The organism is Bradyrhizobium sp. dw_411, from assembly GCF_018449695.1.
GTDB lineage: Bacteria > Pseudomonadota > Alphaproteobacteria > Rhizobiales > Xanthobacteraceae > Bradyrhizobium.
Map to the genome: position 1 here is coordinate 1 of NZ_JAAVUY010000033.1, position 41603 is coordinate 41603.

The 41603-nt window shown below is 63.3% G+C and carries 39 protein-coding genes; 24 read left to right on the top strand and 15 right to left on the bottom strand.

Annotated features, from left to right (window positions below; genetic code table 11):
* Positions 1–71: 71 nt before the first annotated feature.
* Together HB676_RS32815 and HB676_RS32820 are read right to left on the bottom strand one after the other, a co-directional pair.
* Positions 72–602 carry a DUF3617 family protein gene (locus HB676_RS32815; RefSeq protein WP_213742663.1) on the bottom strand — a complete coding sequence of 177 codons (531 nt, stop codon included), beginning with the start codon at positions 600–602 and terminating at the stop codon, positions 72–74.
* 46 nt (positions 603–648) lie between these two features.
* On the bottom strand, positions 649–939 hold the full coding sequence (locus tag HB676_RS32820; protein ID WP_213742664.1) for a hypothetical protein: 291 nt from the start codon (positions 937–939) through the stop codon (positions 649–651).
* A gap of 164 nt (positions 940–1103) precedes the next feature.
* On the opposite strand from HB676_RS32820, the gene HB676_RS32825 reads away from it, so the two are divergent.
* From HB676_RS32825 to HB676_RS32840, 4 genes are all read left to right on the top strand, one after another.
* Positions 1104–1592 (top strand): hypothetical protein, encoded by a 489-nt coding sequence (locus HB676_RS32825; RefSeq protein ID WP_213742665.1) that lies wholly within the window; start codon positions 1104–1106, stop codon positions 1590–1592.
* Between the two features lie 128 nt (positions 1593–1720).
* Positions 1721–2410 (top strand): ribonuclease T2, encoded by a 690-nt coding sequence (locus HB676_RS32830; RefSeq protein ID WP_213742666.1) that lies wholly within the window; start codon positions 1721–1723, stop codon positions 2408–2410.
* Between the two features lie 148 nt (positions 2411–2558).
* Complete coding sequence (gene rlmJ, locus HB676_RS32835; RefSeq protein ID WP_213742667.1) at positions 2559–3419, top strand: 23S rRNA (adenine(2030)-N(6))-methyltransferase RlmJ; 861 nt, start codon at positions 2559–2561, stop codon at positions 3417–3419.
* A gap of 385 nt (positions 3420–3804) precedes the next feature.
* Positions 3805–4017 carry a cold-shock protein gene (locus tag HB676_RS32840; RefSeq protein WP_027536987.1) on the top strand — a complete coding sequence of 71 codons (213 nt, stop codon included), beginning with the start codon at positions 3805–3807 and terminating at the stop codon, positions 4015–4017.
* A 264-nt stretch (positions 4018–4281) separates the two neighbouring features.
* Here HB676_RS32840 and HB676_RS32845 read toward each other — a convergent pair whose 3' ends face one another.
* Positions 4282–4911, bottom strand: a complete 630-nt coding sequence (locus HB676_RS32845; protein ID WP_213742668.1) for an outer membrane protein — start codon at positions 4909–4911, stop codon at positions 4282–4284.
* A 354-nt stretch (positions 4912–5265) separates the two neighbouring features.
* Between HB676_RS32845 and uvrC the strand changes: the two genes are divergently transcribed.
* From uvrC to HB676_RS32885, 8 genes are all read left to right on the top strand, one after another.
* Complete coding sequence (gene uvrC, locus HB676_RS32850; protein WP_249780577.1) at positions 5266–7305, top strand: excinuclease ABC subunit UvrC; 2040 nt, start codon at positions 5266–5268, stop codon at positions 7303–7305.
* A gap of 91 nt (positions 7306–7396) precedes the next feature.
* The gene (gene pgsA, locus HB676_RS32855; RefSeq protein WP_213742670.1) at positions 7397–8032 is read left to right on the top strand and encodes a CDP-diacylglycerol--glycerol-3-phosphate 3-phosphatidyltransferase; all 636 of its coding nucleotides are present in this window, start codon (positions 7397–7399) and stop codon (positions 8030–8032) included.
* A complete protein-coding gene (moaD, locus tag HB676_RS32860; protein WP_213742671.1) occupies positions 8029–8280 on the top strand; it encodes a molybdopterin converting factor subunit 1 in 252 nt (83 codons plus the stop codon). Before pgsA ends, moaD begins: the two co-directional genes overlap by 4 nt.
* Positions 8281–8288: 8 nt before the next feature.
* Complete coding sequence (locus tag HB676_RS32865) at positions 8289–8756, top strand: molybdenum cofactor biosynthesis protein MoaE (RefSeq protein ID WP_213742672.1); 468 nt, start codon at positions 8289–8291, stop codon at positions 8754–8756.
* A complete protein-coding gene (gene prmB / locus HB676_RS32870) occupies positions 8756–9718 on the top strand; it encodes a 50S ribosomal protein L3 N(5)-glutamine methyltransferase (RefSeq protein WP_213742673.1) in 963 nt (320 codons plus the stop codon). The genes HB676_RS32865 and prmB overlap by 1 nt, the downstream gene beginning before the upstream one ends.
* Positions 9719–9857: 139 nt before the next feature.
* Complete coding sequence (locus tag HB676_RS32875; protein ID WP_213742674.1) at positions 9858–11204, top strand: aspartate aminotransferase family protein; 1347 nt, start codon at positions 9858–9860, stop codon at positions 11202–11204.
* 172 nt (positions 11205–11376) lie between these two features.
* Entirely contained in the window at positions 11377–12888 is a 1512-nt protein-coding gene (locus HB676_RS32880; protein ID WP_213742675.1) for an EAL domain-containing protein, read from the top strand.
* Positions 12889–12918: 30 nt separating this feature from the next.
* On the top strand, positions 12919–13773 hold the full coding sequence (locus tag HB676_RS32885; protein WP_213742676.1) for a TIGR01459 family HAD-type hydrolase: 855 nt from the start codon (positions 12919–12921) through the stop codon (positions 13771–13773).
* 54 nt (positions 13774–13827) lie between these two features.
* Here the strand turns inward: HB676_RS32885 and HB676_RS32890 are convergent, their stop codons facing one another.
* Positions 13828–14223, bottom strand: coding sequence for a response regulator (locus HB676_RS32890; protein WP_213742677.1), 396 nt, complete (start codon positions 14221–14223; stop codon positions 13828–13830).
* A 255-nt stretch (positions 14224–14478) separates the two neighbouring features.
* Between HB676_RS32890 and HB676_RS32895 the strand changes: the two genes are divergently transcribed.
* The 8 genes from HB676_RS32895 to mutL all read left to right on the top strand — a co-directional run bounded on the left by HB676_RS32895 (position 14479) and on the right by mutL (position 25497).
* On the top strand, positions 14479–15459 hold the full coding sequence (locus HB676_RS32895) for a bifunctional riboflavin kinase/FAD synthetase (RefSeq protein ID WP_213742678.1): 981 nt from the start codon (positions 14479–14481) through the stop codon (positions 15457–15459).
* Positions 15460–15704: 245 nt separating this feature from the next.
* Positions 15705–18704: an isoleucine--tRNA ligase gene (gene ileS / locus HB676_RS32900; protein ID WP_213742679.1), complete on the top strand. Its 3000-nt coding sequence runs from the start codon at positions 15705–15707 to the stop codon at positions 18702–18704.
* The gene (gene lspA / locus HB676_RS32905) at positions 18677–19198 is read left to right on the top strand and encodes a signal peptidase II (RefSeq protein ID WP_213742680.1); all 522 of its coding nucleotides are present in this window, start codon (positions 18677–18679) and stop codon (positions 19196–19198) included. The genes ileS and lspA overlap by 28 nt, the downstream gene beginning before the upstream one ends.
* Before the next feature lie 212 nt (positions 19199–19410).
* Complete coding sequence (locus HB676_RS32910) at positions 19411–20118, top strand: hypothetical protein (protein WP_213742681.1); 708 nt, start codon at positions 19411–19413, stop codon at positions 20116–20118.
* A 106-nt stretch (positions 20119–20224) separates the two neighbouring features.
* Positions 20225–21613, top strand: a complete 1389-nt coding sequence (locus tag HB676_RS32915; RefSeq protein ID WP_213742682.1) for a pitrilysin family protein — start codon at positions 20225–20227, stop codon at positions 21611–21613.
* A 92-nt stretch (positions 21614–21705) separates the two neighbouring features.
* The gene (locus HB676_RS32920) at positions 21706–23034 is read left to right on the top strand and encodes a pitrilysin family protein (protein ID WP_213742698.1); all 1329 of its coding nucleotides are present in this window, start codon (positions 21706–21708) and stop codon (positions 23032–23034) included.
* A gap of 135 nt (positions 23035–23169) precedes the next feature.
* On the top strand, positions 23170–23586 hold the full coding sequence (gene arfB / locus HB676_RS32925) for an alternative ribosome rescue aminoacyl-tRNA hydrolase ArfB (RefSeq protein WP_213742683.1): 417 nt from the start codon (positions 23170–23172) through the stop codon (positions 23584–23586).
* A gap of 96 nt (positions 23587–23682) precedes the next feature.
* Positions 23683–25497 carry a DNA mismatch repair endonuclease MutL gene (gene mutL, locus HB676_RS32930; RefSeq protein ID WP_213742684.1) on the top strand — a complete coding sequence of 605 codons (1815 nt, stop codon included), beginning with the start codon at positions 23683–23685 and terminating at the stop codon, positions 25495–25497.
* Between the two features lie 115 nt (positions 25498–25612).
* Here mutL and rsmD read toward each other — a convergent pair whose 3' ends face one another.
* Positions 25613–26182 carry a 16S rRNA (guanine(966)-N(2))-methyltransferase RsmD gene (gene rsmD / locus HB676_RS32935; RefSeq protein ID WP_213742685.1) on the bottom strand — a complete coding sequence of 190 codons (570 nt, stop codon included), beginning with the start codon at positions 26180–26182 and terminating at the stop codon, positions 25613–25615.
* Between the two features lie 6 nt (positions 26183–26188).
* On the bottom strand, positions 26189–28300 hold the full coding sequence (locus HB676_RS32940; RefSeq protein WP_213742686.1) for a pseudouridine synthase: 2112 nt from the start codon (positions 28298–28300) through the stop codon (positions 26189–26191).
* A gap of 147 nt (positions 28301–28447) precedes the next feature.
* Between HB676_RS32940 and HB676_RS32945 the strand changes: the two genes are divergently transcribed.
* Complete coding sequence (locus HB676_RS32945; protein ID WP_213742687.1) at positions 28448–28906, top strand: nucleoside deaminase; 459 nt, start codon at positions 28448–28450, stop codon at positions 28904–28906.
* 113 nt (positions 28907–29019) lie between these two features.
* Here HB676_RS32945 and HB676_RS32950 read toward each other — a convergent pair whose 3' ends face one another.
* Both HB676_RS32950 and purD read right to left on the bottom strand, forming a co-directional pair.
* Entirely contained in the window at positions 29020–29925 is a 906-nt protein-coding gene (locus HB676_RS32950; protein WP_213742688.1) for an alpha/beta hydrolase, read from the bottom strand.
* A 51-nt stretch (positions 29926–29976) separates the two neighbouring features.
* On the bottom strand, positions 29977–31260 hold the full coding sequence (gene purD, locus HB676_RS32955) for a phosphoribosylamine--glycine ligase (RefSeq protein ID WP_213742689.1): 1284 nt from the start codon (positions 31258–31260) through the stop codon (positions 29977–29979).
* Between the two features lie 300 nt (positions 31261–31560).
* Here purD and xseA point away from each other — a divergent pair, with 300 nt between their 5' ends.
* The gene (gene xseA / locus HB676_RS32960) at positions 31561–33174 is read left to right on the top strand and encodes an exodeoxyribonuclease VII large subunit (RefSeq protein WP_213742690.1); all 1614 of its coding nucleotides are present in this window, start codon (positions 31561–31563) and stop codon (positions 33172–33174) included.
* A gap of 9 nt (positions 33175–33183) precedes the next feature.
* On the opposite strand, the gene HB676_RS32965 is transcribed toward xseA, so the two are convergent.
* Positions 33184–34020, bottom strand: coding sequence for a dienelactone hydrolase family protein (locus HB676_RS32965; RefSeq protein ID WP_213742699.1), 837 nt, complete (start codon positions 34018–34020; stop codon positions 33184–33186).
* Positions 34021–34216: 196 nt separating this feature from the next.
* Between HB676_RS32965 and HB676_RS32970 the strand changes: the two genes are divergently transcribed.
* Entirely contained in the window at positions 34217–34444 is a 228-nt protein-coding gene (locus HB676_RS32970) for a DUF2093 domain-containing protein (RefSeq protein WP_213742691.1), read from the top strand.
* Here the strand turns inward: HB676_RS32970 and lpxK are convergent.
* Genes lpxK through HB676_RS33000 form a run of 6 tightly spaced genes read right to left on the bottom strand, consistent with a single transcriptional unit; the run spans position 34441 to position 40018 of the window.
* Entirely contained in the window at positions 34441–35469 is a 1029-nt protein-coding gene (lpxK, locus tag HB676_RS32975) for a tetraacyldisaccharide 4'-kinase (protein ID WP_213742692.1), read from the bottom strand. The two genes, HB676_RS32970 and lpxK, sit on opposite strands and share 4 nt — an antisense overlap.
* Positions 35462–36799 (bottom strand): 3-deoxy-D-manno-octulosonic acid transferase, encoded by a 1338-nt coding sequence (locus HB676_RS32980; protein WP_213742693.1) that lies wholly within the window; start codon positions 36797–36799, stop codon positions 35462–35464. The genes lpxK and HB676_RS32980 overlap by 8 nt, the downstream gene beginning before the upstream one ends.
* Positions 36759–37475 (bottom strand): lysophospholipid acyltransferase family protein, encoded by a 717-nt coding sequence (locus tag HB676_RS32985; RefSeq protein WP_213742694.1) that lies wholly within the window; start codon positions 37473–37475, stop codon positions 36759–36761. Before HB676_RS32985 ends, HB676_RS32980 begins: the two co-directional genes overlap by 41 nt.
* The gene (locus tag HB676_RS32990) at positions 37472–37720 is read right to left on the bottom strand and encodes a DUF4170 domain-containing protein (protein WP_213742695.1); all 249 of its coding nucleotides are present in this window, start codon (positions 37718–37720) and stop codon (positions 37472–37474) included. The genes HB676_RS32985 and HB676_RS32990 overlap by 4 nt, the downstream gene beginning before the upstream one ends.
* A 59-nt stretch (positions 37721–37779) precedes the next feature.
* Entirely contained in the window at positions 37780–38631 is an 852-nt protein-coding gene (locus tag HB676_RS32995; RefSeq protein ID WP_249780576.1) for a 3'(2'),5'-bisphosphate nucleotidase CysQ, read from the bottom strand.
* A complete protein-coding gene (locus tag HB676_RS33000; RefSeq protein ID WP_213742696.1) occupies positions 38618–40018 on the bottom strand; it encodes a metallopeptidase TldD-related protein in 1401 nt (466 codons plus the stop codon). The genes HB676_RS32995 and HB676_RS33000 overlap by 14 nt, the downstream gene beginning before the upstream one ends.
* Before the next feature lie 295 nt (positions 40019–40313).
* Here HB676_RS33000 and HB676_RS33005 point away from each other — a divergent pair, with 295 nt between their 5' ends.
* Positions 40314–40838: a DUF6101 family protein gene (locus tag HB676_RS33005; protein WP_213742697.1), complete on the top strand. Its 525-nt coding sequence runs from the start codon at positions 40314–40316 to the stop codon at positions 40836–40838.
* The last annotated feature ends 765 nt before the right edge of the window (positions 40839–41603 follow it).

The window sequence follows — 41603 nt, forward strand, 5'->3', positions numbered from 1 at the left end:
CCGCACAAAGACTGCAGGCCCAATCTCTTTCTTCATATGCGATAGCCCTACCGCACGCGGGGAGAGGTGGACTACTTCGGCAACAAGCCCTTCAGCTTTTCCGCATCCTTGATGTTCAGCTTGAAGCCGCCGGGCATGACGATGTCGCCGGGCTTCTGGTCGGGCTTGCAGGCGCCGAGCCACTTCGCCTCGATCGCCATGGTCACATCGTGCAGGCCGGCCGGGCCGCGATCGCTATGCGACGTGGTCTTGACAGTGTAGGCGGAATTGAAATCGCCGGTGATATCGGAATGCGATGTCATGGAGGCGCCGCCGACGCTGCAGACGGAGTCGGTGACGTACCCGGTCGCGGTCTGCTCGATATCGTTTTTGGAACAGATTTCCTTCGATAGCGGCGAAAACGCGGTGCTCATCTGCTTGTCGGTGGTCTCATCGGTGCAGTGCTGCATCGTCATCTCGGGCATCGGCGAGCCGGTCCGCACCACCTTTATTTCCCACAGGCCCGCTTTGCGAATCGGCAGTTCCGCCGCGCGCGCGCCTGATGTCGCCACCACCATCAACAAAGAGGTCCCGAGACAGAACGACAGAATCCATCGCGTCATGCTTCGCGCTCCCGATGCATGTGTCCGTCGAACCGGATGATCCGGCTTAGTAGCGGGTGCGCAGCGGCAGCTCGCGAGCGCCATACGGTACCCACCGGCAGGCAAAGGAAACGTAGCCGCCATAATGCGGCTCCACGGCCAGGAATTTCGCTACCTTGCCATAGGAGGCGCAGTGATTGACCGCGAGTTGGCGGGCATCCGTCTCCCTGGCCAGCGGATAGGCGATAATGCCGCCGGTATCATTGCCCTTGAAAGGCGGCACGGTATCGGCCAGCGCCGGCGCACCTATAAGCATCCCGCACACAGCAACCAGGCTCGCGGCCCCAATCATTCGCATCGCAGACTCCATTTCGCTGGGCGCACCTTAGAGCGCATCGATTGCCGTGAAAAGAACGCCGGAGGGTTTGACGTCGACTTATTGGCAGGTGTTGCCGCGTTGCACTTGACCTCAGCGGGGCTTCACGGCACGGTTGAAATACTGGATCGTCCACCGGATTTCCCATGCGCGCGCTCATCACATCTTCGAGAAAACCCGCCTTCCTTAGAAAAACAGCTCTGTCCGCCACACTCGGCGTGCTGTTCGGTCTGTTTGCCTTCGGACAGGCGGCCGAAGCAGCCAACCCGTTCGAACTGAACTTCTGGCTGTCCGGCCCGCGCTATGACGGACGCGTGGCTCCCTGCGAGACGGCACTCGGAGCCATCAGCTCGGAGTTTCGGCAAAAAGAGAGCACTTTCTGGAATTCCGCGCTGACGATCACGGGCTATGGCCGCATCCATGAAACGGCATTCCGGCCGTGGCAGTCCGACAACATTCCGCGCCGTTACTGCAGCGGCGATGTCATGCTGAGCGACGGCAAGCTGCGCACCGTCCATTACTCGATCATCGAGGATGGCGGTTTTGCCGGCGTCGGTCAGGGCGTGGAATGGTGCGTCACCGGTCTTGATCGCAACTGGGCCTATAATCCCGGCTGCCGGGCCGCCCGCCCCTGATTTAGGGCTAAGATTTTCGTCATTCTGTCTTTTGAGGGCTTGCTGCGGTTAGCCCTCTTTTCTTTTGTTCTTGAAATGTTCCGATCGCCTGCTAGGCTCCGGGTGGTCTGGTAGAGGGGCGCGTCGACATGTTTCATTTTCGGTCCGGATTGATTGCGCGGATTTTCATCAGCTTCGCCTTCATGGCGCTCGCCGCCGCCGGGACGGCATCGGCGCAGGATCGCCGCCAGAACACCCCCGGCGAGTTCGACTTTTACGTGCTGTCGCTGTCGTGGTCGCCCTCCTTCTGCGAGGAGGCCTCGGAACGCGGCAACGAGCGTCGCGCAGGAGCCCAATGCGGCGGACGGCCATTCTCCTTTGTGGTCCATGGCTTGTGGCCGCAATATGAGCGCGGCTTTCCCGAATATTGCGACCGGGACTCCTTTCTGGACCGCAATATCATGACCTCGATGCTCGATCTGATGCCGGCGCCCGGCCTGATTTTCAACGAGTGGAAAAAGCACGGCACCTGCTCTGGTCTTGGTCCCCGGCCCTATTTCGAGACTATTCGCAAGGCGCGCGCCGGGGTGAAAATCCCCGCCGAATTCCTCAATCTGTCCGATCCGAAGACCGTGGCGCCATCCGACGTCGAGGACGCCTTCATCAAGGTCAATCCCGGCCTCAGCACCGCGGCGATCTCGGTCACCTGCAACCGCAACCGGCTCAGCGAAGTCCGGATCTGCCTCAGCAAGGATCTTCAGTTCCGCGCCTGCGAGGAACTCGACCGCCGCGGCTGCCGGCGCGATCAGGTAACGATGCCGCCGGTGCGTGGGGGCTGAGGACACGTACTCCGTCATGCCCGGGCTTGACCCGGGCATCCACGTCTTCCTTCACTGTATTCGACAAAGACGTGGATGGCCGGGACAAGCCCGGCCATGACGGGTAGAAGGCTTGTGCGTCTTTCTTCAAACGAGACCATAGTCTTCCATGAATTATCGCCACGCCTTTCATGCCGGTAACTTTGCCGACGTCATCAAGCACATCGTGCTGGTGCGGATGCTCACCTATCTGCAGGAAAAACAGACACCGTTTCGCGTCATCGACACCCATGCCGGGGCCGGGCTCTACGACCTTACCGGCGAGGAGGCGCAGCGCAGCGGCGAGTGGCTCACCGGCATCGCGCGGATCATGCAGGCGCGGTTTTCCGAAACGACATTGCCGCTGGTGCTGCCCTATCTCGACATTATCAGGGCCTTCAATCCGCAACGCGATCTCCAGGCCTATCCGGGATCGCCGCTAATCGCGCGCGCGCTGCTGCGGCCGCAGGATCGCCTGACCGCCTGCGAAGTCGAGCCGAAGGCGCGCAAGCAATTGATCGAGGCGCTGCGCCGCGACACCCAGGCCCGGGTCGTCGACCTCGACGGCTGGACCGCGCTGCCGGCCTTCGTGCCGCCCAAGGAGCGGCGCGGTCTTGTCCTGATCGATCCGCCCTATGAGCAGAAGAACGAGTTCGAACGGCTGGCCGAGGGGTTCACGGAAGCTTTCACGAAATGGCCGACCGGCACTTACCTGATGTGGTACCCGGTCAAAAGCCGGCGCGCCACCGACACCCTCGCGCGGCATGTGGCGCAGGTTGTGGAAACCGGCGCAGCACCAGGAAAAGCTTTGCGCCTGGAATTCAGCGTCGCGCCGCAAACCGCCGATGCCGGTCTCGTTTCAGCGGGCCTTTTGATGGTCAATCCGCCATGGACGCTGGCGGGCGAACTCAAGGCGATCCTCCCCGAACTTGAAAAGCCGCTCGGCCTGGGCGGCGCCGGCCGGTTCAGGCTGGAGACGCCCAAACCTTAGAGCCTTATCGGTTCTGATTGAATCAGAACCGGGCTCTAATCTTTTGTTTTGACGCGTTTTCTTTACGCGAACCGGTATTCACGGAGCCTGTCATCGGGCGCGCGTTCGCGCGACCCGTTGGCTCGAAAACGCTCTAGTCCCGGCGCGCTACAAAAAGTCCGATAGGCAATTCACCGGAATCCGTATTATGCTCAAGCCCATTGGATCGGCTTTACGTTCCGCTTCCGCGAATGGTAGCGGCGGAGTGACAAGGCCACAAATTTTTTTCAAGGCGGATCATCGCTAACGATCCGCTCAGATGGCCAAGCTTTCCGGCGGCGTATGTCCGGTCCGGCTGATACGCGGGGGGCGTAACGGCGGAGCAATGCGGGGGAGGAGTTTCCCGATGGCCATGACTGGGACGGTCAAATTCTTCAACGGAGAACGAGGCTACGGCTTCATCAAGCCAGATGACGGCGGTCGCGATGTATTCGTTCACATCACCGCCGTGGAGCGGGCCGGATTGAAGGATCTGACCGAAGGACAGCGCATTACATTCGAGGTCGAACCGGACAAGAAGGGCAAGGGACCCAAGGCGGTCAATCTCGTGATTTCGTAGCGTCGCTTCCATTTCAAAGCCGTGGCCGGTCAAAGCCGTGGCCGGGCAGAAGCCCGAAGCGCGTCTTCGCGCCAGATGACTCGGTCATCGCCGCGCTCGTCCACATGGAAGAAAGACGTGGATGCCCCGGAAAGACTTGGATGCCCCGGCACTGGCGAGCGGAAGCGACGCCCGGGCGCGACGCAAGCATCAAATTATAAGGGCCTAAAAAAATCCCGGCCGCATCGCGGCCGGGAGGTTGAGATCGATATTTTCTTGTTGCTATCAGAAGTGATAATTCACGCCGCCGCGCACCAGGCCGAACCGGGAGCCGTTCGAAACGCCGGTGATGGTGGTGAAGTTGCTGTCGTTGAGATCGACATAGAGATATTCGATCTTCGCGCTCCAGTTCGGAGCGAGGCCGACTTCGGCGCCGAGGCCCAAGGTCCAGCCAGCATTGGTATGGGTTTCCGTCAGGCCAAAGGTCTGGCCGCGCAACTCGCCAAATGCCAGACCGCCGGTGCCGTAGAACAATACGTTGTTGAGCGCATAGCCGACCCGGCCGCGCAGCGTGCCGAACCACGGGTTCGAAAATTTCCACGGTGCGAAGGTGTCGGATGCGCCGGTCGCCTGGATGTCGCCCTCGACGCCGAATACCCAGGGAGTTCCTGCTTGCCAGTTGTAGCCGGCCTGAACGCCGCCCACGAAACCCGACGGCTTGGTCGGGTTGTTGTCGACCGAGCCCCATTCGTAGCCGAGGTTGCCGCCGAGATAGGGGCCGGCCCAGCTATAGTAGTTCAGCGGTTGATTGACGGTGTAAGGAGCGCGCGTTCCATAGGGAAGATCGGCGGCCCGCGCCGACACCGTCCACCCGGCCGCGATCAACGCCACGGCGCCTAAAGCGATCCTGTTCATCACTCACTCTCCTCAACGCAACTGCCAAGCCCCGTTTCGCCAGCACAAAACACCGCGTGAGGCGAACCGGCGTGGTTACGGAATTCCACTCTTTATCGGTAGGATTTATCGAGACTTTTAAGTTAAAGGGTTGTTAAGGCCTGCCGCCGGCCGCTTCGCATTCTTAAGAAAGCGTTACCGGCCCGCACGCTGCAAAAACGGCAACCGTTCGACAGCGGCCGGCGCCGCCATTATCCGGCGCGGATCGGGCTTTTGCCGCGGCCGCAACGCTGGCGATGCGCGGTGCCGGCGCTTAAGTTTGGGCTCATGGATCACGATTCTACCGACAACCCAAAAGCCTCGGTTTCGCCCAAAATGCCGCCGGATTCCGCACCGGCGCAGCCTCCTGCCGATTTGCCGCCGCAGGATGCGTCTGCCGATCTCGACCCTGCGACCTCGGGCACGGAGGAGGACGACGAGGCGCGGCTGCCCGATATTTCCGAGGAAGCGAGCGAGGCTGAGCCGGAAGCACGGCTTGCGGTCGGCCACGCCGCGATCGAGCACGCGGTGCGCCATGCCCCGACCTCGCCCGGCGTCTATCGCATGCTCAATGCCGCCAACGACGTACTTTACGTTGGCAAGGCAAAGAATGTCCGCAAGCGGCTCGGCTCCTATGCAAGGGTCACTGCGGCGCAGCCGGCGCGCATCATGCGCATGATCGCGGCCACCGTGGCGGTCGAGATCATCTCGACCTCGACCGAAACCGAAGCGCTGCTGCTCGAAGCCAACCTGATCAAGCAATTGCGCCCGCGCTTCAACGTGCAACTGCGCGATGACAAATCATTCCCCTATATTCTGATCACCGGCGATCACTGGGCGCCGCAGATCCTCAAGCATCGCGGCGCGCAATCGCGGCCCGGGCGGTATTTCGGGCCGTTTGCCTCCGTCGGTGCCGTCAACCGCACCATCACGGCGCTGCAACGCGCCTTTCTGGTGCGCTCCTGCACCGACGCGTTTTTTGAAAGCCGCACGCGGCCTTGCCTGCTCTACCAAATCCGGCGATGTTCCGGACCTTGCACCGGCGAAGTCGATTTCCCCGGCTATACCGAACTGGTGCGCGAGGCGACCGACTTCCTGTCCGGCCGCAGCCGGCTGGTGAAGCAGGAACTCGCAGGCGAAATGGAAAAGGCCTCGGCCAATCTTGCGTTTGAGACTGCGGCACTTTACCGCGACCGCCTTGCGGCGTTATCCGCGGTCCAGTCCCAGCAGGGCATCAATCCGCGCACCGTCGAGGAAGCCGACGTGTTCGCGATTCATCAGGAGGGCGGCTATTCCTGCGTCGAAGTATTTTTCTTTCGCACCGGGCAGAACTGGGGCAACCGCGCCTATTTTCCGCGCGCCGAAAAATCCTTCACCCCCGAAGAGGTGCTGGCCTCGTTCCTGACCCAGTTCTACGACGACAAGCCGCCGCCGAAACTGATCCTGCTGTCGCATGCGATCGAGGAAGCCGAGTTGATGGCCAACGCGCTGTCCATCAAGGCCGGCTTCAAGGTGGAAGTCTCGACGCCGCGGCGGGGCGAAAAGAAGGAATTGGTCGCGCACGCGCTCACCAATGCGCGTGAAGCCCTCGGCCGCAAGCTCGCCGATACCGCGACCCAAAGCCGGCTGCTGGCCGGCCTCGTCACCACGCTCGGACTGCCGCACCCGCCGAAGCGGATCGAGGTCTATGATAACAGCCACATCCAGGGCACCAATGCGGTTGGCGCCATGATCGTGGCGGGGCCGGACGGCTTCATTAAAAACCAGTACCGGAAGTTCAACATCCGCTCCGAAGGCCTGACGCCGGGCGACGATTACGCGATGATGCGCGAAGTGCTGGAGCGGCGCTTCAAGCGGCTGCTGGCGCCCCCGGCGGACGGCGATGCCACAAAACCCCGGCCCGACGACGATTCGTTTCCGCAATGGCCCGATCTCGTGATCATCGACGGCGGCCGCGGCCAACTCAACGCCGTCCGCGAGACTTTTGAGGGAATGGGGCTGACGCAGGTGTCGCTGCTGGCGGTGGCCAAGGGACCGGACCGCGACGCCGGCCGCGAAACCCTGTTCATGCCGGACCGCGAGCCGCTCAAGCTTGAGCCCCGCGACCCCGTGCTATATTTCATCCAGCGGCTGCGCGACGAGGCACATCGCTTCGTGATCGGCTCGCACCGCAAGCTGCGCAAAAAGGACATTCGCGAAGCCGGATTGCAGGAAATCCCCGGCATCGGGCCGTCACGCAAACGGGCTCTGCTGCACCATTTTGGAACCCTGAAGGAGATCGAACGGGCGTCGATCGCCGATCTCGGCAAGGTTCCGGGCGTCAGCGCCGAAAGCGCCCGCAAGATTTTCGAGTTTTTCCACGCCCAGCCGGGGTAAAGATGGGCTCCGATTCATCAGGGCGTCGTCGCCGACAAGCCATCTGCGGCGCAAGCTTGACCTTCATGGCTGAGCGGTATTGGTAAGACAGATGAACGTCGTAACGACCAGAGGGACGACCAAGACTTCGAATAAGACCTCGAAGACGATGTCGCTTCCCAATATCCTGACCTACGCCCGGATCGCCGCGATCCCGGTGGTGGTTGGCTGCGTCTATGCGGAGTCCATTATGGAGGGGCCGCTATGGCTGCGCTGGGTCGCGCTGGCGGTATTCATTGCCGCCGGGATCACCGACTATCTCGATGGCTATTATGCGCGAATCTGGGATCAGCATTCGGCGTTCGGACGGATGCTGGATCCGATCGCCGATAAGCTACTGGTCGCCTCCTGCCTGTTGATTCTGGCGGCAGACAACAGCATCCATGGCTGGACGCTGTGGGCGGCGATCGTGATCCTGTGCCGCGAAATCCTGGTGTCGGGACTGCGCGAATATCTCGCAGCACTGCGGGTCAGCGTCCCCGTCACCAGGCTCGCGAAATGGAAAACCACGATCCAACTGATCGCGATCGGGTTCCTGATCGCCGGTGAAGCCGGCGAGCAGATTTTGCCGCCGACCACGATGATCGGCATCGCGCTGCTGTGGACGTCGGCGATTTTCACGATCTACACCGGCTGGGATTATTTCCGCGCCGGCATCCATCACCTCATCGAGGAGGATGAGGGATGAAGGTTAAGTATTTCGCCTGGGTGCGCGAACGGATCGGCAAGGCGGAAGAAACCATCGAACCGCCGGCCAGCGTGCGGACGGTCGAAGACCTGATCGGCTGGCTGGCGCGCCAGGGTGAAACCTATGCTCACGCCTTCGAGACGCCGCGGGTGATCCGGGCCGCGATCGACCACGCCCATGTCAAATCGGACACCGTGATAACCGGCGCCCGCGAGATTGCTTTCTTCCCGCCGATGACCGGCGGCTGAAGCCGGCCATGGCGATCCCTGTCACCATCCGTATCCAGGAAGCCGATTTCGACGTCGCGCGGGAAATAGCCGCGCTGACAAAAGGCCGCACCGACATCGGCGCGGTCGTGAGTTTCAGCGGCATTTGCCGGGGCAGCGAAGGCGATGAAGCGATCGCGGCGCTGACGCTGGAACATTATCCTGGTATGGCGGAAGCTGAAATCACCCGGCATGCGCAAACCGCGCTGTCGCGCTGGCCGTTAACCGGGCTCACCGTCATTCACCGCGTCGGCCGCATCACCCCCGGCGAAAATATCGTGCTGGTAGTGACCGCATCGGCGCACCGGCAGGCGGCGTTCGAGGCCGCGGAGTTCCTGATGGATTATCTCAAGGCCAATGCGCCGTTCTGGAAGCGCGAGGAAAGCGCCGGCGGCACGAGCTGGATCGACGCCCGCGAGCACGACGACCAAGCCGCCGCGCGCTGGACCAAATCCTGATGGCTAAACGCGCTAAACCGGCGGCCAAACGCGGCCGCACCGTGCCCAAAGCCGCGAAGGTCGCGCCCGGCGAATTGCACACACTGCTCGATTTCGTGCGTTACGCCGTGAGCCGCTTCATCGAGGCCAAACTGGTATTTGCCCACGGCACCACCGACCCGGTCGCCGAGGCGGCCTTTCTGGTGTGCGAAACCCTGCATCTTCATCCCGACCAGTTCGAGATGTTTGCGACCACGCGGGTCACCGCCGCCGAAGCCAAACAGATTCTCGACGTGATCGCGCGCCGCGTCACGACTCGCAAACCCGCCGCCTATCTGGTCAACAAAATCTACATGCGCGGCCTGCCCTTTTATGTCGATGAGCGCGTCATCGTGCCGCGCTCCTTTATCGGCGAGTTACTGGACTCTCATTTCGGCGCGAGCGACGCGGACAATAATTCGCTGATCGACGATCCCGGTTCGGTGCAAAACGTGCTCGATCTCTGCACCGGCTCGGGCTGCCTGGCCATTCTCGCTGCGCACGCGTTCCCGCAGGCGCAGATCGACGCCGTGGATATTTCCCGGGATGCGCTCGATGTCGCCGTGCGCAACGTCACGGATTATGGGCTCGAGGACCGGGTGAGGTTGCATCGCGGCGATCTGTTCAAACCGCTCGGCGACAGTCGCTACGACCTGATCATTTCCAATCCGCCCTATGTCGATGCGCAGGGGATGGCGGACCTGCCGCGCGAATGCCGCGCCGAGCCGAAGCTCGCCTTCGACGGCGGTGCCGACGGAATAGACATCGTCCGGCGCATCCTGGAACAGGCAAAGTCGCATTTGACGCCGCAGGGTGGGCTGTTATGCGAAATCGGCCGCTGCCGACCCGCGCTCGAGGCGGCCTATCCGCAGGCCGATTTTCTCTGGCTCGAGACCGAGGACTCCGATGGCGAAGTGTTCTGGATCGGCGCCGACGGTCTGTGAGGCGGCGCGCCCTCGCCCGCCGGTCCTCAAACTGCCTGATTGATCTGAAATATTGCGGCCTCTTGTCGGTTTCCGTCGCGCAGTGAAGCTGCTACCTTCCCGCGAAACCCGCCACGTCCTAAAACTTGAAGAGGCCCCCATGCTGGACAAGAGCCCGACCCCCGCCGCCGTCAATGTGCCCAACGATTTGGCCGCGCATTGGATGCCGTTTACCGCCAACCGGGCCTTCAAGAAGGCGCCCAGGCTGCTGGCCGGCGCGAAGGGCATGCATTATTTTACCGTCGATGGCCGCAAGATCATCGATGCGGCGTCCGGCATGTGGTGCACCAATGCCGGCCATGGCCGCACCCAGATTTCGTCGGCGATCGCCAAGCAGGCCGAAGCGCTGGACTACGCGCCGCCATTTCAGTTTGGCATTCCGCAGGCCTTCGAGCTTGCCAGCCGGATCGCCGATCTCGCCCCCGCCGGGCTCGACCATGTCTTCTTCTGCAACTCCGGATCGGAGGCCGCCGACACCGCGCTGAAGATCGCGCTGGCCTATCATCAGATCCAGGGCCAGGGCACCCGCACGCGGCTGATCGGCCGCGAGCGCGGCTATCACGGCGTCGGCTTCGGCGGGACTTCCGTGGGCGGCATCGTCAATAACCGCAAGATGTTCGGCACGCTGCTGGCTGGCGTCGATCACCTGCCCCACACCTATGACCGCGACAAGCAGGCGTTCTCCAAGGGCGAGCCGGAATATGGCGCGCATTTCGCCGACGAGCTGGAGCGTCTGGTCAACCTGCATGGCGCCTCCACCATCGCGGCCGTGATCGTCGAGCCGATGGCCGGATCGACCGGCGTGCTGCCGGCGCCGAAGGGCTATCTCAAGCGGCTGCGCGAGATCACCCAGAAGCACGGCATTCTGCTGATTTTCGACGAGGTCATCACCGGCTATGGCCGGCTCGGTTATGCCTTTGCCGCGGAGCGCTACGGCGTGCTGCCGGACATGATCACCTTCGCCAAGGGCATCACCAATGGCGCGGCCCCGATGGGCGGCGTGATCGTGCGCGACACCATCCATGACGCTTTCATGAGCGGCCCGGAACATGTTGTCGAACTGACCCACGGCTATACCTATTCGGCGCATCCGTTGGCCTGCGCCGCGGGCCTCGCTACCCTCGACATCTACCGCGACGAAAAGCTGTTCGAACGGGCGCTAGCGCTTGAGCCCAAATTCGCCGACGCCGTGATGTCGCTGAAGGGCGAGCCCAACGTGGTCGACATCCGCACCGTCGGACTGACGGCCGGCATCGACCTCGCCCCGCGCCCGGACCTGCCGGGCAAGCGCGGCTTCGATGGGCTGAACAGCGCGTTCCATGACAACGACCTGATGGTGCGCGTCGCCGGGGATACCCTGGCGCTGACCCCGCCTTTGATCGTCAGCGAGGATGAGATCGGCGAGATCATCGAAAAGGTCGCCAAGGTGATCCGCGCGGTCGCCTGACGCAGCTTCCCTGCCTCTCCCCGGCGTGGGGAGCGGCAGGCCCGCAGCCGGTTCCCGGCGGACGTAAAAAGAAGAACAATCGTCCGCCGAATCAGCGATGGTGCTAGCATCGGAGGCCATGCGCACCGGTTGCGATCGCGGGCACCGGTTCTGGAGGGGACGTCTGCGTTAAATGATCCGCATTTCCACGATTTTCATCGCCATTTGCATGGTGCTGGTCGCAGCATCCCTCGGCCTCGTGCTGTATTCCATGGCCGGCATCAGCGCCTCGGAATCCGCGATCGTCGCGCTCACCGCCCTGACTTTCCTGATCCTCTACAACGCCGTGTCGATGCGGCTGCGCGACCGTACTGACGTCGGCAGCCAGATCTCGGATTTGTCACGCGGCACCGCCGACCTGGCGCGACAGGTCGCCGAATTCGGCCGCCGGCTCGCTGCGGTCGAAGGCCGGGTGGTGTCAGCCAATTCCGCCGGCGCGGACCGCATTCAGGCCGTGGTCGGCGAGATCAACGAACTCGGCACCCTGGTGAAGCAACTCGCCGCTTCCGTCGCCAGCCATGACGACATGCTGACTGCGAGCGTGGCGACGCTGGTGCCGGTGAACGGACCCAACAATGCCGCACCAAACCCCACGCAATCGCCGAGGAATGACGAATCGCCGAAGGGCTCGTCATCCGCAGCGGAACCCCCGGGCATCACGGCCGCTCCGACGGCGCCGGCGGCCTCCGTCGAGAAGCTCGCCTCCCCCCGAAGCGAGGCGCAAATCCTTGCCGTGGTGAAAGCGGCGGTCGAGGAAAACCGGCTCGACATCTATCTGCAGCCGATGGTGACGTTGCCACAGCGCAAGGTGCGCTTCTACGAAGCGGTGACACGGCTGCGCGACGACAAGGACGAGATTATTACCGCCGACCATTTTGTCGGGATCGCGGAAGCCGCCGGATTGATCGGGCGGATCGATCACATGGTGATGCTGCGATGCGTGCAGGTGCTGCGCCGGCTGATGGTGCGCAACAAGGATGTCGGCGTGTTCTGCAACGTTGCCGCGGCGACGCTCGGCAATCCCGCAACCTTCGCGCAATGCCTGGACTTCCTCGAAGCCAACCGCGCCCTGGCGTCGTCCTTCGTGCTCGAATTCAAGCAGGCGACGTTTCGCGCGCTCGGTCCGACCGAAACTGAACATCTCGCGGCACTGGCGCAGCGCGGCTATCGTTTCTCGATCGATCATGTCACGGATTTGCGGATCGAACCGCGCGAACTGGCCGACCGCGGCGTCCGCTTCATCAAGGTGCCCGCCACGTTGTTGCTTGATCCCCGGCAAAGCTCGACCTCGGATATTCATCCCTCGGATCTCTCTGATCTGCTCGGCCGTTTCGGCATCGATCTGATTGCCGAGCGGATCGAAGGCGAGCGCGCCGTGGTCGATCTGCTCGATTTTGACGTCCGATTTGGACAGGGATTTCTGTTCGCGCCGCCGCGGCCGTTGCGGCCCGAGGGCGCATCTGCTACCGGCGGTTCGTCTGCGAACAAGGCGCAAGAATCTAATGGCGCATCCAATGGCCTCTCGAATGGCGCATCCACCAGCCCGTCCAACGGACCCGGCAAGACCGAATCTCCGGCCGTCGAACCGCCGCGAACGGCGACCGGCAACGCCGCGCTTGCCCGGCGCGTCGGTGGCCCCGGCTGATCGCCGATCATGCCGGACTGAAGCCGCTTCATGACAACATTGCGATTTGCCGAACGGCTGCGCGACCTTGTCGGCAACACCGATATCGTGCTCAGCGACATCTGGGGCGTGGTGCATAACGGGCTCGTTGCGTTTCCCGAAGCCTGCGAAGCGCTGCACATGTTTCGGGCGCAGGGTGGCACCGTCATCCTGATCACCAATGCGCCGCGCCCGGCGGATTCCGTGCAGCGGCAGTTGCGCAAGCTCGGCGTCGCGGACGACACCTACGACGCCATCGTCAGTTCGGGCGACCTGACCCGGCATTTCGTCGCCGGCCATCCCGGCCAGAAAGTGTTCTGGATCGGCCCGGAACGCGACAGTTCGATCCACCGCGGACTTGATGTCGTGCATTCAACGCTGGAACAGGCCGATTACATCATCTGTACGGGGCTGTTCGACGACGAAACCGAATCCGCGGAAAACTACCGCGACATGCTGCTGCAGGCGCGCGAGCGCAAGCTCACACTGATCTGCGCCAATCCCGACATCGTGGTCGAACGCGGCGACCGGCTGATCTATTGCGCCGGTGCCGTCGCCGAACTCTATCGCGAACTCGGCGGCGAAGTGATCTTCTACGGCAAGCCGCACCGGCCGATCTATGAGCGCGCCATCGAACTCGCGACCGAGCGCCGCGGCCATGCAACACCGCTTGCGCGCGTTCTGGCGATCGGGGATTCCGTGCGGACCGATCTCGCCGGCGCCCATAGCTTCGGGATCGATTGCCTGTTCGTGACCCGCGGTATCCACGCCGAGGACTTTGAGGGCATCGACCAACTCGACCCCGCCTCGGTCAAGGAGTTGTTCGGCCATCCGCCCCGCGCGCTGACCCGGGAATTGCGCTGGTAATCGGTCGTTCCCCGGAACGCTGCGCCACGTCCGGGACACGAGCGCGGGAGAGCGTTACGCGTTCGCCAGATCCGGAAACACTGCCTCGATCTTGGTCTTCAGCGTCGCGGCATTGAACGGCTTGACGATGTAATTGTTCACGCCGGCCTTCTTGGCGGCGATCACGTTCTCGGTCTTGGATTCGGCCGTGATCATGATGAACGGCGTGGTCGCGAGATTGGGGTCGGCGCGCACTTCGCGGAGCAGGTCGTAGCCGGTCATCGGCTCCATGTTCCAGTCGGAGATTACCAGACCATATTTCTTGCCGCGCATCTTGTTCAGCGCCGCCGATCCGTCGCTGGCATCGTCGATGTTTTCGAAGCCAAGCTGCTTGAGCAGATTTCTGATGATGCGAATCATGGTGTTGTAGTCATCCACCACCAGAACCGACATCGACAAATCAACCGCCATCTTGGACCCCCCGCACGACACACAACGCGCAAAATCATTAATTCGCCCGCAAGGGCGATACCCCTGCAGTCCGCCTGAATTACTACCATCAGCCGTTAAACAGCCCGTTAATCGGCCCCCCGGCAGGTGTGCCAAATCGGGCCCTGCTTGACTTCGCGGGCAGCCCCAAGTCAACGTCCGGCCACGGTCAGGTCGCGGTCGAAGCATGTCAAATCGCCGTCCCGCCCCACCCGACCCTGTTGAAGAACCGTTGAAATGACGACTGATTTCCTTGTTATCCGCGATACCACCCCCGCCACCGCAATCCCCAAGGGGACGGTCGTGGCGATGGGCAATTTCGACGGCGTCCATCTCGGCCACCGCGCCGTGATCGAGGCGGCCATTCAGATGGGGCGCGCGCATGGCCGCCCTGCGCTGGCGCTGACCTTCGAGCCCCATCCGCGCAGCTTTTTCAGCCCGAATACCCCCCAGTTCCGGCTTACAGACGAGGCCGGAAAATTGCGGCTATTGGCCGGAACGGGACTCGCGGGCGCCGTGGTGATGGCGTTCGACAAAAATCGCGCCGGGACCACCGCGCAACATTTCATTCACCATGATCTCATCGAGCGGCTCGGGATCAGCGGCATCGCCGTCGGCTATGACTTTCATTTCGGCAAAGGCCGCGTCGGCTCGCCGAGCCTCCTGGTCAGCGAAGCGCCCCGGCTCGGCATCGAGGTCGATGTGCAGGCGCATATCGACATTGCGGAGCGGCCAGTCTCCTCCAGCGCGATCCGCATGGCGCTCGCGGAGGGGCAGATCGAGGATGCCACCGCGATGCTGGGCGACCCCTGGTTCGTGAACGGCGAGGTGATCCACGGCGAGAAACGCGGCCGCGATCTCGGCTATCCCACCGCCAATATCCGCCTCGACAAGAATTGCGGGCTCAAGCACGGCATCTACGCGGTGCGGGTTGGCCGGGGTTCGGATCGTTTCGACGGCGTCGCCAGTTTCGGCCGCCGCCCGACCTTCGACAATGGCGCGCCTCTCCTTGAAGTCTTCCTGTTTGATTTCAAGGGCGATCTCTACGGCAACCGGCTGGATATCGCCTTCATCGGCTTCATTCGCGACGAATTGAAGTTCGACAATATCGATGCGCTGATCCGCCAGATGGGCGATGACAGCGCCCGCGCCCGCGCCATGCTGGCCGCCGCGCCCGGCGCCTTCCCGAAATTGGGGAATATCGCCCCGCCGGCCTGAGGTTTAGGCCCCGCCAATGCGCCTCCGGAAGTCCCCTAAACGGACCTCTTAACTGGCCTCTAACATGTCTCGGGGCTTTGCGATCCAGCCCCCGGCTGCTATGGAAGCAGCATGTTTGCACGGCGCACCATCAGCATTAGCGGCCCGGCTTCCGCCTGAGTTTCGGCTCAGCGCAAGACCGGGACCTCCCTAATTCATCCGCGATCGATCGCGTTCAGCGCCCCTTGAGCCAAACCAGAGAATTCATGTCCGAAAAGCCGCAAAAGTCCGACGCATCAGACTATTCCAAAACCCTTTATTTGCCGCAGACGGAATTTCCGATGCGCGCCGGTTTACCCCAGCGCGAGCCGGAAATCCTCAAACGCTGGAACGAGATCGGCCTCTACGGCAAATTGCGCGAGGCCGCCGCCGGCCGCGCCAAATTCGTGCTGCATGACGGCCCGCCCTATGCCAACGGCAACATCCATATCGGCCACTCCCTCAACAAGATCCTCAAGGATGTGGTGACCAAGAGCCAGCAGATGCTGGGCTTCGATTCCAATTACGTGCCGGGCTGGGACTGCCATGGCCTGCCGATCGAATGGAAGATCGAGGAAGAGAACTACCGCTCCAAGGGCAAGCAGAAGCCGGACTTCCGGGATTCGACCGCGATGGTGGCGTTCCGCCGGGAATGCCGCGCCTATGCCGGACACTGGCTCGACGTGCAGCGCGAGGAATTCAAGCGGCTCGGCATCATCGGCGACTGGGATCATCCCTACGCCACCATGACCTATCCCGCCGAAGCGCAGATCGCGCGCGAACTGATGAAGTTCGCGACCAACGGCACGCTCTATCGCGGCTCCAAGCCCGTGATGTGGAGCGTGGTGGAGAAGACCGCGCTGGCGGAAGCCGAGGTCGAATACGAGGATTACACGTCGGATACGGTGTGGGTGAAATTTCCGGTCACCTCGCCGGCGCATGGCGTGCTGGCCGATGCGAGCATCGTGATCTGGACCACCACGCCATGGACGCTGCCCGGCAACCGCGCCATCAGCTTCTCGCCGAAAATTTCCTACGGCGTCTACAAGGTCACCGACGCGCCCGCGGATAATTGGGCCGTCAACGGCGACCTGCTGATCCTGGCCGATGCGCTGGCGGAAAGCGTATTCAAGCAGGCGCGCGTCACGGGTTACGAAAAAGTACGCGACCTGCCCGCCGACACGCTCGATGTCGTGGAATGCGCGCATCCGCTGAAAGGATTTAGCGGAGGCTACGAATTCACCGTGCCGTTGCTGCCCGGCGATCACGTCACCGACGACACCGGTACCGGCTTCGTCCATACCGCGCCGGGCCATGGCCGCGAGGACTTCGATGTCTGGATGTCGAACGCGCGCGAACTCGACCAGCGCGGCATCAACACCATCATCCCCTATACCGTCGATGAAAACGGCGCGCTGACCGATCAGGCGCCGGGCTTCGAAGGTAAGCGCGTCATCAACGACAAGGGCGAAAAGGGTGACGCCAACGAGGCCGTGATCAAGGCCTTGATCGATGCCGGCAAACTGCTGGCGCGTGGCCGGCTCAAACATCAATACCCGCATTCCTGGCGCTCGAAAAAACCGGTGATCTTCCGCAACACGCCGCAATGGTTCATCGCGATGGACAAGGACATCGCGGATGCCGGCAAGGCGAAGCCCGGCGACAGCCTACGCGCCCGCGCGCTGCATGCGATATCCGTGACCCAATGGGTACCGCAGTCAGGCCAGAACCGCATCAACGGCATGATCAACAGCAAGCCCGACTGGGTGATCTCGCGCCAGCGCGCCTGGGGTGTGCCGATCGCCGTGTTCGTGCGCGAGAAAGGCGATGGTTCGGCCGAAATTTTGCAGGATGCCGCCGTCAACCAGCGCATCGCCGACGCGTTCGAAAAGGAAGGCGCCGACGCCTGGTATATGGACGGCGCGCGCGAACGCTTTCTCGGCTCATACGCCAATGAAGAGTGGAAGAAGGTCGACGACATCTGTGACGTCTGGTTCGACTCAGGCTCGACGCATGCTTTCGTGCTGGAAGACCCTGTCCACTTTCCGGGCCTGGCCGGCATCAAGCGCAAGGTCGATGGCGGCCAGGATACCGTGATGTATCTCGAGGGCAGCGACCAGCACCGCGGCTGGTTCCAGTCCTCGCTGTTGGAAAGCTGCGGCACCCGTGGCCGCGCGCCGTTCGACATCGTGCTCACGCACGGCTTCACGCTGGACGAGAACGGCCGCAAGATGTCGAAGTCGGTGGGCAACACCGTCGAACCGCAAAAGATCATCGCGCAATCCGGCGCCGACATCCTGCGACTCTGGGTCTGCGCCACTGACTATGCCGACGACCAGCGCATCGGCCCGGAAATCCTCAAAAACACCATCGAGACCTACCGCAAACTGCGCAACTCGATCCGCTGGATGCTCGGCACGCTGCATCACTTCAAGCCGGAGGATGCGGTCGCGCCCGCCAAGATGCCCGAACTGGAGCGGCTGATGCTGCACCAGCTCGCCGAACAGGCCGCAACCGTGCGCCAGGCCTATATTGATTTCGACTACAAGACCGTGGTTGCGAGTCTCTCGGCCTTCATGAACACCGAATTGTCGGCGTTCTATTTCGATATCCGTAAGGACACGCTGTATTGCGATCCGCCGTCCTCGCTGGCGCGCAAGGCATCGCTTACCGCCATCGACATGATCTGCGACGCGATCCTGAAATGGTTCGCTCCGGTGCTCAGCTTCACCTGCGAGGAAGCGTGGCGGCTGTACCGGCCCGACGCGGAACCATCAGTGCATCTGACGCTGTTTCCGCAGGAGCTGGAAGATTTCCGCGACGATGCGCTGGCGGCGAAATGGGAAATTATCCGCAACGTCCGCCGCGTCGTGACCGGCGCGCTGGAAGTCGAGCGCGCGGCAAAACGCATCGGCTCTTCGCTGGAAGCCTCGCCGATGGTCTACGTGTCCGACAAGAATATCTTCGCCACGCTGTTCGACATCGACCTCGCCGAGGTCTGCATCACCTCGAATGCGATGGTGACCAATGACGACGCGCCGGCTGACGCGTTCCGGCTCAACGACGTCGCGGGTGTCGCCGTCGTGGTCGAGAAGGCGCAGGGCATCAAATGCGCGCGGTCGTGGAAGATCCTGCCGACCGTCGGCGAAGACGCCGAATACCCCGACGTGTCGCCGCGCGACGCGCAGGCGCTACGCGAATGGAAGGCGCTGGGAGTGGCGGTTTGAACGCCAATTTGCGCCCCGGCGTGATCGCCGCCATCGCCGCGCTGGCGCTGGATCAGACCTCCAAGCTCTGGCTGCTGTTCGTGTTCGACATCGGCCACCGCGGCGCGGTGAAGCTGACGCCGTTCCTGGATCTGGTGCTGGCCTGGAATGTCGGGATCAGTTTCGGCTGGTTCCAGAATGACAGCCCGCTGGCCCAGATCATCCTGATGCTGGTCAAGGCCGTGGCGGTGATCGTGCTGGCGATCTGGATGGCGCGCTCCCGCACCCCCATCGCGACCATCGCGCTCGGCCTGATCATCGGCGGGGCCATCGGCAACGCCATCGACCGCTTCGCCTATGGCGCAGTGGTCGATTTCGCCCTGTTCCATGTCCAGATCGGGGGTAAAATCTTCAATTGGTATGTGTTTAACCTTGCCGATGTGGCGATTGTTGCCGGGGTAGCAGGCCTGTTGTATGATTCCTTCCTGGGGGTACCCGCCGCAAAAGCGCCCTGATCCCGGCTGATACGGACCCTCGGCCTGAAGGTTGAAGGCGTGGAGATTGCGCCCGGGGATTGGCGATCCACGTGAAATTTTTGAACGGGAACAACGCGATGCTCGAGACCGAATTTAACGGTTGGATGATGCGGAGTTCATCGAGAGCGCCAGCGCGTGCGCTTCGGCTTGGCGCCATCAGTTCTGGCGTTATTCTGGGACTTACCCTTGTGATGACGGCCAGCGCCGCGCGTGCGGCAGACGACGACAGGTCGTTCACGGAAAGATTCGTCGACGGCTTCAAGGACACCATTCGCGGCGCGACCATGGATAATCGCGGGATCGACTATCGCGAACGATCTCCGCTGGTGGTCCCTCCCACTCTCGATCTCCCGCCGCCGGTTACCGCGTCGAAGGCGCCGCAGGTTACCAACTGGCCGAAAGATCCGGACGAGAAGCAGCGCAAGGCCATCATCGCCGCCAAGAAGAAGAGCGCGCCACCGGTCGTCGCGGTCGCTCCCGCTGCTGTACAGGACGCCACGCCTCGCCCGATCAACATCGCTCCGCCCGTCGTCGAGGCGCCCGCCCCGACCCCCGATATGATCCGTCCGAACCATGCGATGGACTCGAATGGAACGGCCAGGACCGATCCTGTCTACGACCAGCCCGGGGATCTGTTCAAAGGCGGCGCAAGCACCGCACTCGACGGGATAGGCTTGGGCGGCTTCGGTAATCTTTTCGGCGGCAAGAAAGACGAGCCGAGCTTGCCGCCTGGCACCGAACCGTCGCGCGAAGCCCTGACCCAGCCTCCGTCCGGCTACCAGACGCCGTCTACCAGCTACCCCTACGCCGTTGAATCGAAGGGTATCTTCAGCGGGCAATCGAACGAGAAACCGCCCCCCGGCGCCCAATCGTCCAGCGCTTCCAGCGTGGTACACTAACGCTATCTGTATCCCGGCGGCTTCGTGACGCTCATCGCCACCGCATATCTTACGCTGCCGTGATCTCCCCCGAACGTTTCAGTTCGGACTTTCCAGATAGGCCAGAATGACCTTGCACCGCTTTGCCGTTCCGTTGTTCGCCGCGCTGCTGCCGGCGTTCGCAATCCCCGCAAGCGGCGCTTTCGCGCAGACCACCGTTACCTCGGCGCCTCCCGCCACCTTTACCCTCAGCAACGGTCTTGTGGTGGTGGTGATCCCGGATCACCGCACGCCGGTGGTTACGCAAATGATCTGGTACAAGGTCGGCTCGGCCGACGAGACCCCGGGCAAATCGGGCCTGGCGCATTTTCTCGAACACTTGATGTTCAAAGGCACCAGCAAACATCCGGCCGGCGAGTTCACCCAGGCCGTACTGCGTGCCGGCGGCAACGAGAACGCCTTCACCTCGACCGACTACACCGGCTATTTTCAGCGCGTGCCGAGCGAACAACTCCCCAGGATGATGGAGTTCGAGGCCGATCGCATGACCGGCCTGATCCTGAAGGACGAAAACGTGCTGCCGGAGCGCGACGTCGTGCTCGAAGAATTCAACATGCGGGTGGCCAACAATCCGGAAGCGCGGCTGACCGAGCAGATCATGGCTGCGCTTTATCTCAATCATCCCTACGGCCGTCCCGTGATCGGCTGGCACCAGGAAATCGAGAAGCTCGATCGCGAAGATGCGCTGGCGTTCTACAAGCGCTTCTATGCGCCGAACAACGCAACACTGGTGATCGCCGGCGACGTCGAGGCCAAGGATATCCGCCCGATGGTGGAGCGGACATTCGGTCCCGTCCCGTCACAGCCCGCGATACCGGTACTGCGCCTGCGGCCACAGGAACCCGAGCCGGCCGCGCCGCGCACCGTGACGCTGTCCGACGCCAGGGTCGAACAGCCGAGCCTGCGGCGTTATTATCTCGTACCCTCCGCGACCACCGGTGCAGTGGGAGAAAGCCAGGTGCTCGACGTGCTCGCGCAATTGATGGGCGGCGGCAGCAATTCCTACCTCAATCGCAGGCTGGTCGTGGACAAGCCGCTCGCGGTCAGCGCCAGCGCCGGCTACCAGGGCACCTCGCTCGACGCGACGCAGTTCTCGATCTCGGCCGCGCCCCGCGCGGGCGTCGAATTCGCGCAAGTCGAGCAGGTTATCGACGAGGTGATTGCGGACATCGAACAAAACGGCGTTCGCGCCGAGGATCTCGAACGCGTCAAGACGCAACTGATCGCGGAGGCCATCTACGCCCAGGACAATCAGGCGACGCTGGCGCGCTGGTACGGCGGCGCGCTCACTACCGGGCTCAGCATTGAGGATATCCGAAGCTGGCCGGATCGCATTCGCGCCGTCACCGCCGAACAGGTCCGGCAGGCCGCGGAAAAATGGCTCGACAAGAAACGTTCCGTGACCGGCTATCTGATCAAGGCGGCCCCGCCGAAACGTGAGGAGAAGCGCTCGTGACCGGTCCCATCGTTGGCTCGCGGCGTTTTCTCAGCCTACGGCGCTCTCCTAGCCTGCGGCGCTTGGCCTTCATTTTCGCCGCATGCCTGACGATGCTGTCATGGGCACCGACGCCGTCGCACGCCGCGGCCAAGATCCAGCATCTGGTTTCGCCCGGCGGCATCGAAGCCTGGTTCGTGCAGGACGCCACCGTACCGTTGATCGCGATGGAATATGCCTTCGGCGGCGGCTCGGCACAGGACCCGGCCGACAAGGCCGGCGTCGCCAATATGGTCGCCGATCTGATCGATGAAGGCTCGGGCGACTTGGACTCCCAGGCGTTCCACGAGCGCCTCGACCGCCGCGCCATCGAATTGAGTTTCAGCGCGACACGGGATTATTTCCGTGGTTCGCTGCGCATGCTCAAGGACAACAAGGACGAGGCGTTCGACCTGTTGCGGCTATCGCTGACATCAGCGCATTTCGAGAACGCCGACGTCGAGCGTATCCGCACGCAGTTACTCTCGGGCCTCCGGCGTGACACCTCGAATCCCGGCGCACTTGCGAGTCGCAAATTCCTGGAAATCGCCTTCGACGATCACCCCTATGGGCGCCAGGCCAGCGGCACGCTGGAAAGCCTTCCGACCATCACGGTTGCCGATTTGAAGGACTATGTCCGTCGCGTGCTGGCCAGGGACACTCTTAGGATCGCCGTGGTCGGCGATATCGATGCTGTTTCGCTCGGCAAATTGCTCGACCGGACGTTTGGCGGCTTGCCGGCCAAGGCCAGTCTCACGCCCGTCGCCGATATCGAAGCTGTGAAGCCGCCGCAGCGTGCCTTCATCCCGCTCGACGTGCCGCAGACCGTGGTGACATTCGGCGGCCCCGGCATCCGGCGCAACGATCCGGATTTCATGGCCGGCTATGTCGTCAACCACATTCTCGGCGGCGGCACGCTGTCGTCGCGGCTCTACCGCGAAGTTCGCGAGAAGCGCGGCCTCGCTTATTCGGTCTATGATGCGCTGTTATGGATGGATCATTCCGCGCTATTCGTCGGCAATACCGGGACCCGCGCCGATCGCGCCGGCGAAACGGTCGCGGCCGTCGAGAGTGAAATCCGCCGCATGGCCGAGAACGGCCCGACCCAGCAGGAACTGGACGAAGCCAAGTCGTATCTCAAGGGCTCACAAATGCTGGCGCTCGACACCTCCTCGAAACTGGCGTCGGCGTTGCTGCAATACCAGTTGGACCGGCTTCCGATCGACTACATCGAGAAACGCAATGCCATCGTGGACGCCGTCACCCTCGATGGCGCCAAAAGGGCCGCCCAACGCCTGTGGGGGCAAGGCCTGATTACCGTGATCGTCGGCCGCCCGCCGGCCACAGCCCAGCCTGCAGCCGCCACGGCACCGCCCAGCACCAATCAACCCAAAGCGAACTGATCCAAAGCCGGTTAAATCCGCAGCGGCTGCGCAGCCGCCGGAAACAGTTCCTCGTCCTTCAGCGCCGCACATAAAAACGCTATCCTCAGGGCTGCCCGATTCCCGTCAGGGGAAATCCTGCCTTTTGGTGACGCCATGCTGCGGATTTCCCGCGACCTCACGATCGACGAGAACGACATCGAGATCAGTTTTGTGCGCGCCTCTGGTCCGGGCGGGCAGAACGTCAACAAGCTTTCGACCGCGGCGCAATTGCGGTTCGATACAAGGCGGATCACGCTGCCTTCCGATGCGCAGATGCGGCTCGACCGGCTCGCCGGCCAGCGGATGACCAAGGACGGCGTGATCGTGATCCATGCGCAACGTTTCCGCACCCAGGAGCGCAACCGCGCCGATGCGATCGACCGCCTGCTGGAACTGCTGCGCGAAGCCATGACACGGCCGATCGTCCGGCGCCCGACCAAGCCGACGCTGGGATCGAAAAAGCGCCGTCTCGAAGGCAAAAAGCGCCGCAGCGACGTCAAGGCGAAGCGCTCGGGCGGATTTGACGATTGAGGCCATCAAGGGTGGGGAGATGTGCCTTCGCGCCCTCCCAAGGCCCCTTAAAAGTCCCTACATTGAGCCTGTATTCCACGAGCCACTTCAGAGCCCATGCCCGTCCGCCAGCTTCCCGAACAGGTCGTCAACCGTATCGCCGCCGGCGAGGTGGTCGAGCGGCCGGCGAGCGTGGTCAAGGAACTGGTAGAGAACGCGATCGATGCCGGCTCGAGCCGGATCGACATTTTCACCGATGGCGGCGGGCGGCGGCGGATCGGCATTACCGACGATGGCGATGGCATGACCTCGCGCGACCTGGCGCTGGCGGTGGATCGCCATGCCACTTCCAAGCTCGACAATGAAGACCTCCTGCAGATCCGCACGCTGGGATTTCGCGGCGAGGCGCTGCCCTCGATCGGCGCGGTGGCGAAGCTCGGCATCACCACGCGCCACGCCAACGAGCCGCATGCCTGGTCGCTGTCGGTCGAAGGCGGCGAGAAATCCGCGATCATGCCAGCGGCGCTGTCCCGCGGCACCCGCGTCGAGGTCAGCGATCTGTTTTACGCGACGCCGGCGCGACTGAAATTCCTCAAGACCGATCGCACCGAAGCCGAGGCGATCCGCGAGGTGGTGCGCCGCCTCGCAATGGCGCGGCCCGATATCGCCTTCACGCTGGCCGGCGAGGAGCGCGCGCCGGTGACCTGGGCCGCGGCCTTGCCCGGCGCTGCCGGCCGGCTGACGCGGCTCGGCGATATATTGGGTGCGGATTTTCGCGCCAGCGCGATCGAAGTGCGCGCCGAACGCGACGGCGTCGTGGTCGAAGGCTTTGCCGCCGCACCCTCTCTCACGCGCGCCAACGCGCTCGGGCAATATCTGTTCGTCAATGGCCGGCCGGTACGCGACAAGCTGATTTTGGGCGCAGTACGCGCGGCCTATTCCGATTATCTGCCGCGCGACCGCCATCCCGTGGTCGCGCTGTTCGTGACATCCGATCCTCAGGAGGTCGATGCCAATGTGCATCCGGCCAAGACCGAAGTGCGGTTCCGCAATGCCGGTCTGGTCCGAGCGCTGATCGTCCATGCGCTCAAGGAAGGTCTCGCCCGCGAAGGCAAGCGCACCGCAGCCAACAGCGATGGCGCCGCTCTCGCTTCGTTCCGCCCCTCCTTTGCGCCTGCGCCCCGCACCAGTTGGGATTGGCGCCGCTCGCCGGCACTTCCGGTCGGACCGATGTCGGCGTTCGAGAGCGCCGCCGCATCGGCCTTTGCCGAGCCGGGACAGGCCGCGTTCGACGTCGGCACCCCCACCGCGGATGTGCGTTTCGAGGCCGCGCCATCGCCCGACCTGCTCGATCGCCCGCTCGGCGCGGCGCGAACGCAGATCCACGAGACCTATATCGTGTCGCAGACCCGCGACGGCCTCGTGGTGGTGGATCAGCACGCCGCGCATGAGCGCATCGTCTATGAAAAACTGAAGGCCTCGCTGGCGAAAAACGGCGTGCAGCGGCAGATCCTGCTGATCCCCGATATCGTCGAGCTCGACGAGGCTACGGTCGAACGACTGGTCGCGCGGGCCGACGAACTCGCATCATTTGGGTTGGCGATCGAATCCTTCGGACCAGGCGCGGTCGCGGTGCGCGAAACGCCATCACTGCTCGGCAAGACCGACGCCGGATCGCTGCTGCGTGACCTCGCCGAACACATGGCCGAATGGGACGAAGCGTTGCCGCTGGAGCGGCGCCTGATGCACGTCGCGGCCACCATGGCCTGCCACGGCTCGGTGCGCGCGGGGCGAAGGCTCAAGCCGGAAGAAATGAACGCACTGTTGCGCGAGATGGAAGACACCCCGAATTCCGGGCAATGCAACCACGGCCGGCCGACTTATGTCGAGTTGAAGCTCGCGGATATCGAGCGGCTGTTCGGGCGAAGGTAGAGTTCAGCGATCTCCGCCCTCATCCTGAGGAGCGCGCTCTTGCGCGCGTCTCGAAGGATGGCCGCGAGTCCGCCTGTGCATCCATCCTTCGAGACGCGACCCTTCGGGCCGCTCCTCAGGATGAGGCCGATGATGTGGCTCGCAAAAACACAAACTCCGTATCGTCATACGCCCGCCGCTCCAACTCCTCGAAACCCTCCGGCGGCGCGAAGGCCGCAGCCTTGGCTTCCTCGACCACCAACAGCGCGCCCGGCGTCAGCCAGCCGCCATCGCGCAACGAGGCCAGCGCCGTGTCAGCCAATTTTTTCGAGTAGGGCGGATCGAGGAACACCAGCGAGAACGACTCCATCGGATGAGCCGGGCCGAGATCAGTGGCATCGCGCCGATAGACTTTGGTCACGCCGCCAAGCCCGAGCGATTCAACATTGTTGCGCATCAAAGCGCGCGCCTCGGCGCCATTGTCGACGAACAGCGCGAATTTTGCCCCGCGCGAAATCGCCTCGATGCCGAGTGCGCCGGTGCCGGCAAACAAATCGAGCACCCGCGCATCCGCAATCGGATCGTCATAGGCATGGATCAGGATATTAAATAACGACTCCCGCAACCGGTCCGCGGTGGGCCGGATGTCGCGCGAGGACGGCGACGCCAGATTGCGGCCCTTCAATCGACCACCGACGACACGCATCGAACCCTACTCGTCCCGCGGCTTCAGATCGCGCTTGCCGTGATAGCCGCGCTGCGGACGCCGGGGCGGGCCGAAACCGTTGGCCTCGGCCTCGTTGCGCGCCCGCGCTTCCTCGCTGCCGGTACGCTGCACCAGCACGCGGCGGCCTTTTCGGTCGGCAATAAGGGCGCTCTTGCCAGCCGGCTTGAACGGCTTCTTGCCGCGTGGCGCATCAGCCTCTTCGCCCTCGGCTTCCGGATGTGGCTCGCCCTGCATCGGCCGGGTGAAATCCGCGCCCGCCAAGGCCGCGATTTTCTCGCCGAGCTGCTCGCGCAGCACGCGGGTCTTGACCTCTTCGACCTGCCCTTCCTCGAGTTCGGCCAATTGGAACGGACCGTAGGAGATCCGGATCAGCCGGTTCACCTCAAGCCCAAGATGCGCCATCACGTTGCGAACTTCGCGGTTCTTGCCTTCGCGGATCGCAAACACCAGCCAGACATTGGCGCCCTGATCGCGCTCCAGCGTCGCATCGATCGGGCCGTATTTGACGCCGTCGACCTCGACGCCCTTTTTCAATTCATCGAGCTGCGCCTGCGTGACTTCGCCATGGGCGCGAACGCGATAGCGCCGCAGCCAGCCGGTATCCGGCAGTTCGAGCGCGCGCGCCAGCCCGCCATCATTGGTCAACAGCAGCAGGCCTTCGGTGTTGAAATCGAGCCGGCCGATGCTGATCAGCCGCGGCAGGCCTTCCGGCAGATTGTCGAACACCGTCGGCCGCCCCTCGGGGTCGGCATGGGTGGTCATCAATCCGCGCGGCTTGTGGAACAAAAATAGCCGGGTGCGCTCGCGCGGCGGCAACGGTTTGCCATCAACCGAGATGACATCGTTGGCGGTGACATCGAGCGCCGGCGAATTGATCACCCGGCCGTTGACGGTGACGCGCCCCTGCACGATCCATTCCTCGGCGTCGCGGCGCGAGGCCAGTCCGGCCCGCGACACCACCTTGGCGATCCGCTCGCCGGATTTCTTTTCGCGCGGCGGACGCGGTGCACGTTTCTCGAAATCGGGCTTGCGCTCGCGATATTCGCCGCGGCCGCCGAATGCCGGACGCTTGGCGAACACCTTGCTGTCGTCTTCATTGTCACGCCGAGGCCGGTCGTCCCGGTCGGATGAGCGCGCGTCGCTGCGCGGATGCTCCTGCCAGGAATTGCGAGCCTCACGAGGCCGCTCGAATTTCGGACGGTCCCTGCGATCCTCGCGCGGACGATCGAACTTCGGACGTTCCCGGAACGGCCGGTCGCCCTGCGGACGATCCTCGCGCGAACGGGAAAAGCGGGGACGCTCGTCGCCACCACGGTCCTCCCGAGGCTTATCGAAATTCCTTGCGCCGTCGCGGGAGGGGCGGGAATTACGGCCGGCGTGATCGGGCGAAGACGCATCGCGTTTTTGCCACGGCTTTGACTCGCCGCGGTCGGGACGATCACCAAAATCCTTACGCGGGCCTCTGTCGGGAGCGCCGCGCGAAAATTTCTTGTCGCCACCGAATTTTCGCTCAGGCCGATCGCCACGGGGACGGTCGTTATCGCGCGGCGGCCGCGCGCTGTACGGGCGATCTCCGGACGGCCGATCCCGCTGCGGCCGGTCGCCATCTTTGCGAAAACCTTCGCCGCGCGGTGTGTAGGGCCGCTTCTCGCCGCCCCCATCCCGCGATGCGTAGGGTTTCTTGTCGCCGAATTTGCGGTCGGAGAAACGCGCGGCGGGCCGCGCATCGCCGCGGTCAGAACGCGGCGCGCGGTCGTCGCGGTTATAGTTCGGGCGATCGCCACGCGGCGTATAGGGGCGCTTTTCGCTATCGCCACGCGCCGGTCGGTCATCGCGGTTGAAGCGCGGCGGCGCGCCGTCACGTTTGCCGGCGTAGGGTTTGCCGGCGCCCGCATAAGGCTTCTTGCCATAGGATTTGGCCCCGTCAGGCTTGCCGGCATAGGGGCGCCGTTCGCCGTCACCCTCGCTTTTGCCGGCAAAGCCGCGCTTGGCGAATTTCTTCTCAGGCCCGCGGGCGGCGCCGGAGCGGCCCTTGCTACCGGAGGGGCGATCACGCCGGCCGCGGGAATCGTTGTTTTTGTCGTTATCGCGGGGCATGAATGGTCTCACGTATGAAATGGCGATCAGGCGGATATGGATGGGTTGTCATAGCGAGAACGCCCGCGCGCTTGGCTCAAGGCGCATTCTCACGCAAAACCGGCATCCACTTTTGCTGAAGCTGCATCTAGTAGCAGGTATTTTCCGATGATACGAGGCATGACCGCACCATCTTTCATGGATTTAGCGCTGAAAACGGCCGAAAACGCCGGAAAATCGGGCGAAGTACCAATCGGATGCGTCATTGTGCGCAATTATGAGCTCATCGCCACGGCCGCCAACCGCACCCTGACCGACCGCGACCCGACCGCCCATGCCGAAATACTGGCGATCCGGCAGGCCGCCGAAACCATCGGCACCGAGCGGCTGGTCGATTGCGATCTCTACGTCACCTTGGAACCGTGCACGATGTGCGCGGCTGCGATCTCGTTTGCGCGGATCAGGCGGCTGTATTACGGCGCGGCCGACCCCAAGGGCGGCGCCGTGGAATCCGGCGTGCGGTTCTTCGCCTCGCCGACCTGCCATCACGTGCCTGAGGTTTATTCGGCCGTGGGCGAGAGCGAAGCGGCGACGCTGCTGCGGGAGTTTTTCAAGGCCCGACGGTGAGGCGGCTGCCCTCCACCGTCATTGCGAGCGAAGCGAAGCAATCCATGGAGCAGCAAAATGGATTGCTTCGTCGCAGCGCTCCTCGCAATGACGGGAGATCCTGTAATGGCCCCTCACCCTGCCGTAAAAAATTCCTTCAGCGCTTTCGCCGTAACATCCGGATTTTCCTCGGTCAGGAAATGACCGGAATCGACCGGCCCGCCGGAAATATTGGTCGCCCATGTTTTCCAGGTATCCAGCGGCGTCGCCGCGGCGCGCGCGATGCCGACTTCGCCCCACAGCGCCAGCATCGGGATCGTGATCTTTTTGCCGGCGTCGTGATCGTTCTTGTCGATGTCGAAGTCCGCGGTGGCGCCGGCGCGATAATCCTCGCACATCGCGTGCACCCGTGAGGGATCGCGAAACGCCGCGAGATAATGCTCGAGCGCGCGCGGATCGATCGCGTCGAGATTCTTCGATTTGGTCTGGCTCGCCATTTTCTGCTTGAGGAAAAAATCCGGACTGCCGCCGATCAAGGTTTCCGGCAGCGGATAAGGCTGCGCCAGAAACGTCCAGTGATAGATCTTCATGGCGTAGCGCCAATCCATCTTCATCCAGTAGTCATAGGTCGGCAGGATATCGAGCACCGCCAGCCGCGACAGCCGGCCGGGATGATCGAGCGCCAGACGGTAGGCGACCCGGCCGCCGCGGTCATGCCCGGCGAGTGCGAAGTGCACATGCCCGAGTTGTTCCATCGCCTCGATGATGGCCCGCGCCATCGCACGCTTGGTGTAGGGCGTGTGAGCGTCATCGCTGCGCGGCATATCCGACCAGCCATAGCCCGGCAGGTCCGCGATGATCAGCGTGAACTTATCGCTGAGCTGCGGCGCGACGCGGTGCCACATCACGTGAGTTTCGGAAAAGCCATGCAGCAGCAACAGCGGCGGCCCCTTGCCGCCGACCCGCGCAAAAATGCGCCCGGACGAGGTGTTGATCCATTCGGACGCGTAGCCGGGAAACAGGTCGGCGAGATCGGACATCAGGATTTCCTTGCATGACAGAGCGAAGCGCCGCCCCGGAATAACAAAACCCTACCCGCCGGCCTTTTCCCGCGCCACCGCTTGCCAGCCGATGTCGCGGCGGCAGAAGCCGTCGGGCCATTTGATGCGATCGACCGCCTGGTAAGCGCGCTGTTGCGCCTCGGTGACGGTTTTTCCCGTCGCGCAGACGTTCAGCACCCGCCCGCCATTGGCCAGAATTTTACCGCCTTCAGCCCTGGTGCCGGCATGGAATATCTCGACGCCTTCAACATCAGCGGCGTCATCGAGACCTTCGATCACGGAGCCTTTGCCATAGTCGCCGGGATAGCCTTTGGTGGCCATGATCACCGTCAGCGCGACGTCGTCGAACCAGCGCAGGCTGAAATTCTTCAACTGCCCATCCGCACTGGCGATCAGCGCCGGCACGATGTCGGACATCATCCGCAGCATCAGCACCTGGCATTCCGGATCGCCGAAGCGGGCATTGTATTCGACCAGCTTCGGGCCATCCTTGGTCACCATCACGCCGGCATAGAGCACGCCCTTGTAGGGCGATCCCATCGCCTTCAAAGCGCGCAGTGTCGGCTTGACCATCTCTTCCATGATACGCGTACACAGCGCTTCGGTCAGGACCGGGGCGGGTGAATAAGCGCCCATGCCGCCGGTATTCGGCCCCTTGTCGCCGTCGAAGGCGCGCTTGTGGTCCTGCGCGGTCGCGAGCGGCAGCGCATGTTCGCCGTCGCACAGCGCAAAGAACGAAGCCTCTTCGCCCTGCATGAATTCCTCGACGACGACCTCGGCGCCGGCCGCACCGAAACCACCGCCGAACATCATGTCGACCGCGGCGAGCGCCTCCTCGAGGTTCATCGCGACGACGACACCTTTGCCCGCCGCAAGCCCATCGGCCTTGACCACGATCGGCGCGCCCTGCTGGCGGATATAGGTTTTCGCCGCTTCGGCATCCTTGAAGTGGCCGAACGCTGCGGTCGGTATCTGGTTCGCCTTGCACAGTTCCTTGGTGAAGATTTTCGAACTCTCGAGCTGTCCCGCAGCCCGGGTCGGTCCAAACGCCTTGAAGCCGGCGGCATTGAGATCGTCGACGATCCCGGCCGCGATCGGCGCATCCGGCCCGACCACGACAAAATCGACCGCGTTGCTGCGGCAAAATTCGATCACGGCGGTATGGTCAGTAATATCGAGCGCTACGCATTCGGCCTCGCGTGCGATGCCGGCGTTGCCCGGCGCGCACCAGAGTTTTGTCACCAGCGGGGATGCCGCGATCTTCCACGCCAGGGCATGTTCGCGGCCGCCTGAACCGAGCAGAAGAATACGCATGAGATGCAGCCAGAGTGAGGTGGGCGGTTCGAGTCGGTCGCACGAGTCCGCCCTCCCCTGCAAGAGCGGATTGCCAACCACCGTCGTTCCGGACGGTGTGCCATGCGCACCGATCCGGAATCCATATTTATGGGAGGGGCATGATTTATGGGAGGGGCATGGCGGCTCTAAGTATGCCGAGTTCCAGCAGATAACTCTGTGATATAGAGGACAAGCGCTGATTTGCGGTGATGATCGAAATCCCTACATTATGCGCAATTCAGCAGCCCGATTCGTAAACGTCCGACTTGATTGACTGAGATGCCCGCAGCCGAAGCCCTGATCAACGCGCCGGAATTCACGGTGTCCGAACTGTCGTCCGCGCTGAAACGGACGGTGGAGGATGCCTATGGCCACGTCCGGGTGCGCGGCGAAATCACCGGTTTTCGCGGGCCTCACTCCTCCGGGCATTGCTATTTCGCGCTCAAGGACGAGAGCGCCAAGATCGAGGCGGTGATCTGGAAGGGCGTCCACGGCCGGATGCGGTTCAAGCCGCAGGAAGGCCTCGAGGTCATCGCGACCGGCAAGCTCACGACCTATCCCGGCTCGTCGAAATACCAGATCGTCATTGAAGCGATCGAGCCCGCGGGCATCGGCGCGCTGATGGCGCTGATGGAGGAACGCAAGCGCAAGCTCGCCGCCGAGGGCCTGTTCGACGAGGCGCGCAAGCAACTATTGCCCTGGCTGCCGGAGGTGATCGGCGTCGTCACTTCGCCGACGGGTGCCGTGATCCGCGACATCCTGCACCGGTTAGAGGACCGCTTTCCGCGCCGCGTGCTGGTGTGGCCGGTGCGGGTGCAGGGCGAAGGCTCGGCGGAACAGATCGCCGCTGCGATCCGCGGCTTCAACGCGCTGCCGGAAGGCGGCAAGATTCCGCGGCCGGATCTTCTGATCGTGGCGCGCGGCGGCGGTTCGCTCGAAGATTTGTGGTCGTTCAACGAGGAGATTGTGGTCCGCGCCGCGGCCGAGAGCATGATCCCGCTGATTTCAGCGGTCGGGCACGAGACCGACATTACGCTGATCGATTTCGCCGCCGACAAGCGTGCGCCGACGCCGACCGCCGCCGCCGAAATGGCGGTCCCGGTGCGCAGCGAACTGCTCGTCGAAGTCGCGGGTCTCGCACGCCGCACAATGGTGTGCTGGGCGCGCGGACAGGAAGCCCGCCGCAACGAGTTGCGCGCCGCTGCGCGCGCGTTGCCCGGACTCAGCGAACTCTTAGGCATACCGCGGCAGCGGCTGGATAGTACTTCGAGCGCACTGCCCCGCGGCCTCAAGGCCAATACCCACGCCCATTTCCGCCGCTTCGCGGGCACCAGCGCGCGGCTGACCATGCGGGTGCTGCACGGACAACTCGCACAGGCCAGCCACCGGTTGACCGTTTCCGGCGAGCGGATGCGAAACTCCGCGCGATCGCTGCTGCAACAGCGCCGCGATCGCTTTGCCGGGCTGCAGGTCAGGCTGAAGGCTTCCAAACTCTCCAACGCACAGGCGCAGCGCAATGCGATTGCGCGCGACCGGGAGCGCACATTGCGATTGGCCGAGCGGGCGCGGCGCGCGCTTGGATTTGCGATGCAACGGCTTGAGGCGCGTGTCGCCCATAGCGGTCAGTTGCTGGGGGCGCTGTCCTATCGCGGTGTTCTGGCGCGAGGTTTTGCTTTGGTGCGCGATGAACAGGGTCTCCCGCTGCATGCGGCCGCGGCCGTAGGCCCCGGCGCGCGGCTTAATCTGGAATTCGCCGATGGACGAATAGGCGCAACCGCCGATGCGGATCGGCCGGCGGCCATACCAACACCGGCCAAGCCTGCTGCCAGCGAGCCGAAGGCCGCAGCGCCCAAGCGCATCGTCAAGCCGATCGAGCAGGGCAGCCTGTTTTAACGATCGCGCTTACCGCGCCAGCCATTCGGCGACGAGCTTTTGCGAATCCGCGAGCGCCTCGGGATTGCTGCCGAGATGGCCGCGTTCCGGCAATGCGGCATCGGATGTGCCGGCCAGCGCGTGCAGCGGAAAATTGACGCGGTCGAAATCATGATAGGCGCCGGGATAGACCACGATCCGCGTCAGCGCGCTACGCCCGCGCGCGCCGTCGATCATCTGATGGCAGGCGGCCGGTGAACTGACGTCGTCCTTTGCGCCAATCAGGAGCAACGTCGGAACGCGCGTGCTCCATCCCAACCCCGATGAAATGCGGCAGTCCGGATAGAATGCAATCGCCGAGCGGAAGTCCGGCTCGGACCCGCGCGAGGATAATTGCGGACGCACCGCCCACAACAGCGCGCTGGCGCCGTTCGCCCAGCCGACCAGGCTGATGCGGTCATGCGCGGCCCAGGGCTGCTGCATCAGCCATTGCCTGGAAGCCACGATATCCGCCACCCGTTCGCGCCGGGCATGGATCCGCTGCTCGCCAACCCGGCATTGCGGACCGAGTTCACGCGAACCGTAACTGTCCGGCAGCAGGACGGCATTGCCGTCCTTGAGCAACTGCTCGGCCCAGTCGCGATAGCGCGGCAGGATCGGTTCGGAGTGGCCCGACAGCCCGCCGCATGCATGCAGCGCGATCACGGTCGGAAACGGCCCGTTGCCGTCGGGCTTGTAAAGCTGGGCGCGCAATGTCCCGGCCCCGAGGGGAATGTCGACCTGATGCGGGGCGGGCAAGGGTGCCGCCCCTGCCGCTCCGGCCATGGCAAGCAGTGTCAGGAATGCAATTGCTGACAGAAGGCGCATCGCGTTTACCGGGCCGTTATGGCGCTGGAACAGCAGCGATCCATGAAATGAAAAGGCTAGCATGCGGTCCCGATGCAATTCATCACAAATCGGTGGGTTTGACGGGCGGACACCGTGACCTATTTATGCTAGATTACATTTCAGAAACGTTGCCGGCCGCGTCGCCGGGAACCGAACCGATCGGAGATATCTACCCGTGTTGAATAAATTCGGCCCCTCGGGCCATGGCGAAGCGCAGTTGCAATATCTCGATGGCGATTTCCGCGTGATCTCGCCGGGGACCTATGTGCGTTGCGCGGTGACCGATGTGCGTATCCCGCTCGACGAGCTGAAATACTGGAGCGTCGATCTGCAGGAAGCCTATGCCGTCCCGACCGCGGTGCTGGAACGGCATTTTCCGGGCGCGCTGAAGACGCAAGGTTAGTCGCGCGCGCGGAATTTTTTCTCACGCGCCTTGAATAGCTGCTCGGTCACAAACTTCCGCAACGTCACGGCGTCGTCGAATTCGAGCGTCACCGCAAACGGCAGGATCACCTGCGCCTGATCCGGTAGCCCGCCGCGACCGCGCAATCGCGCGAGATCCTTTTCTGTGGTGACCAGCATCAGCCCATTGCGCTCGGCTTCCCTGGCCAGCGCCTCGATCTCATTTTCCGAAAAGGGATGATGATCGGCGAACACATGCTCGCGAACGACCCCGATGCCGTTTGCGCGCAGCGTCCTGAAAAATCGCGCGGGATCGCCGATCCCGGCAAATGCCAGCACCGGCTTGCCGCGCAGCACCGCGACTGACGCCTCATCGGCCCTGACCTGCGCCTTCAATACCGGCTTGCCCCGCGCCGCGACCAAAGCCGCGACCGCTTCCGCTGCAGATCCATCGCCGATCACGATCAATGCATCGGTGCGATCCAGTTGCGGCGGCAGCGGTGCCCGCAACGGACCCGCGGGAAATACGCAGCCATTGCCGAGGCCGCGGCCGCCATCGATCACGATCAATGATGCGTCCTTGGCGATCGCCGGATTCTGGAAGCCGTCATCCATCAGGATCACGCTGGCATTTTGCGAGCGCGCCAGCGCCACGCCCTCAATACGATCGCGCGCGACCACCACCGTGACCGTCCGCGCCAGCATCAAGGGCTCGTCGCCGACGTCCGCGGCGACATGCCGCTCGGGATCGACCTTGACCGGCCCACGCAATTGCCCGCCATAGCCGCGGCTCAGCACCACCGGCGTCTCGCCGAGTTCGCGCAACAGTTTTACCAAAGCCAGAACGGTCGGGGTCTTGCCGGCGCCGCCGACATGATAATTGCCGACACACAGCACGGGTATGCCAGCATCGAAGCCTTCACGCTGCAACAGGTGGCCGGCGATCACGCCATAGACGGCGCCGAGTGGCATCAGAAGTCGCGACATCCATGATGAGGGCCGGTACCAAAAGGCCGGCTCACGCATTGGATGCCCCCATCTCGAGCCGCAATTGCAGCAGATAGGGTTCGAGCGCGGCCATCGTGCGGTCGAGCGCGCCGCCGAGTTGTTCGACCACCCGCTCGGCAGCCGAAACCGACGCCTCGCGCGCCGCCGGATTAGCCAGCAACTGGCCGAGTTGCTTCACCAGCGCCTCTTCGGTGTCGGCCTGCCTGGCGCCGCCGGCACCATCGAGCGCCTCATAGACATCGGTGAAATTGAAAACATGCGGCCCGTGAACGATCGACGCGCCGAGCTTGACCGCCTCGATCGGGTTTTGCCCGCCATGCGGCACCAGCGAGCCGCCCATGAACACGATCGGCGCCAGCCGGTAGAACAACCCCAATTCGCCCATGGTGTCGGCAACATAGATATCGGTGGTCGCGGTCGGCAATTCCTCGTGCGAACGCAAGGCTACATGCAGGCCCGTTGCCCCGATGCTGCGCGCGATCGCTTCGCCGCGATCGGGGTGCCGCGGCACGATCACGCTCAGCAGCGACGGAAAGAATCCCGACAGGGTACGATGCACGGCGAGCAGGATGTCTTCTTCGCCGGGATGGGTCGATGCCGCGACGATGACCGGGCGGCCACGCGTCACCGACATCAGCCGTTCCAGCTTGGCGGCATCGGCCGGCGGTGCGGGCACATCCAGCTTCAGATTGCCCGTGGTCACGACGTTGCGGCTACCCAATGCAGCGAAGCGCTCGGCATCGACCTGCGACTGGGCGAGACAGACCTCGAACCGGCCAAGCAGCGCCGAGATCGTGCCAGAGACCCGGCGCCAGCGCGGAAACGAGCGATGCGACATTCGGCCATTGATCAGCACCATCGGCAGGCGCCGCGCCGCGCTCGACAGGATCAGATTGGGCCACAGATCGGATTCGATGAACAGCGCAAGGCTCGGCTGCCAATGATCGAGAAAGCGCGCGACATAGCGCGGTGAATCATAAGGCACATATTGATGGATGATATCGGCGGGAAACCGCTTGGCGACGATCGCCGCCGAGGTCACCGTCCCCGAGGTCAGGAGAATGCGAAGGTTAAAGGCGCGCAGCCTCTCGATCAGCGCGGCGGCAGCCAATACTTCGCCGACGCTCGCGCCGTGAATCCACACCAGCGGTCCATGCGGCCGGACGTCCCGGCTCACGCCACGGCGCTCGCCGACCCGCGCCGGATCCTCCTTGCCCTGTTTGAGACGCCGCTTGATCAACGCCGGCGCCAGCGGCATCGCCGCGGCGGACAGCCTGCGGTAGACGCGCAGGGTCATTGGCAATGAACTAGCCATGACCCGCCTCTTCCGGACGGCCGATCTGCGCATAGGCCCGACGGGTCGCGTCGTTCAAAGTCGCTTCCAGTTGCGCGCGCAATTCTTCCATCGTCTCGGCGCCGGCGTCCGGTGGAACCATGATAATGTCGCCTCCCACCAGTGCCCCCCGTCCGAACGGCAGATTGATCGTGGTGCGGTCCCAGTTTTTCAGGCGCATGAAGCGGCTGGTCGCCATCGCGAACGGCATGATCGGCCGCCCGGACTCCCGCGCCAGCATGATGATGCCAAGGCCGGCGATGCGCGAGCGCTTCGGCACATCGGCGGTCAGCGCGACATTATAATTTTCATCGAGCGCACGCACCATTTCTTTGAATGCACCGACGCCACCTTTGCGGTGAAACGCCGCGCCATGATCGCCCGAACCGCGGATGGTGCCGATCCCGAGCCGCTCCGCCGCGAGCGCATTGAACTCGCCGTCGCGATGCCGCGAGATCAGCACCTTGGCGCGATGGGTCGGCTTAGTTTTGATGAACGGCGTCATGAAGTGCTGGCCATGCCAGAACGCGAAAATCGCCGGCATCTGCGGTTCGACGATGTCATAGACATTGGGCGGGTCGAAGCTGAACCTGTTGGTCAGCCAGACCAGCCGCAGAAACTCGGCCGCAAGGAACCCCACCGCGCGCTGCACCCAGCTGCCGCGCAGCACATTACGAAATAAATGTTTCAACTGGCAGGCTTCGCGTCTTGACCCGGATCGAGCAGCCGGTGGAGGTGGACGATGAAATAGCGCATATGGGCGTTATCCACCGTCTGTTGCGCCTTGGCCTTCCAGGCGGCATGGGCGGTCGCATAATTCGGAAACACGCCGACGATTTCCACCTGATTGAGATCCTTGAACGTGATGTGCTCGAGATCAATCAGTTCGCCCCCGATGACGAGGTGGAGCAACTGCTGCGGGGCACTATCTGACATGGTCTCTTTTCCTCATGCGTCGCCTGGCGAACAAGACTCCCGGCGCGCAGGGCGCGCGTTCAGGGCAACGGGCTTTTCCGAAAATGCTCGACAATGCCTGCATGACGATCGCGCCCCGCTGCCACCAGCACCCCGTGCGTCACTTCCCGGCGATTGTAGAGGATAGCCTCCCCGGAAAGCGCGGTCATGTTACCATTCGCTTCCTGCACGATCAAATTGGCCGCGGCAAGGTCCCAGTCGCGACTTTGGCCCCCGGCAAAAGCCGCATCCAGCCTGCCCTGCGCGACCCGGCACAGCCGCAGCGCCAGCGATCCGATTCGCGGATGCAAGGTAATTTCGTCGGCTGGCCGCCCGCTCAGCCGTTCAACCAGCGGTTTCGGACCGGCCATCCGCGAAAAATCCAGCCCGGTGCCAGCGGTCGCGTGAACCGGCGCGTCATTGAGCAAGGCGCCCTGCCCGCGCATGGCGAAGAAAAATTCGTCGCTGGCCGGCGCGAACACCGCAGCCAGCACCGGCTGCGCATCCTCGACCAGCGCAACGCTGACGCACCAGTCTTCGCGGCCGGCCAGATAACCGCGGGTGCCGTCGATCGGATCGACAATCCAGACCAATTGCTTGCCAAGCCGCGCGTCATCGTCGGCGCTTTCCTCCGACAGCCAGCCATAATCCGGCGTAGCGGATCGCAGCCGGCGCTCGATCAGGTCGTTGACCCTGATGTCGGCTTCGGACACCGGTGACGAGGCGCCCTTGGTCCAGCTTTTCAGTTCGGTGCGGAATAATGACAACCCGAGCGCGCCGGCTTCGCGCACCGTATCCGTCAGCAGCGCGGCGTCGCGCGCCAAACCCTCACGCGGGAGAACTTCACGCGTCAGAATTTTGTCATGCATCCGGCCGGAGCTAGCGTCCGCCAAGCGTCAATCCCTCGATGCGCAACGTCGGCGCATTGACGCCGTACCGAAACACCAGATCGTTGGCCGGCACCATCGACTTGAAGATTTCAAAGAGATGTCCGGCGATAGTGACCTCGCTCACCGCATAGGTGAGTTCGCCGTTCTCGATCCAGAAGCCCGAGGCGCCACGGCTGTAATCGCCGGTGACGCCGTTGACGCCGGAGCCGATCAAATCAGTAACGTAGAATCCTTGCTTGATATCGGACATCAGTTCGGCCGGGGTGGGCTCGCCGGCTTCGAGATGAAGATTGTAAGAGCCCGGCGACGGTGACGAGGACACGCCGCGATGGGCGTGGCCGGTCGTGGTCAATCCCAATTCGCGCGCGGTCGCACAATCCAATAGCCACGATGTCAGCACGCCCTCATCGACCAGCGCGAGCTTCTTGACCTTGACGCCCTCGGCATCGAACGACTGCGAACGCAATCCGCGCACCCGCAGCGGATCGTCGATGATGCGGATATTCTTCGAAAATAATTGCTGCCCGAGACGATCCTTCAGGAAGCTGGTCTTGCGCGCGATCGACGCGCCATTGATGGCGCCGACGAGATGACCGACGATCGAACCCGATACGCGGGGATCGAACACGACCGGCACCTTGCAGGTCTCGACCTTGCGCGGATTGGCGCGCGCCACCGTGCGTTCGCCCGCGGTGCGGCCGACGCTTTCGGGCGAGGCCAGATCAGAGGCATGCGGCGCCGAGGTGAAGTCATAGTCGCGCTCCATGCCGGTACCGTCGCCCGATATCGCGGTCATCGAGATACCCTGGCTCGAACGCAGGTAAGAGCCCTGGAAACCGGTCGAGGTCACCAGCACCATGCCGCCGATGCCGGCCGAGGCCGATGCGCCGCCCGACTTGGTCACGCCCTTGACTGCGAGCCCGGCCGCTTCGGCTTCACAGGCGCGGCGTTCAAGCTCCGAGGTCGACGGCACCACGGGGTCGAGCAGATCGAGCTCGGGGAAATCGCGCGCCAGCAATGAGGGATCGGCGAGACCGACATATTTGTCATCGGGCGCCACCCGCGCCATCGCGACGGCGCGCTCGGCAAGCCTGGCGATACCATCGCCGCTGACGTCGTTGGTCGAGACCACCGCCTGGCGTTGCCCGACTAATACGCGCAGCCCGACATCATCACCTTCCGAACGCTCGGATTCCTCAACACGCCCGTCGCGTACTTCGACACCTTGGGAAACACCGCGCACCGCGACCGCGTCGGCGGCATCCGCACCTGCGCGCCGGGCCGCCTCGACAAGGCGTTGCGCCAGCGTGCTCAGAGCGGATTGATCGAATAAATCGGAAGTGGCGCTTTTTGCCGGAAGCGGCGATGCCGCGGATGGTGAAGAGATCACGAACAAAACCTCAAGGATTCAAGCAGGATTGGAACGGGTCGCAAGCGGCGCGGCGGAAAATCTCCAGACATATGAGATGTGCCTGATTCACAGGGATTTCAAGCATTTTCAGCGGCCGAAAACCAAAGATTTTCCGGGTTGTCGCAACGACTCGTCAATCATGTAGGCCAAGGTCTTGTCAATCATGAGGGCTGATGACGCCTGGTTAACCAGCCTTTTTAAGCTAATCCGGACGGGGCTCCGCTAAGGTCTCACCCATCGACCGGGAACATAATCCTGGCGGGGAGATAAAGCCGTGAGGCGTCAAACAGCAACAAGCGGGTTCAATCCCGCCGGGTCGAGCCGCGCCTTGCGGCTCGACCCTCTCTCTCTGCCCGTCAGCTTCGACGCGCATGATGCGCGCGCCGATGGCGGCGTGCGCAAAATCGAACTTCACCGCGAACGCGTCATCCTGCATCGCGCCGTCCGCGGCATGCGGATGGCGATCAACGTTCACGTCCGCGATTTTCTCGGCGTCGCCTTGCGCGGCATCGACGACGCGCAGATGCTGGTTCTGGTTCATCGCGATCCATCCTTGAGCATTCCGCTGGGCGCAAGTTCCGACCGCGAGGAAATCGCGGCGGCCTGGCAGATGTGGAGCGAAATCTTCGCGCTTCCGCAATTGCCGGAAGACAAGCGCTGCGAGCCGGCCACACGCCGGCGGCGGCACAATGCGATCCGCGCCCGCCGTCCGAAATTCCTGGTGCGCCGTCGTGGCGGCGATCTGCTCAATCCGGCGAATATCCATCAGGGCGAACGCGAGATCATCGCGCGGAATTGAACTTGCAGATCCTGTAGGACGGGCAAAGGCGCGCTTGCGCCGTGCCCACCAGATAATGGCCGAGGTGGGCACGCTTCGCTTTGCCTACCCTACGCGCCCCGGCACCTAATCCGTCATTGCGAGCGAAGCGAAGCAATCCATCGCACAGCAAGCAAGGAAGTGTGGATTGCTTCGTCGCTTCGCTCCTCGCAATGACGACAGACACATCTTCGCATTCCCGCGGCGCGTTTCGCCCGAGTTATGCCTGTAGCTCCCTCCTCTTCAGAGGGTGCAGGGAATGCCGGGCGACCGATGCGCCCGCCGCCGCATGTGCGAAGGTCGTAAGTAAGAGGCACACGCGTTAGTCAGGTCGCACCGGAAACACCCGGCATTCCCCGCGCGATGGTTTACGACTTATTTCGTGCTCTCCCCGGTGATCGGGCTCTTTTGCCACCGTCGCCTCGCGGTATCAGCGTGTCGGACCCGAAGGGTCGACATCGCCTTCCGCGAGACTTGACGCCAGCGTCGAGGCGTCAGGACCACACGACTTCGCCGTCCGCGCCAAGTGCCCTCGTCAGAAGCACCCTCCGCGTCCACCGCATCCCGCCCCGCGTCCGTGACGATCGCGAACCGCCCCTCATGTGGGACGAGACGGCCGAGAACATATCAATGATTTGCGATTTCTGAAAATCAGAATATTTTTCACGAGGGGGCTGGACAGGCGTTCAGCGCAAAGCGACGTGATTTGCCCGTCGGGTAGATTCCTCGCCCTGAACCGAGCTCCGA

Excerpts from the sequence above, each read along its gene's own strand:
- HB676_RS32815 (WP_213742663.1), bottom strand. The coding sequence starts at position 602 with ATGACGCGATGGATTCTGTCGTTCTGTCTCGGGACCTCTTTGTTGATG.
- HB676_RS32820 (WP_213742664.1), bottom strand. The coding sequence starts at position 939 with ATGCGAATGATTGGGGCCGCGAGCCTGGTTGCTGTGTGCGGGATGCTT.
- HB676_RS32825 (WP_213742665.1), top strand. The coding sequence starts at position 1,104 with ATGCGCGCGCTCATCACATCTTCGAGAAAACCCGCCTTCCTTAGAAAA.
- HB676_RS32830 (WP_213742666.1), top strand. The coding sequence starts at position 1,721 with ATGTTTCATTTTCGGTCCGGATTGATTGCGCGGATTTTCATCAGCTTC.
- rlmJ (WP_213742667.1), top strand. The coding sequence starts at position 2,559 with ATGAATTATCGCCACGCCTTTCATGCCGGTAACTTTGCCGACGTCATC.
- HB676_RS32840 (WP_027536987.1), top strand. The coding sequence starts at position 3,805 with ATGGCCATGACTGGGACGGTCAAATTCTTCAACGGAGAACGAGGCTAC.
- HB676_RS32845 (WP_213742668.1), bottom strand. The coding sequence starts at position 4,911 with ATGAACAGGATCGCTTTAGGCGCCGTGGCGTTGATCGCGGCCGGGTGG.
- uvrC (WP_249780577.1), top strand. The coding sequence starts at position 5,266 with ATGCCGCCGGATTCCGCACCGGCGCAGCCTCCTGCCGATTTGCCGCCG.
- pgsA (WP_213742670.1), top strand. The coding sequence starts at position 7,397 with ATGAACGTCGTAACGACCAGAGGGACGACCAAGACTTCGAATAAGACC.
- moaD (WP_213742671.1), top strand. The coding sequence starts at position 8,029 with ATGAAGGTTAAGTATTTCGCCTGGGTGCGCGAACGGATCGGCAAGGCG.
- HB676_RS32865 (WP_213742672.1), top strand. The coding sequence starts at position 8,289 with ATGGCGATCCCTGTCACCATCCGTATCCAGGAAGCCGATTTCGACGTC.
- prmB (WP_213742673.1), top strand. The coding sequence starts at position 8,756 with ATGGCTAAACGCGCTAAACCGGCGGCCAAACGCGGCCGCACCGTGCCC.
- HB676_RS32875 (WP_213742674.1), top strand. The coding sequence starts at position 9,858 with ATGCTGGACAAGAGCCCGACCCCCGCCGCCGTCAATGTGCCCAACGAT.
- HB676_RS32880 (WP_213742675.1), top strand. The coding sequence starts at position 11,377 with ATGATCCGCATTTCCACGATTTTCATCGCCATTTGCATGGTGCTGGTC.
- HB676_RS32885 (WP_213742676.1), top strand. The coding sequence starts at position 12,919 with ATGACAACATTGCGATTTGCCGAACGGCTGCGCGACCTTGTCGGCAAC.
- HB676_RS32890 (WP_213742677.1), bottom strand. The coding sequence starts at position 14,223 with ATGGCGGTTGATTTGTCGATGTCGGTTCTGGTGGTGGATGACTACAAC.
- HB676_RS32895 (WP_213742678.1), top strand. The coding sequence starts at position 14,479 with ATGACGACTGATTTCCTTGTTATCCGCGATACCACCCCCGCCACCGCA.
- ileS (WP_213742679.1), top strand. The coding sequence starts at position 15,705 with ATGTCCGAAAAGCCGCAAAAGTCCGACGCATCAGACTATTCCAAAACC.
- lspA (WP_213742680.1), top strand. The coding sequence starts at position 18,677 with ATGGAAGGCGCTGGGAGTGGCGGTTTGAACGCCAATTTGCGCCCCGGC.
- HB676_RS32910 (WP_213742681.1), top strand. The coding sequence starts at position 19,411 with ATGACGGCCAGCGCCGCGCGTGCGGCAGACGACGACAGGTCGTTCACG.
- HB676_RS32915 (WP_213742682.1), top strand. The coding sequence starts at position 20,225 with ATGACCTTGCACCGCTTTGCCGTTCCGTTGTTCGCCGCGCTGCTGCCG.
- HB676_RS32920 (WP_213742698.1), top strand. The coding sequence starts at position 21,706 with ATGCTGTCATGGGCACCGACGCCGTCGCACGCCGCGGCCAAGATCCAG.
- arfB (WP_213742683.1), top strand. The coding sequence starts at position 23,170 with ATGCTGCGGATTTCCCGCGACCTCACGATCGACGAGAACGACATCGAG.
- mutL (WP_213742684.1), top strand. The coding sequence starts at position 23,683 with ATGCCCGTCCGCCAGCTTCCCGAACAGGTCGTCAACCGTATCGCCGCC.
- rsmD (WP_213742685.1), bottom strand. The coding sequence starts at position 26,182 with ATGCGTGTCGTCGGTGGTCGATTGAAGGGCCGCAATCTGGCGTCGCCG.
- HB676_RS32940 (WP_213742686.1), bottom strand. The coding sequence starts at position 28,300 with ATGCCCCGCGATAACGACAAAAACAACGATTCCCGCGGCCGGCGTGAT.
- HB676_RS32945 (WP_213742687.1), top strand. The coding sequence starts at position 28,448 with ATGATACGAGGCATGACCGCACCATCTTTCATGGATTTAGCGCTGAAA.
- HB676_RS32950 (WP_213742688.1), bottom strand. The coding sequence starts at position 29,925 with ATGTCCGATCTCGCCGACCTGTTTCCCGGCTACGCGTCCGAATGGATC.
- purD (WP_213742689.1), bottom strand. The coding sequence starts at position 31,260 with ATGCGTATTCTTCTGCTCGGTTCAGGCGGCCGCGAACATGCCCTGGCG.
- xseA (WP_213742690.1), top strand. The coding sequence starts at position 31,561 with ATGCCCGCAGCCGAAGCCCTGATCAACGCGCCGGAATTCACGGTGTCC.
- HB676_RS32965 (WP_213742699.1), bottom strand. The coding sequence starts at position 34,020 with ATGCGCCTTCTGTCAGCAATTGCATTCCTGACACTGCTTGCCATGGCC.
- lpxK (WP_213742692.1), bottom strand. The coding sequence starts at position 35,469 with ATGCGTGAGCCGGCCTTTTGGTACCGGCCCTCATCATGGATGTCGCGA.
- HB676_RS32980 (WP_213742693.1), bottom strand. The coding sequence starts at position 36,799 with ATGCGCAGATCGGCCGTCCGGAAGAGGCGGGTCATGGCTAGTTCATTG.
- HB676_RS32990 (WP_213742695.1), bottom strand. The coding sequence starts at position 37,720 with ATGTCAGATAGTGCCCCGCAGCAGTTGCTCCACCTCGTCATCGGGGGC.